Annotated in this window: 58 protein-coding genes (1 of these 58 cut by a window edge); 15 read left to right on the forward strand and 43 right to left on the reverse strand. The window is 42.1% G+C overall.

Annotation, left to right across the window (positions count from 1 at the left end; genetic code table 11):
- Positions 1-133: 133 nt before the first annotated feature.
- The 3 genes from ACSQ2E_RS14380 to glsA form a co-directional block, all read right to left on the reverse strand.
- Positions 134-1,351 (reverse strand): FtsW/RodA/SpoVE family cell cycle protein, encoded by a 1,218-nt coding sequence (locus ACSQ2E_RS14380; protein WP_435991557.1) that lies wholly within the window; start codon positions 1,349-1,351, stop codon positions 134-136.
- Positions 1,352-1,463: 112 nt separating this feature from the next.
- The gene (locus tag ACSQ2E_RS14385) at positions 1,464-1,745 is read right to left on the reverse strand and encodes a YlaN family protein (RefSeq protein WP_034755973.1); all 282 of its coding nucleotides are present in this window, start codon (positions 1,743-1,745) and stop codon (positions 1,464-1,466) included.
- Positions 1,746-1,916: 171 nt separating this feature from the next.
- On the reverse strand, positions 1,917-2,840 hold the full coding sequence (gene glsA, locus ACSQ2E_RS14390) for a glutaminase A (RefSeq protein WP_435991559.1): 924 nt from the start codon (positions 2,838-2,840) through the stop codon (positions 1,917-1,919).
- 139 nt (positions 2,841-2,979) lie between these two features.
- On the opposite strand from glsA, the gene ACSQ2E_RS14395 reads away from it, so the two are divergent.
- A complete protein-coding gene (locus ACSQ2E_RS14395) occupies positions 2,980-3,477 on the forward strand; it encodes a peptidyl-prolyl cis-trans isomerase (RefSeq protein WP_435991561.1) in 498 nt (165 codons plus the stop codon).
- Positions 3,478-3,552: 75 nt separating this feature from the next.
- Here the strand turns inward: ACSQ2E_RS14395 and ACSQ2E_RS14400 are convergent, their stop codons facing one another.
- The gene (locus tag ACSQ2E_RS14400) at positions 3,553-4,881 is read right to left on the reverse strand and encodes a PhoH family protein (RefSeq protein WP_435991563.1); all 1,329 of its coding nucleotides are present in this window, start codon (positions 4,879-4,881) and stop codon (positions 3,553-3,555) included.
- Between the two features lie 178 nt (positions 4,882-5,059).
- Here ACSQ2E_RS14400 and ACSQ2E_RS14405 point away from each other — a divergent pair, with 178 nt between their 5' ends.
- Positions 5,060-5,662 carry a YhcN/YlaJ family sporulation lipoprotein gene (locus ACSQ2E_RS14405; RefSeq protein ID WP_435991565.1) on the forward strand — a complete coding sequence of 201 codons (603 nt, stop codon included), beginning with the start codon at positions 5,060-5,062 and terminating at the stop codon, positions 5,660-5,662.
- A 50-nt stretch (positions 5,663-5,712) separates the two neighbouring features.
- On the opposite strand, the gene ACSQ2E_RS14410 is transcribed toward ACSQ2E_RS14405, so the two are convergent.
- On the reverse strand, positions 5,713-6,168 hold the full coding sequence (locus ACSQ2E_RS14410) for a pyridoxamine 5'-phosphate oxidase family protein (protein ID WP_435991567.1): 456 nt from the start codon (positions 6,166-6,168) through the stop codon (positions 5,713-5,715).
- Positions 6,169-6,342: 174 nt separating this feature from the next.
- Between ACSQ2E_RS14410 and ACSQ2E_RS14415 the strand changes: the two genes are divergently transcribed.
- Positions 6,343-6,543 carry a YlaI family protein gene (locus ACSQ2E_RS14415; protein WP_435991569.1) on the forward strand — a complete coding sequence of 67 codons (201 nt, stop codon included), beginning with the start codon at positions 6,343-6,345 and terminating at the stop codon, positions 6,541-6,543.
- The gene (locus ACSQ2E_RS14420; protein ID WP_435991571.1) at positions 6,533-6,973 is read left to right on the forward strand and encodes a hypothetical protein; all 441 of its coding nucleotides are present in this window, start codon (positions 6,533-6,535) and stop codon (positions 6,971-6,973) included. Before ACSQ2E_RS14415 ends, ACSQ2E_RS14420 begins: the two co-directional genes overlap by 11 nt.
- A 44-nt stretch (positions 6,974-7,017) precedes the next feature.
- Here ACSQ2E_RS14420 and ACSQ2E_RS14425 read toward each other — a convergent pair whose 3' ends face one another.
- Positions 7,018-7,326, reverse strand: coding sequence for a YlaH-like family protein (locus ACSQ2E_RS14425; protein WP_034755992.1), 309 nt, complete (start codon positions 7,324-7,326; stop codon positions 7,018-7,020).
- A gap of 23 nt (positions 7,327-7,349) precedes the next feature.
- Positions 7,350-9,188 (reverse strand): translational GTPase TypA, encoded by a 1,839-nt coding sequence (gene typA, locus ACSQ2E_RS14430; RefSeq protein ID WP_435991573.1) that lies wholly within the window; start codon positions 9,186-9,188, stop codon positions 7,350-7,352.
- Positions 9,189-9,476: 288 nt separating this feature from the next.
- Between typA and ACSQ2E_RS14435 the strand changes: the two genes are divergently transcribed.
- The gene (locus ACSQ2E_RS14435; protein ID WP_435991575.1) at positions 9,477-9,662 is read left to right on the forward strand and encodes a YlaF family protein; all 186 of its coding nucleotides are present in this window, start codon (positions 9,477-9,479) and stop codon (positions 9,660-9,662) included.
- Between the two features lie 50 nt (positions 9,663-9,712).
- Here ACSQ2E_RS14435 and ACSQ2E_RS14440 read toward each other — a convergent pair whose 3' ends face one another.
- Both ACSQ2E_RS14440 and ACSQ2E_RS14445 read right to left on the reverse strand, forming a co-directional pair.
- Positions 9,713-10,510, reverse strand: coding sequence for an inositol monophosphatase family protein (locus ACSQ2E_RS14440; protein WP_435991577.1), 798 nt, complete (start codon positions 10,508-10,510; stop codon positions 9,713-9,715).
- A 222-nt stretch (positions 10,511-10,732) separates the two neighbouring features.
- Positions 10,733-10,927, reverse strand: a complete 195-nt coding sequence (locus ACSQ2E_RS14445) for a hypothetical protein (RefSeq protein WP_034756016.1) — start codon at positions 10,925-10,927, stop codon at positions 10,733-10,735.
- A gap of 179 nt (positions 10,928-11,106) precedes the next feature.
- Here ACSQ2E_RS14445 and ACSQ2E_RS14450 point away from each other — a divergent pair, with 179 nt between their 5' ends.
- Complete coding sequence (locus ACSQ2E_RS14450) at positions 11,107-11,727, forward strand: YktB family protein (RefSeq protein WP_435991579.1); 621 nt, start codon at positions 11,107-11,109, stop codon at positions 11,725-11,727.
- A gap of 60 nt (positions 11,728-11,787) precedes the next feature.
- Here ACSQ2E_RS14450 and ACSQ2E_RS14455 read toward each other — a convergent pair whose 3' ends face one another.
- Both ACSQ2E_RS14455 and ACSQ2E_RS14460 read right to left on the reverse strand, forming a co-directional pair.
- Positions 11,788-12,060, reverse strand: coding sequence for a UPF0223 family protein (locus ACSQ2E_RS14455; protein WP_435991581.1), 273 nt, complete (start codon positions 12,058-12,060; stop codon positions 11,788-11,790).
- 28 nt (positions 12,061-12,088) lie between these two features.
- The gene (locus ACSQ2E_RS14460) at positions 12,089-13,045 is read right to left on the reverse strand and encodes an NAD(P)H-dependent flavin oxidoreductase (protein ID WP_435991583.1); all 957 of its coding nucleotides are present in this window, start codon (positions 13,043-13,045) and stop codon (positions 12,089-12,091) included.
- A 429-nt stretch (positions 13,046-13,474) separates the two neighbouring features.
- Here ACSQ2E_RS14460 and ACSQ2E_RS14465 point away from each other — a divergent pair, with 429 nt between their 5' ends.
- Positions 13,475-14,944 (forward strand): aminotransferase class I/II-fold pyridoxal phosphate-dependent enzyme, encoded by a 1,470-nt coding sequence (locus tag ACSQ2E_RS14465; RefSeq protein WP_435991585.1) that lies wholly within the window; start codon positions 13,475-13,477, stop codon positions 14,942-14,944.
- Positions 14,945-15,039: 95 nt separating this feature from the next.
- On the opposite strand, the gene ACSQ2E_RS14470 is transcribed toward ACSQ2E_RS14465, so the two are convergent.
- The 3 genes from ACSQ2E_RS14470 to ACSQ2E_RS14480 form a co-directional block, all read right to left on the reverse strand.
- Positions 15,040-15,159 (reverse strand): GapA-binding peptide SR1P, encoded by a 120-nt coding sequence (locus ACSQ2E_RS14470; protein WP_435991587.1) that lies wholly within the window; start codon positions 15,157-15,159, stop codon positions 15,040-15,042.
- 229 nt (positions 15,160-15,388) lie between these two features.
- Positions 15,389-16,228 carry a polysaccharide deacetylase family protein gene (locus ACSQ2E_RS14475; RefSeq protein WP_435991589.1) on the reverse strand — a complete coding sequence of 280 codons (840 nt, stop codon included), beginning with the start codon at positions 16,226-16,228 and terminating at the stop codon, positions 15,389-15,391.
- A 65-nt stretch (positions 16,229-16,293) separates the two neighbouring features.
- Positions 16,294-16,542, reverse strand: coding sequence for a hypothetical protein (locus ACSQ2E_RS14480; RefSeq protein ID WP_435991591.1), 249 nt, complete (start codon positions 16,540-16,542; stop codon positions 16,294-16,296).
- Between the two features lie 291 nt (positions 16,543-16,833).
- On the opposite strand from ACSQ2E_RS14480, the gene ACSQ2E_RS14485 reads away from it, so the two are divergent.
- A complete protein-coding gene (locus ACSQ2E_RS14485; RefSeq protein ID WP_435991593.1) occupies positions 16,834-17,226 on the forward strand; it encodes a small peptidoglycan-associated lipoprotein in 393 nt (130 codons plus the stop codon).
- 106 nt (positions 17,227-17,332) lie between these two features.
- Here the strand turns inward: ACSQ2E_RS14485 and lpdA are convergent, their stop codons facing one another.
- From lpdA to ACSQ2E_RS14510, 5 genes are all read right to left on the reverse strand, one after another.
- Entirely contained in the window at positions 17,333-18,742 is a 1,410-nt protein-coding gene (lpdA, locus tag ACSQ2E_RS14490; RefSeq protein WP_435991595.1) for a dihydrolipoyl dehydrogenase, read from the reverse strand.
- A gap of 4 nt (positions 18,743-18,746) precedes the next feature.
- Complete coding sequence (locus tag ACSQ2E_RS14495; protein WP_435991597.1) at positions 18,747-20,081, reverse strand: dihydrolipoamide acetyltransferase family protein; 1,335 nt, start codon at positions 20,079-20,081, stop codon at positions 18,747-18,749.
- A gap of 151 nt (positions 20,082-20,232) precedes the next feature.
- A complete protein-coding gene (locus tag ACSQ2E_RS14500; protein WP_435991599.1) occupies positions 20,233-21,210 on the reverse strand; it encodes an alpha-ketoacid dehydrogenase subunit beta in 978 nt (325 codons plus the stop codon).
- Positions 21,211-21,213: 3 nt separating this feature from the next.
- Positions 21,214-22,329 carry a pyruvate dehydrogenase (acetyl-transferring) E1 component subunit alpha gene (gene pdhA / locus ACSQ2E_RS14505; RefSeq protein ID WP_060670003.1) on the reverse strand — a complete coding sequence of 372 codons (1,116 nt, stop codon included), beginning with the start codon at positions 22,327-22,329 and terminating at the stop codon, positions 21,214-21,216.
- Positions 22,330-22,794: 465 nt separating this feature from the next.
- Positions 22,795-23,454 (reverse strand): YkyA family protein, encoded by a 660-nt coding sequence (locus ACSQ2E_RS14510; protein ID WP_435991601.1) that lies wholly within the window; start codon positions 23,452-23,454, stop codon positions 22,795-22,797.
- Between the two features lie 331 nt (positions 23,455-23,785).
- Between ACSQ2E_RS14510 and def the strand changes: the two genes are divergently transcribed.
- Entirely contained in the window at positions 23,786-24,340 is a 555-nt protein-coding gene (def, locus tag ACSQ2E_RS14515; protein WP_435991603.1) for a peptide deformylase, read from the forward strand.
- A gap of 54 nt (positions 24,341-24,394) precedes the next feature.
- Here the strand turns inward: def and ACSQ2E_RS14520 are convergent, their stop codons facing one another.
- Positions 24,395-25,168: a Cof-type HAD-IIB family hydrolase gene (locus tag ACSQ2E_RS14520; RefSeq protein WP_435994557.1), complete on the reverse strand. Its 774-nt coding sequence runs from the start codon at positions 25,166-25,168 to the stop codon at positions 24,395-24,397.
- Positions 25,169-25,821: 653 nt separating this feature from the next.
- Here ACSQ2E_RS14520 and ACSQ2E_RS14525 point away from each other — a divergent pair.
- Together ACSQ2E_RS14525 and rnjA are read left to right on the forward strand one after the other, a co-directional pair.
- Positions 25,822-26,028 (forward strand): DNA-dependent RNA polymerase subunit epsilon, encoded by a 207-nt coding sequence (locus ACSQ2E_RS14525; protein ID WP_060670009.1) that lies wholly within the window; start codon positions 25,822-25,824, stop codon positions 26,026-26,028.
- Between the two features lie 3 nt (positions 26,029-26,031).
- On the forward strand, positions 26,032-27,699 hold the full coding sequence (rnjA, locus tag ACSQ2E_RS14530) for a ribonuclease J1 (RefSeq protein ID WP_435991606.1): 1,668 nt from the start codon (positions 26,032-26,034) through the stop codon (positions 27,697-27,699).
- Positions 27,700-27,746: 47 nt separating this feature from the next.
- On the opposite strand, the gene ACSQ2E_RS14535 is transcribed toward rnjA, so the two are convergent.
- The 7 genes from ACSQ2E_RS14535 to ACSQ2E_RS14565 all read right to left on the reverse strand — a co-directional run bounded on the left by ACSQ2E_RS14535 (position 27,747) and on the right by ACSQ2E_RS14565 (position 36,103).
- Positions 27,747-28,403, reverse strand: a complete 657-nt coding sequence (locus ACSQ2E_RS14535) for a potassium channel family protein (protein ID WP_079531684.1) — start codon at positions 28,401-28,403, stop codon at positions 27,747-27,749.
- Between the two features lie 104 nt (positions 28,404-28,507).
- Positions 28,508-29,521, reverse strand: coding sequence for a cytochrome d ubiquinol oxidase subunit II (locus ACSQ2E_RS14540; protein ID WP_435991608.1), 1,014 nt, complete (start codon positions 29,519-29,521; stop codon positions 28,508-28,510).
- 59 nt (positions 29,522-29,580) lie between these two features.
- Positions 29,581-30,918, reverse strand: a complete 1,338-nt coding sequence (locus tag ACSQ2E_RS14545) for a cytochrome ubiquinol oxidase subunit I (RefSeq protein WP_435991610.1) — start codon at positions 30,916-30,918, stop codon at positions 29,581-29,583.
- A 280-nt stretch (positions 30,919-31,198) separates the two neighbouring features.
- On the reverse strand, positions 31,199-33,022 hold the full coding sequence (locus ACSQ2E_RS14550; RefSeq protein ID WP_435991612.1) for an ABC transporter ATP-binding protein: 1,824 nt from the start codon (positions 33,020-33,022) through the stop codon (positions 31,199-31,201).
- Between the two features lie 10 nt (positions 33,023-33,032).
- Positions 33,033-34,787, reverse strand: a complete 1,755-nt coding sequence (locus ACSQ2E_RS14555; protein ID WP_435991614.1) for an ABC transporter ATP-binding protein — start codon at positions 34,785-34,787, stop codon at positions 33,033-33,035.
- Positions 34,788-34,991: 204 nt separating this feature from the next.
- Positions 34,992-35,447, reverse strand: a complete 456-nt coding sequence (locus ACSQ2E_RS14560) for a TlpA family protein disulfide reductase (RefSeq protein WP_435991616.1) — start codon at positions 35,445-35,447, stop codon at positions 34,992-34,994.
- Between the two features lie 113 nt (positions 35,448-35,560).
- A complete protein-coding gene (locus ACSQ2E_RS14565; RefSeq protein ID WP_435991618.1) occupies positions 35,561-36,103 on the reverse strand; it encodes a peroxiredoxin in 543 nt (180 codons plus the stop codon).
- Between the two features lie 356 nt (positions 36,104-36,459).
- Here ACSQ2E_RS14565 and ACSQ2E_RS14570 point away from each other — a divergent pair, with 356 nt between their 5' ends.
- Positions 36,460-37,326, forward strand: a complete 867-nt coding sequence (locus ACSQ2E_RS14570) for a mechanosensitive ion channel family protein (RefSeq protein WP_435991620.1) — start codon at positions 36,460-36,462, stop codon at positions 37,324-37,326.
- Positions 37,327-37,363: 37 nt separating this feature from the next.
- Here ACSQ2E_RS14570 and ACSQ2E_RS14575 read toward each other — a convergent pair whose 3' ends face one another.
- The 11 genes from ACSQ2E_RS14575 to ACSQ2E_RS14625 form a co-directional block, all read right to left on the reverse strand.
- A complete protein-coding gene (locus ACSQ2E_RS14575; RefSeq protein WP_435991622.1) occupies positions 37,364-40,135 on the reverse strand; it encodes a VWA domain-containing protein in 2,772 nt (923 codons plus the stop codon).
- Positions 40,119-41,876, reverse strand: a complete 1,758-nt coding sequence (locus ACSQ2E_RS14580; protein WP_435991624.1) for a vWA domain-containing protein — start codon at positions 41,874-41,876, stop codon at positions 40,119-40,121. The genes ACSQ2E_RS14575 and ACSQ2E_RS14580 overlap by 17 nt, the downstream gene beginning before the upstream one ends.
- Before the next feature lie 9 nt (positions 41,877-41,885).
- Positions 41,886-42,749, reverse strand: a complete 864-nt coding sequence (locus ACSQ2E_RS14585) for a DUF58 domain-containing protein (RefSeq protein WP_435991626.1) — start codon at positions 42,747-42,749, stop codon at positions 41,886-41,888.
- Positions 42,746-43,747, reverse strand: coding sequence for an AAA family ATPase (locus tag ACSQ2E_RS14590; RefSeq protein WP_435991628.1), 1,002 nt, complete (start codon positions 43,745-43,747; stop codon positions 42,746-42,748). The genes ACSQ2E_RS14585 and ACSQ2E_RS14590 overlap by 4 nt, the downstream gene beginning before the upstream one ends.
- 5 nt (positions 43,748-43,752) lie before the next feature.
- Complete coding sequence (locus ACSQ2E_RS14595) at positions 43,753-45,240, reverse strand: hypothetical protein (RefSeq protein ID WP_435991630.1); 1,488 nt, start codon at positions 45,238-45,240, stop codon at positions 43,753-43,755.
- Positions 45,241-45,244: 4 nt separating this feature from the next.
- Entirely contained in the window at positions 45,245-46,096 is an 852-nt protein-coding gene (locus tag ACSQ2E_RS14600; RefSeq protein WP_435991632.1) for an ABC transporter permease, read from the reverse strand.
- Positions 46,093-47,028: an ATP-binding cassette domain-containing protein gene (locus ACSQ2E_RS14605; RefSeq protein ID WP_435991634.1), complete on the reverse strand. Its 936-nt coding sequence runs from the start codon at positions 47,026-47,028 to the stop codon at positions 46,093-46,095. Before ACSQ2E_RS14605 ends, ACSQ2E_RS14600 begins: the two co-directional genes overlap by 4 nt.
- A complete protein-coding gene (locus ACSQ2E_RS14610) occupies positions 47,025-49,430 on the reverse strand; it encodes a DUF7408 domain-containing protein (protein WP_435991636.1) in 2,406 nt (801 codons plus the stop codon). The genes ACSQ2E_RS14605 and ACSQ2E_RS14610 overlap by 4 nt, the downstream gene beginning before the upstream one ends.
- A gap of 227 nt (positions 49,431-49,657) precedes the next feature.
- Positions 49,658-50,776 (reverse strand): N-acetyldiaminopimelate deacetylase, encoded by a 1,119-nt coding sequence (locus ACSQ2E_RS14615; protein ID WP_435991637.1) that lies wholly within the window; start codon positions 50,774-50,776, stop codon positions 49,658-49,660.
- Positions 50,777-50,888: 112 nt separating this feature from the next.
- On the reverse strand, positions 50,889-51,596 hold the full coding sequence (gene dapD / locus ACSQ2E_RS14620; protein ID WP_435991639.1) for a 2,3,4,5-tetrahydropyridine-2,6-dicarboxylate N-acetyltransferase: 708 nt from the start codon (positions 51,594-51,596) through the stop codon (positions 50,889-50,891).
- 95 nt (positions 51,597-51,691) lie between these two features.
- Entirely contained in the window at positions 51,692-52,570 is an 879-nt protein-coding gene (locus ACSQ2E_RS14625; RefSeq protein WP_435991641.1) for a LysR family transcriptional regulator, read from the reverse strand.
- A gap of 110 nt (positions 52,571-52,680) precedes the next feature.
- Here ACSQ2E_RS14625 and ACSQ2E_RS14630 point away from each other — a divergent pair, with 110 nt between their 5' ends.
- A complete protein-coding gene (locus ACSQ2E_RS14630) occupies positions 52,681-53,406 on the forward strand; it encodes a sulfite exporter TauE/SafE family protein (protein WP_435991643.1) in 726 nt (241 codons plus the stop codon).
- Positions 53,407-53,536: 130 nt separating this feature from the next.
- Here ACSQ2E_RS14630 and cbpB read toward each other — a convergent pair whose 3' ends face one another.
- Positions 53,537-53,977 carry a cyclic-di-AMP-binding protein CbpB gene (gene cbpB, locus ACSQ2E_RS14635; protein ID WP_435991645.1) on the reverse strand — a complete coding sequence of 147 codons (441 nt, stop codon included), beginning with the start codon at positions 53,975-53,977 and terminating at the stop codon, positions 53,537-53,539.
- A gap of 155 nt (positions 53,978-54,132) precedes the next feature.
- Positions 54,133-54,378 carry a YkuJ family protein gene (locus ACSQ2E_RS14640; RefSeq protein WP_034756109.1) on the reverse strand — a complete coding sequence of 82 codons (246 nt, stop codon included), beginning with the start codon at positions 54,376-54,378 and terminating at the stop codon, positions 54,133-54,135.
- A 154-nt stretch (positions 54,379-54,532) separates the two neighbouring features.
- Between ACSQ2E_RS14640 and ACSQ2E_RS14645 the strand changes: the two genes are divergently transcribed.
- Positions 54,533-55,486 (forward strand): MBL fold metallo-hydrolase, encoded by a 954-nt coding sequence (locus tag ACSQ2E_RS14645; RefSeq protein ID WP_435991648.1) that lies wholly within the window; start codon positions 54,533-54,535, stop codon positions 55,484-55,486.
- A complete protein-coding gene (locus ACSQ2E_RS14650) occupies positions 55,483-55,716 on the forward strand; it encodes a glutaredoxin domain-containing protein (RefSeq protein ID WP_435991650.1) in 234 nt (77 codons plus the stop codon). The genes ACSQ2E_RS14645 and ACSQ2E_RS14650 overlap by 4 nt, the downstream gene beginning before the upstream one ends.
- Before the next feature lie 72 nt (positions 55,717-55,788).
- Here ACSQ2E_RS14650 and ACSQ2E_RS14655 read toward each other — a convergent pair whose 3' ends face one another.
- The 3 genes from ACSQ2E_RS14655 to ACSQ2E_RS14665 form a co-directional block, all read right to left on the reverse strand.
- Complete coding sequence (locus ACSQ2E_RS14655; protein WP_435991652.1) at positions 55,789-56,292, reverse strand: DUF3993 domain-containing protein; 504 nt, start codon at positions 56,290-56,292, stop codon at positions 55,789-55,791.
- A 214-nt stretch (positions 56,293-56,506) separates the two neighbouring features.
- Entirely contained in the window at positions 56,507-56,746 is a 240-nt protein-coding gene (locus ACSQ2E_RS14660) for a hypothetical protein (protein WP_435991654.1), read from the reverse strand.
- 73 nt (positions 56,747-56,819) lie between these two features.
- On the reverse strand, positions 56,820-57,671 hold the 3' portion of the coding sequence (locus tag ACSQ2E_RS14665; protein WP_435991656.1) for an EAL-associated domain-containing protein. The gene runs 372 nt beyond the window's last position; 852 of the gene's 1,224 nt are visible here — the last part of the coding sequence; its start codon lies beyond the right edge, outside the window; the stop codon is at positions 56,820-56,822.

Genomic DNA, 57,671 nt, shown 5'->3' on the forward strand with positions numbered 1-57,671 from the left:
TCCTTTTGGCTATTCATGATTGAAATTCTCCATATTGAAGTCTATGAAAAAAGGGCTGACCCCAAAGATAATTAAGAAGTATCTTAGGGGGCAGACCCTAGACTTAGAGTTTTAGATACTCTATCAAAGTGACCTACATTTTTACACCATATATTTTTTTGCTATTATCCTTATTCTCCGAAGGATAGTCATTTTCCTTCTTTGTTTTATATTTTTCTTCAAATTTTACAAACATCGACACATTTACTAAGACACCCATCGACAAAGATAGCACCAACAGGGACGATCCACCGTAACTGATGAACGGGAGCGGGACCCCTGTGATCGGTATTAATCCGGATACCCCTCCAAGATTGATGAAAGCCTGGATGCCGATCATGCAGGAGATTCCGATTGCAAGCATCGTTCCAAACGGATCCTGACATTTCACGCCTGTATAGATACCCCGGAGCACAATATAAGAAAGGCCGAGGATGACAAAGCTTACCCCGAATACGCCTAACTCTTCAGCAATGATGGCCATGATGAAATCCGTCTGGGGCTCGGGTAAATAACCAAGTTTTTGGACGCTTTGTCCTAATCCGAGACCTTTCACTCCCCCGGACCCGATCGCAAGGTAAGAGTTCACCAAATGGTACCCTTCACCCTGTGCGTATTTAAACGGGGAAAGGTAGGCTTCAATCCTGCTAAGCCTTTCCTTAGTAAAGATGAAGCCCCTTGCCAGGTAAATGACCGGGGAGATGACAATTAAAAATCCAACTCCCAGACCTGCAAGCTTGAAAAATGTTTTATAACTGATCCCCGAACAGGAAATGACGATGGCACCGATGGCAAAGATGATAGCTGACGTACCAAAGTCGGGTTCCAGAAATACTAAAAAGCAAATAAAGCCAAGAAACAGTAATGGAGGTGCAAGACCTTTATTGAAGTCATCTATGTATGCCTGTTTCTTAGAGTAAACGGAACCAAGGTAAATGATGACTGCAAGTTTCGCAAACTCCGATGGCTGGATGGGCATGAACCCTAAGTTGATCCAACTTTTAGCGTTATTCACCTCATACCCAAAAATATGTACCGCAAGTAATAAACCGATGATCACAAACATCAGGCCTTTAATGATCTTACTTACTTGAAAGGCTTTATACGGAAACCACGCGGCTAGTGTAAAAGCAATAAAGCCGATGATGATATTGATCATCTGCCTTTTATAAAAGTGGTCACTGTCCCAGCCGAACCGTTCTACTGCCATGACCATACTGGCACTATAAATCATGACGAGGCCAAATAAACAAAGGATTACATACACAGCGATTAGCGAATAATCGTAGGATTTTGCTATTTTTTTAATCATGACATTTCAATCCTTTTTCTCTTATATCATTTTCATCTCTTATAATCATCTGTTCTTTAACAAAAAAACTCAAACAACAGATCTATGTATTGTTTGAGTTGTCATGACTATTTTACTTTTTTGTAGATGCTTCATGAAGGGCAGAAAGTTGTCTTTCCAAAGAATCAATCAGATCTTTTCCATCTTGATCATCTACAAGCCCTAAGCGGACCGCAAATTCTATTTCACGAGATAATCCGAACATTTGGGTATCCAATACTTCCTCATATAGAGGACATTGGGGCATCGTTAAATTATCCATTTGCACTTTAATAAGTTGTAATATCTTTTCTGCGTCGGCCTTTAATAGTTCATAGGCTTTTTCCCGATGATTGATTGTCATTTCTGACGCCACAGTGATCCCCCCATTCCGAACAAATAACCTTCCTGTCTTAAAATTTTATCGTTAAACCCGATAAATTGCAAGAAAAATAAGTGTTTTCCCCGGGATTCATTGACAGAATTTCGAACAATTTTCAAAGGGTAAATAGGGGGATCCCACCACGGGATGTACCATTATTTCAGGTTAAAATATACTCCATGAGTGTTCATCACTGAGCATTTCGAGAAGCTTCAGCCCCGCAATGCTATTTCCGACATCATCAAGTGCCGGTCCGAAGATCCCTATTCCGCATTTACCCGGAACCGATCCCATGATGCCGCCGGATACACCACTCTTCGCGGGAATCCCCACCTTAATGGCAAACTCCCCGGAGGTATTATACATCCCGCATGTAACCATGAACGTTTTACATACTCTGGCCACATCCCTCGTAATCAATTCGCGGCCGCTCTCAGGATCGATTCCATCATTGGCGAATACCGCTCCCATCTTGGCAAGATCCACACAGTTCATCTCCACGGCGCATTGCTTCGTGTAAAGAACGAGTAAATCTTCGACATTTCCTGTGATCACTCCATGCTGCTTCATGAAATAGCAAAGGGATCGGTTCAGATTGGCCGTTTGCAATTCTGAATATGCCACATCTTCATTATATGAGACCGTTTCTCCTGTCATATGATTTATGAATTCGATTAAGCGGTGCCATTTCTCCATTCCGGTGTTTCCCTTGATCATATTCGTTACAGCAAGGGCCCCTGCATTGATCATCGGATTAAGGGGCTTTGACGGCTTGTGGGTTTCGAGCTTCGCAATGGAGTTGAATGGATCTCCTGTAGGTTCCATTCCAACCTTGGAAAAAACGTACTCTTCCCCATAGTCCATTAGTACAAGTGCAAGGGTGATCACCTTTGAAATGCTTTGTAGAGTGAATTTCTTCAAATGATCCCCGGCATAACAGGAGTTATTATCCAATGTGTAAATGCTGATTGCCAGATCATGGGGATTTTGATCCTTAAGTGCGGGTATGTACTCTGCAACCTTTCCTTCAGATGCATAGGGTCTCGCCTTTTCAACTAATCCTTCCAACCATTCCTGAGTGTTTATCATATCTCCAACAGCTCCTTTTATCCTATTTATCATTTCCCTATTTTCATTCATTGAAAACGCTGAAAATGCTTTCATCAGAATGTGACAAACCTGCTCTTAACATATATACTGATACTATCAGCGAGAGGAGGAGTCAGAAGTGGAAAGTATCATACCGATTAAAGGGAAGGTGAAATTCCCAATTACATTGGATGCGGGAGTTTGGATTTTTGATGATCGAAAAGTGGATTTAACTACATATTTTGATGATACGACAGAAAAAGTGGATGAGTTGGAAGAATATACTAAGGCCGTTTCCAAGCACTGGTCCCGGGAGATTCAAGAAGGTGCAACCTATCCGCCAACTTTGAAAACCGAGAAGAGATATGAGAAAGAAAAGATTCTTAACGGAACATTCGCCATACCTTTTGCGCCATTTTTAAAAAATGCAGAGCCACTTCCTGAAGGTGCGTCCATCGTGATTGAAACCGAAACCGGGGATCACCCTCTGGATTTGAATCAGGCTGATCAGCTGTTGATCGGATTTTCTAAAGAAGGCAAGCCCCTCAGGGTAGACGGACCCGTTCATGTTTATTTTATGGATGGATCGAACAGGGACAAGCCAATTACCAATGTCAGGGCATTTCGTGTTGAATAATCATAACGTATAAAAAACCGGTTCAGTTACATTGGAACCGGTTTTTTCATACGTTATCATTATGTGGTCTAACGTTTACAAGATATCCGCTGCAAGCTGTGCTAATCCCGATCTTTCACCTTTCATAAGCTTCACATGTCCGGCTAAGTTTTGATCTTTGAATCTCTCCACTACATACGTCAGCCCATTATTATATTCATCAAGATATGGATGATCGATCTGAGCCGGATCTCCCATTAAGACAATTTTGCTCCGCTCCCCAACACGTGTCAGAATCGTTTTCACCTCATGCTTCGTCAGGTTCTGAGCTTCATCTATGATGATATATTGATCAGGAATGCTCCTTCCCCGTATATACGTCAAGGCTTCCACCTCGATGGATCCCATCCCGGCAAGAATATCATCCAGTTCACCCGGTTTTTTTGTATTGAACAGGTATTCGAGATTGTCATAAATCGGCTGCATCCATGGCCTCAACTTCTCTTGCTTTTCACCTGGAAGATAACCAATATCTTTGCCCACCGGAACGATCGGGCGGGCAACGAGTAATTTATTGAATTTATTAAAGTCTTCCGTTTGTAAAAGACCTGCAGCAAGTGCTAAAAGTGTTTTACCTGTCCCTGCTTTCCCGACCATGGTCACTAACGAAATATCATCCCGTAATAATAACTCCGTTGCCATCGTTTGTTGGACATTCCTCGCTTTAATTCCCCACATATGTTCTTGGTCATAGACCAGTTTCTTCACCTTGAGGCCGGTGGTATCAACCATTCCAAGGGCAGATGCAGAACTTCCGAGGGCATCTTTCATAATGAGGAATTGATGGGAATAAAATCGTTGCTTCGTTATATCCGTAAGGGTCAGTTCCCCTTTGTCATAAAATTTATTGAGAAATTCTCTCTCGGTGTATAATTCGATAAATCCGGTATAAATATCATTGACTTCAATGACCCTGTCACTCAGGAAGTCTTCTGCGAGTAAACCCAAAGCATCTGCCTTGACTCTGACAAGGGTATCTTTACTGACAAGGATGACCGCTTTCCCGTCCTTTTTTGCTTCTTCCTCGAGTGAAAGGTTTTTTGCTACGGCGATGATCCGATTATCATTTGTTTTCTCAACAAATATATCTTGAAGCTGCTGAAAGGAGCGGTGATTTAGTTCAATTCGTAATGATCCACCTGTATAAAGGGGGATTTTTTCATGGAGCTTTCCTTCTTGCCGTAAATTATCTATCAGTTTCGATACATGTCTTGCGTTTCGTCCGATTTCATCCATATAACGCTTTTTGGAGTCCACTTCTTCTAAGACGACTGCAGGTATAACCACCTCATTATCCTGGAAAGAAAAGATGGCTTGTGGATCTTGTAATAAGACATTGGTATCTAATACATAAATTTTATTCAAATCGATGCCTCCTGCTCCTGATTTCTTATTACTATTGTATGTAGCCAATGATGTTCCGGTTATTCCCAGCTACTCAAATAGGACGGCCCGTTTCTTAAAATATATGAATAAACGTATAAAGATAGAAGAAAATTACACAATAAGAAAAGATATTGATTCTAAATCGGGAGGTATTCACATGTTTAAGCTACTCTCTCTCTTACTGGTTACCATCATCCTTGGAGCTTGCGCCAACAAAAATGAGGTCGGGTATAAAAATGATGCAAACAGTAAAAATAATAAACCAATCACTGTCCAGGATAGCAATATTCAACATGTCCAACGCAAGTCCGGACAACAAATTTCAAAGCATCTGGTGGAGCTGACCACAAGTGTACCGGATGTGAAAGATGCAACAGCTGTCGTCATTGGTAAATATGCATTTGTAGGGATCGATATCGATTCCGACGTCGAGCGTTCCCAGGTCGGTTCTATAAAATATTCCGTTGCAGAAGCACTTCAAAATGATCCCTTCGGTGCAGAGGCCATGGTCATCGCTGATCCGGACCTATATGCCCGATTGAAGGAAATCAGTAAAGATATCCAGAGAGGCGAACCGGTTCAGGGCATAATGAATGAATTGTCCGATATATCGGGTAGATTGATGCCTGAGATCCCTAAGTCTCTAAAGCAGACCGATCCCGAAAATGCCCCGGACGAACCTAAGAAAAAAATGAATAACTCAAAAGAAAAACAGCTTAGAAAAAAACAAGAAGATCAAACATATGATAAAATCGATTGATTGTAGAGCCTAATCTGTAATTGAGAAAAGCCATGAAAAAGCTTGGGATGCTAAGCTTTTTTCATGGCTTCTATAACTTGACGGTCCAAACGTTCTGCAGCCGCTTTATCATATGTCTTCTCATAAACGGGCTCTGTGGAAATTTTCGATCCATAGAACATGACATCTCTCACTTCATTAATGACAAGTTGAATAAGGGTTAGCTTCAAAGGCACTCCGGATAGTTTCTCATGGTGTACGGAAGCTTTTCCTCCAATCGAATACGTGGATTCATTTGCAATTAAGTTCACTACAACAAGCGGATTCCTCTTAATATTGTCGACGATTCTTGAACGTTGATCCACGGCAAACAATAGCGTATGTTCGTCTTTGGCAAAAATCCAGGATATTGCACTGACATTGGGACCATGTGTTTCATGGTCAACGGTAGCAAGTGTAACGAATCGCTCTGATTGAAGTTCATCAAACAATGCAGGAATTAAGCTTGGTTCTACTTGATTAGCCATACAATCCCCCCTGGTGACGTTTGTCTCTACGTCTACATGTGATTATCTTGATTCTACTATACCAAATACCATTGTTAAAGACATAATAGAATGTTAAATAAAGCGATCAACCTCACTTCATGATATACTAATATGACCAGAGTTATGATTAGAATACAAGTAGAGGTGTACGAAATGAGAGTAAAATGTGCTTTATGCGAAGTAATTGAAAATATTGATGATTATTCCCTGCAGGCGAAAAAGCTGCGTAACAGACCCATTCACACGTATATGTGTGAGAATTGCCACGACCGCATTAAAGAGAAGACAGAAGAACGTGTGTCGACGGGAAATTTCCGTTTTTATTGTTCTCCTCGAGTAGAAGATGACTTTTAAACAAATAGGTTCGGCCATTGGACTTATCTCAGGCACAATATTAGGTTTATTCCTTAAGTGGATGCAGGGACTGACCGGCATTAAAGTTTATGTATTATTATTGAATGTTGACTTCATCCCGTTGTTTGCATCTACATTGCCTGAATGGCTTGAGTTCTCTTTCCATTTACTTATTTCCTGCGGGATCGGTTTAGTATTTGTGTATCTAATGGAAAAGCTGAATGTATCTGAGAGGGGAGCATGGCTTCTTTCTCTGCTGCTGACCTTCCCCATTGTCTTTCTATATTTTCCTCTTTCTTATCTGGCCGTACAGGATGTACCCCGCTTCCTCGATGGTACGGCCCTCACCATTTGGACAATTGGACATCTTCTATATGGACTAAGCCTGCCGCCACTCTATCAATTCTTTGCGAAGGCGAATCCAAAATAAAAAAAGCTGCAGTCCTTTGAATGTGGACTGCAGCTTTTTCATGCTTAAAAAGTGCCTTTTTTCTTTTCATTCGTCAGGCGGATCTTGTAAATCACTAAGATTAAAGCCGCAACGACCAACCCTTCGGCAACCGGAAGAAAGATCCCGAGAAATGTCAGTACCGTACATCCGAGTATGAGAAAAGTATAAATCAGGATCGATTTCATGACTGGCAGCTTTTTCGCAAAACCGAGCTTATAAACTAAGATCGAGAGCCCAACTATGGTTATATAAAGCAACCACATACCCATTTCCGCGTTCTGGTCAACCCGGTAAAGGGATGCGAAAAAGGACAAACGTTCTGTTACATCCATTTCCTACTCCCCCTTCACTTAGTTTATTGAGTAACCTTATTTTTCTTTTCTGCTCTTTCACGTTCATTCTTATCAAGAATTTTTTTACGAAGACGGATCGATTCAGGTGTTACTTCACAATATTCATCGTCATTTAAATATTCCAATGACTCTTCCAATGTCATGATTCTTGCCTTTTTGATCGTAACAGTTTGATCCTTATTGGCAGAACGTACGTTAGTCGCCTGTTTCAGCTTCGTGATATTAACAGTAATATCATTTTCTCTTGTATGTTCTCCAACGATCATTCCACCATAAATTTCTGTGCCGGATTCAACGAAGATGATACCGCGGTCTTCCACCTGCATGATACCGTATTGGGACGCTTTACCAGTCTCCATGGAAACAAGCACACCTTGACGACGTCCGCCTACGCGGCCTTTCTGCAGTGGTTGATAGCCTTCGAATGTGTGGTTGATGATACCATATCCACGAGTAAGAGTCATAAACTCCGTAGAATAACCGATTAGTCCACGCGCCGGTACCATAAACATTAAACGGACCTGTCCGTTACCGTTATTCACCATGTCAAGCATTTCGCCTTTACGTTGACCAAGTGATTCGATTACGCCTCCCATATACTCTTCAGGGATATCAATTTGAACACGTTCTACAGGCTCACTCTTCACACCATCGACTTCTTTGATAATAACCTGTGGCTTCGATACTTGTAACTCGTAGCCTTCACGACGCATATTTTCAATCAAGATGGATAGATGAAGCTCTCCACGGCCGGAAACTGTCCATGCATCAGGTGAATCCGTTGGTTCAACACGCAAACTTACATCGGTTTGCAGCTGAGCCATTAAACGCTCTTCAATCTTTCTTGACGTAACAAATTTACCTTCTCTACCGGCAAATGGACTGTTGTTTACAAGGAAAGTCATCTGTAGTGTAGGCTCGTCAATGCGAAGAACCGGAAGTTGATCCTGATGCTCTACCGGACAAACCGTTTCACCTACGTTGATATCTTCCATACCAGATACAGCAATTAAATCCCCTGCTTTTGCTTCCTGGATTTCCTCACGCTTCAATCCGAAGAAACCAAAGATTTTCGTTACCCGGAATTGTTTGACGGAGCCGTCAAGCTTCATCAGCGCTACCTGCTGGCCAACTTTCATAGTCCCTCTGAACACACGACCGATCCCGATACGCCCTACGTAATCATTGTAATCAAGTAGTGCAACCTGGAATTGAAGTGGATCTTCAGAGTTGTCGACCGGTGCAGGAATGTTCTCAATGATGGACTCATATAAACACTGCATGGTTTCATCCTGTTTTTCCGGATCCGGATCTATACTTGCCGTACCGTTAATTGCAGATGCATAAACAACCGGAAATTCAAGCTGCTCATCATTTGCATCCAACTCAATGAATAACTCAAGTACTTCATCGATTACTTCTTCAGGACGTGCTGAAGGTTTGTCGATTTTGTTTACAACCACGATTGGTGTAAGATTTTGTTCCAGTGCTTTCTTAAGAACGAAACGGGTCTGTGGCATACAACCTTCATACGCATCCACAACCAGTAAAACACCATCTACCATTTTCATGATACGTTCTACTTCTCCACCGAAGTCAGCATGCCCTGGTGTATCAAGGATGTTGATTCGGGAATCTTTATATTGAATCGCCGTATTCTTCGCTAGGATCGTAATACCGCGTTCTCTTTCTAAATCATTTGAATCCATTGCACGTTCCGAAACAGTTTCGTTTTCGCGGAAGATTCCAGATTGCTTTAAAAGCTCATCAACTAATGTCGTTTTCCCGTGGTCAACGTGAGCAATAATAGCAATATTTCTAAGGTCATTTCTTAATTTCATATTTCCACTCCTGAATATTGGATTTCTTTATAGTGTAAAGATAGTATTTTTCAGTTCAACTAGACCATTATATCACAGCATTGACAAAAGCCCTAATAAATATTTCATATCCACTATTCATTCTTACTGAAAGTTTCCTTACCGACTTGAATAATCTGCTTCTTTGTTTCCTAAACCCATTGCGATTTATTGAATTGATAGGTAAAATTTAATAAGGGCAGCATACGAAGCTGCGGCGACAATCTGTTAGGGAAAGAATCATTTTTTATCAATATTGGGGGGTACATAATGGCAAATATAAAATGGATCTTTGTACTTTTTTCGATATTAGCAGCCGTATCACTTATGGGCATAGCGATTTCAATCAGCTTACAAAATATATGGATTGCAGGTGTAAGTATCCTTTGTTTATTCATTGTGATGGGATTCGGTTTTAAGACCAAGAAAAAATACAGAGAAGAAGGAAGATTGTAGGACGAAGAAAAGGAGTGGGGGCCATTCAACGGCCACCACTCCTTTTTCATTTACTTATTTCTATGAAGATAGTCAGTCAAAATGGTTTCATGCAGGCCAGGCTTCCCGACAAAGACAGAGCTTTTGTTTAATGGATTTAAAGGGTTTCCATCAAGGTCCGTCACCACTCCACCAAGCTCTTCGATCATAATCTTTCCGGCTGCAAAATCCCACGGGGCAAGTCGCATTGTCAGATATGCGTCAAGCCTCCCTGAAGCCACGTAAGCAAGCTCCATCGCAGCTGAACCATAGGACCTCGTCCCTCTTACATCTTGTACGAGTGGCGCCAGAATGGAGGAATCAATACGCTTGTTCTTTGTTACCCACAGTGCATTCAATGCGACAATCGCATCTTCCACAGGAACGGGCTCAAGCTTTGGAAGCTTCACATCATTCATATAGACACCTTTACCTTTACTCGCAAAGTAAAGCTCGTCATGCACTACATCATATATGTATCCTAACTTACCTTCATCTCCATCGTAAATCCCGATGGAAATGGCAAAGTTTCTCTGCTGATGGACAAAATTCATCGTGCCATCGATTGGGTCGATGATCCATGTGATTCCGGATAACTCTTTAAAATCATCACCATATCCTTCTTCACCCAGAATTTGATGGTCGGGATAATTGGTTCGTATGTTTTCAGTAAAGTATCGCTCAGTCGCTTCATCCATATCGGTGACCAAGTCATTTCGGTTCGATTTCGTTTTAATGTTCAGTTCGGTTTTAAATGACTGACGAATCCTCTCACCGGCTTCATGTATCCATGTTCTAACATTTAGATCTAGTTCAGTCCAATTTGTCATGTATTATTAGCCTCCAATGTGCTTAGCGAAAATCAGTGTAGTCATTACTAATATGTTCTTTTCAGATAATCTTAACTCCTAGATCCATTTCATTCAAGAAAATAGGCTTCACCAAGAAAGGTCATTTCCCCATAAAAAAGCGAACTCCCCAACCACTATGAGCTCGCGTTCAAAAGTAGATTTTGTTATCAGCATACTTTAAACCATTGGATGTTTGTTGCTTTATAAAGCCTTCATTTTCATTAATTCTTCCCTGATACTCATAAGTTTCTGCTTGGACTTGGTCTGGGTTTCTGTATTCTTCGTTTGAATTGCTTCGAACAATACGGCTAATTCATAATCCATTTCAAGTCTCAGTACGTTCATTCTTTGCTGTTGGACATCACGTTTTTTAGAAGTGTTCATTACTTGTTTCATGGCCATACACCCCTTCCGAGTTTTCAATTTATCTGATTGTTCTGATAATATTTACTACATATTATGAAATACCAACTCATCTTGTAACTAAAATGTGCAGACACCTATAGATAATTCATTTGGCTACAAGCTTGTACCTCTTTATGGTAAGATATTGGTGGAAATAAGGAGGTTACAACATGACATTTAACGGTTTTACTAAAGATGATTTCAATGTTTTTAAGATTGATGGTCTAGATGACCGGATGACAGCCATCGCAGAACTTATCAGGCCAAAACTGGACTACCTGGGTGAACATTTCACCCCTGCTCTTAGTGCCCTGACCGGTGATGAGATGTTTTACCATGTGGCGAAACATGCAAGGCGCTCAGTGAATCCTCCAGATGACACCTGGGTTGCTTTCGCAAACAATAAACGCGGTTACAAAAAACATCCTCATTTCCAGATCGGATTATGGGAAACCCATGTATTTATTTGGTTTGCAATGATCTATGAAGCTCCATATAAAGTCGAATTCGGTAAAAAAGTCGAAGAAAATGCAGATAAGATAAGGTCATTGATTCCCGGTCACTTTGTTTGGTCCGGAGATCATACTAAACCGGATGCTGCACCCTTCTCCTCTCTATCACAAGATGAATTCATTGCTTTAACTGAAAGAGTTCAAAATGTAAAGAAAGCAGAACTTCTATGCGGACTTCATCTGGATCGTGACTCTGCCATTAAGATGAATGGGGATGAATTGATCCAGGAAGTTGAAAGTGCCTTTGAAATACTTTTACCCCTTTATAAAATGAACTAAACCATATAACTGTAGGGAATAATGCAGAAAGAACGACTGCCGTTTAGGGCAGTCGTTCTATTAATTCATCGATATTTTGGCAGCGTCCTGCTGCTCTTTCATTTTTTTCACTACATGATAGGAAGAATAACCGCTGGATTCTTCAAATTCTTTGCAGATCCTTTTCTCTTCTGCCATACCAGGGACTATTTCTTTAAATCTCTTATACCGATTCATCAGGTCCTCTCTTGAAACACCTTTTTCATATGCCTTTTCAATTGCTTCAAAAAAGGCTATGACCTCGATGACTTCCTCTGTGGACCAGTCTATATCGAAAGGGTATTGATATTCCATTTTGCACCACAACTCCTTTGATGATGTATTAATTCCATTTTCTACGAATGTTTTCACCTTGTAAAATCATCCGCTCGATGAGTTCTTTAACCGAAGGGATGTCCTGAATCAACCCCATCACCTGTCCTGCCCATGCAAAGCCTCCGTCTACTTCACCATCGTAGATATAACGTTTATTCGCCTCGCCGCTTATGTATGACTTTAACCCATCATATCCCAGATTCGATGTTTCGGCAGCCAGGATTTGATCTGTCCAAGAATTTGAAATCGCTCTGGCCGGGGCTCCTAAAGATCGTTTAATGACTACTGTACCACTCTCTTCCCCCTCAATCAAGGCACGTTTATACACGTCTGAGGCGTGTACGCACTCTTTTGTTGCTATGAATCTTGTCCCCATCTCGACTCCTTCTGCTCCGAAGCTAAGGGCTGCCATTAAGCCTCGTCCGTCCCCAATGCCTCCTGAAGCGATGACAGGGATGGATATAGCGTCCACAACTTGTGGAATCAAGACGAATGTCCCGATGTCATCCTTGCCCAAATGTCCTCCCCCTTCTTGTCCAACGACCATGACGGCCTCCGCACCGAGCTCTTCAGCCTTCAGAGCCTGTCTCTTTGATGCGACCAATACAAGCTTCACCATATTCTCCCCTTCAATTTGTCGGAACAGGGGAGTTGGGTTACCGCCTGTAACGGAGATGACCGATACTTTCTCTTCAATGGCAATGTCAACAAACTCGCTGAATGGGCGTCCATGTTGACCGATGGCAAAGTTCACTCCAAACGGTTGATCTGTTAATGACCTTACCTTTTTGATTTCTTGACGAAGCTGTTCAGGGTTGTCTAGTGACATGGCAGTTATTTGACCAAGGCCTCCTGCATTCGACACCGCCGCAGCCAGTTCTGCATATGCCAGGTGGGCAAGCCCCCCTTGTATGATTGGATATCGAATGTTCAATAATTCTGTTACGCGCGTTTTCCAGTTCATTTAAATCCCTCCATTTATTGATTTATTCTCGATGGAGGTGGGGAAATCCTTTTCTTTAGTGTATTGTATATTAATAAGAAATAAGGTCAGCCTTGGATGAGAGGGCTGCAGGTATTTTATAGATTGGTTGTGTAGATTTTTGGCTCATTCGGGTGAAACGGATGTTTCACACGCCTTTCAGCTTTGCTGAAAGGTCCGAAATGAGCCAAAAATCAGGAGTAGGACTTCTTTCTTTTGTGCTATGAAAAAAAATACACCTTCATGGGCGTATGTCACTATGCAAAGATTTTCTTAAGTGCTATAATTCTTTTGTTTGTTGAAAATATCGTAAGAATGCATGAAATTATAGTTTGAATCTTATATAATGATATCTTTAGCATGTATGTTGGTTTATTGTGCTATGAAGAATATAAAGAGGTGTTGAATGAATTGTCTCAAAATGAAACGCCGTTGTTTACCGGCTTAATTGAACATAGTAAAAAGAATCCCGTCCAGTTTCATATCCCAGGTCATAAGAAAGGTGCCGGTATGGATCCTGCATTTAAGGAATTCATAGGGGATAATGCGCTTTCCATTGATTTGATTAATATCGGTCCTTTAGATGATTTGCATCAACCTAAAGGAATGATTAAGGAAGCACAGGATTTGGCTGCCGAGGCATTCGGTGCCGATCATACTTTCTTCTCTGTTCAGGGGACGAGCGGAGCGATCATGACGATGGTCATGAGTGTGTGCGGACCTGGAGACAAGATCATTGTTCCAAGAAACGTGCATAAATCCGTTATGTCTGCGATTGTTTTCTCAGGGGCCACTCCTATCTTTATCCATCCCGATATTGATGAGGATCTTGGAATCTCTCACGGAATCACGACAGACGCCGTTGCAAAGGCTTTGGAACAAAACCCTGATGCCAAGGGTGTACTGGTCATCAATCCAACCTATTTCGGGATTTCGGCAGACCTAAAGAAAATCGTGGAAATTGCCCACTCTTACCATGTTCCGGTTCTGGTCGATGAAGCTCATGGGGTTCATATCCACTTCCATGATGAACTTCCCCTGTCAGCCATGCAGGCAGGTGCTGACTTAGCAGCTACGAGTGTCCATAAGCTCGGGGGATCCATGACTCAAAGTTCAGTCCTCAATATGAAAGAAGGACTTGTCTCTGCTAAGCGTGTACAGACCATTTTAAGCATGCTGACGACGACTTCCACGTCATACTTATTACTTGCATCTCTTGATGTTGCAAGAAAACGACTTGCTACTGAAGGACGGGAGCTCATCACCAAAACGATCGAACTCTCACAGAATATGCGGAAACAAATCAACGAGATTGACGGTTTATACTGTGTAGGGGAAGAAATTCTTGGAACAAAAGCCACCTATGCATATGATCCTACTAAGCTGATTGTGTCCGTGAAGGATCTTGGAATCAGCGGTTTCGATGCGGAAAAATGGTTAAGAGAAGCTCATAATATCGAGGTTGAAATGTCTGACCTTTATAATATCCTTTGCATCATCACACCTGGTGACACTGAATATGAAGGAACTCAATTGGTTAACGCTTTAAAAGGACTGGTTACCAGCCTGAAGAACCAGGGAGAGATGGCACCCGTTAAAGTGATGCTCCCGGATATTCCTGTTCTTTCCATTACACCAAGGGACGCTTTTTATGCTGATACCGAAGTCATTCCAATTGATGAATCCGTTGGAAGGACCATCGCTGAATTCATCATGGTCTACCCTCCCGGAATTCCCATTTTCATACCAGGGGAAATCATCACTCAGGAAAACATCCATTATATCAAGACCAATATAGAAGCAGGTCTACCTGTACAAGGGCCAGAAGACTATGATTTACGACATTTAAGAGTCATCAAAGAGCATCGTGCCATTCGATGAAAAAAAGGATGAAGAAGGTCCCCCTTCTTCATCCTTTTTATTTATAAGAACCCCTTTAATAGACGCTATTCATACCCGCTCCCCTTTAGCAGGCATTAATCATCCAATTCTTTATCATCGTTGCAGTTACAGCAGTTAGAGAATAAAACAGAAACCTTCTCATCTTCATAATGCTCAATAGTGCTTAGGCATGTTTGACATACAATTGTTCCCATCTTTTTTCCTCTCCTTTAAGTGGTTTTGTAAACGCTTTATCTTATCTGCTTCTATAATAATATAACACATTTAAAATATCAAGCCTAAATTGTATAACATATTTAACTTTTTATCCTCGCAATCAATCATACTTTTAATCATAAAAGTGTATGTAAGGGGCTTCCCGAATATGTTGAATTCAAAAAAAAGATGCATGAATGAAGTGACTCATTCATGCATCTTTTATCATTATTCTATTGTTTTAATCCGGTGGGGGTCCAGTGTTTCATACCCCTTTGCACGGAGGCCTTTCACAATGTCCGTCAACGCTTCACTCGTCCATGTACGATCATGCATGAGGAGATTCGCTCCGTCAATCAAATATGGGCTGTTTACCATAATATCCGTAATCGCTGCTTTATTTTGATATTGCTTTTCCCAATCATATCCGTAAGTCCAATTCATCAAGGACATCTTTTCTTCAGCTGCAAGCTCACGGCTGTAATCTGTATTTTGGCCGAAAGGGGCCCTGAAAAATTGCGGCCTCTCTCCCGTGATGGATTCGACAAGATCGCTGACAGAGAGGATTTCCTCTTTTTGTTCTTCCGGAGAAAGATCTCTTAAACTGCTGTGACTATATGTATGATTCCCAATCATAAATCCAAGATCATGAATCTTTTTTAACGTTTCTTTTTCCTCAGGCGTATCAAGAAAATGACCGTTCACAAAGAAAATGGCTGGTGCATTCAACTCTTTTAGGCCTTTAGCCATTTGCAGTGCATGTTGGTCGGGTGCATCATCGATCGTCAGGAGTACCACTTTAGGGTTGGCTTCACCGATTGGTTCAATGCTCCAATTAGCCTCATTTATCTTATAATCCTTAGTTTGCACCACTTCTTTTGAAGGTTCTTCTTTCTCATTTGCTTCACTCTCTGACACTTCCGTTTCAGGGCCTTCACTCTGCTTCTGATCCACTTCTTTCACTTCAGTCTGGTCGGATGTTTCCGCTTCATGGCCGGTCCCCGTTTGTTCACTTCCGCAAGCAGTAAGGAGTAGGATGGTTAAGCCGGATGCTAAAATCTTTTTCATGTTTCTCACCTTTCCGTATTCACTTTGAATATTTTAACATATTCTAAAGAGAATCTGGGAAAGAATTAAAATATTTCCAATATATTTTCAATCGCCATCTTAAAAACAAAAAAGCATGTCAGACTGAATGAAGTGATAAATAACGTATGCTTTCTTGATTGGACGATCTTCCTTGCAACCATAAAGGCAAGGTAAAAAAACAGGACAAACATAATCCACTTATATTCTACATGATCTTTTTCAGAAATCCATTCAGCTATTGAAAACACGCTCCATAAAATCATTTGGACCAAAAAAGCAATGTACGATTTCATGATAAAACATCCTTTAATAGATTTATTTACATTTTCCCGTCCCAATATAATAAAAACACCCGGATGGCCCTTATATGTTTTTTCAAATCAAAAATCATCGTATTAACATAGTATATTCTTTTAAAGTGACTTTCATTATGTAGGACTTTTCAATTTTGTAACATTTTTATGACTTGGCGCTTTTTCATTTTTCCCTATGATAAAATGTGACGTAAGATACGTTAATGAGTAATTCATTTATATATTCGCGACTCTACGTTCATAGCATCGTTTAAGAAAAGAGGATGATGTATGAAACATATATTAGCTTTTGCAATACTTACTTCCACGATGCTGATTTTGACTTCATGTGATGACATCTCATCTAATAAAGTGGTTTTAGCACAGGATCAATTTATAGAAAAACAGGTGATTTTTTTTACGGATGAAAGAAATGTTTCGAGGGAAATACCATACTACGATGCCATCATTGAACTTAAAAAACAGTACCCGGATCACTTTAAACAGCTAAAAGTTGTCAGTTTAAACACGAAGACAACAAATGATTTCGCTGATACTCCACCCACTTCTCCAGCCATCGTCGTGGTAGAGGACAATCAGATCATATGTAAGGTGGAAGGTCATAATTCTAAAGAAAATATTATAAAGCCTGTTTCCAAAGCCATTCAAACCTGGGAACATTAATGCATTAATAACGATATTTGGGGTCGAAGCCTACGCTTCGACCTCCTTTTTTTATCCTTAAAAAAAGGATGATCCCCTCACAGGGATCATCCTTTTTCCATGATTATTATTTAATAATGTGAATCGGGCTTCCCATTGCAACTTCTGCTGCTTCCATGGAAATCTCACCTAAAGTTGGGTGAGCGTGAATCGTCATGGCAACATCTTCAGCTGTCATTCCGGATTCAATTGCAAGTCCCAATTCAGCGATCATGTCAGATGCACCAGAACCAACAATTTGAGCACCGATAATTAAACCGTCTTCTTTACGAGTGACAAGCTTCATAAAGCCATCACTTGCATTAAGAGCTAAAGCACGTCCATTTGCTGCAAACGGGAATTTAGCTGCAGTTACTTCAATGCCTTCTTCTTTTGCTTCCGCTTCGGAATAACCCACTGTTGCTAATTCAGGGTCTGTGAAGCACACAGCTGGGATTCCAAGGTAGTCAATTTCTGCCGGTTCACCTGAGATAACCTCGGCAGCAATTTTACCTTCGTAAGAAGCTTTGTGAGCAAGTGGCGGTCCATCAACGATATCACCAATCGCGAAGATGTTCGGGATGTTCGTGCGGCATTGTTTATCAATTTTGATAACTCCGCGGTCTGTCATCTCGATTCCAACTTCTTCAAGACCGATTTCGTCAGTGTTTGGACGACGGCCAACCGTTACTAGGACGTAATCAGCTTCAACTGATTTCTCTTCGCCCTTCACTTCATATTTAACAACGACTCCGCTGTCACTTTCTTCAACGCCTTTTGCCATAGCTTTCGTTACGACTTCAACGCCTTTTTTCTTAAGTTCTTTTTTCACGACAGATGTCATTTGCTTTTCGAATCCGCTAAGGATATCGTCAGCACCTTCCAAAATCGTTACTTCTGATCCAAGATTGGCATAAGCAGTACCAAGCTCGGTACCGATATAACCTCCACCGATTACAACAAGCTTGCTTGGAATTTCTTCTAAAGCAAGTGCGCCTGTAGAATCAAGTACGCGCTTAGAGAATTTGAAGCTTGGGATTTCAATCGGACGTGAACCCGTTGCAAGGATCAAGTTTTTGAACTTGTATGTTTGAGCTGAGTTATCATCCATAACACGAAGAGTATTGGCATCTACCAGGTAAGCTTCACCGCGAACGATTTCAGCTTTATTCCCTTTAAGAAGTCCTTCAACACCGCCGGTTAATTTCTTAACTACTCCAGCTTTCCATTCTTGAACTTTATCAAAATTCACTTTTACGTTTTCAGCAACGATCCCCATATCATCAGAGTGCTGTGCCTGATGGAAACGGTGACCTGCCGTGATAAGAGCTTTAGATGGGATACAGCCAACATTCAAGCATACTCCACCCATGTTTTCTTTTTCGATGATTGTCACTTTTTGACCCAGTTGTGCTGCACGGATTGCAGCTACATATCCTCCGGGACCTGAACCGACTACGATTGTATCTGTTTCAATTGGGAAATCTCCTACTACCATTGTATTACGCCTCCATTAATAATAATTCTGGATCGTTCAACAAACGCTTGATATGGTTAAGTGCATGTTGAGCAGTAGCTCCGTCAATCATGCGGTGATCGAAGCTCAATGATAATGCTAACACAGGTGCCGCTACAATTTCACCATTTTTAACCACAGGTTTTTCTGCAATGCGCCCAACACCAAGGATGGCAACCTCTGGATGGTTGATGACCGGAGTGAACCATTGTCCACCGGCAGAACCAATATTCGTGATTGTGCAAGATGCACCTTTCATTTCGTCGCCTGAAAGTTTACCATCTCTTGCTTTTCCAGCCAGTTCATTGATTTCATTTGAAATCGAGAACATGGACTTACGGTCAGCATTCTTCACAACCGGCACTAATAGACCTTTGTCCGTGTCAGCAGCAATACCGATGTTGTAATAATGTTTTTGTACGATTTCGCTTGTTGCATCATCAATGGATGTGTTCAGAGCTGGATATTCGCGTAATGCACTAGTTAATGCTTTGACGATGTAAGGTAGGAAAGTCAATTTCACACCTTTTTCAGCTGCAACTTCTTTGAATTTCTTGCGATGGGCCCAAAGTTTCGTTACATCGATTTCGTCCATCAACGTAACGTGAGGAGCTGTATGTTTTGAGTTCACCATTGCTTTCGCAATCGCTTTACGCATCCCACTCATTTTCTCACGTGTTTCAGGATACTCGCCTTCTGGAGCTTTAGGTGCAGACGCTTTAGATTCTGCAGGCGCGTTTTCTTCTGTTTTTGCTTCTTCGTTCGTTTCAGCAGGTTTAGAATCTCCACTTAAGAAAGCATCGATGTCTTCTTTTACTACACGTCCGTTCTTACCAGAACCGGAAACTTGGCGGATTTCAACACCGTTTTCTCTTGCGTATTTGCGTACTGAAGGCATAGCGATCACGCGCTTATTAGGGTCAACTTCTGCATCGGATTTCTCTTCAGCAGCTTCTGGAGAAGCTTCTTTCTTTACATCCTGGCCTTGTTCTGCAGTTGCTTGAACTTGACCTTCCGTCTTCTCTTCAGCTTTTTCTTCTTTCTTTTCTTCTTCTCCACCTTTGAATTGCAGGTCCTCATAACCAGGTGCATCGAACTTGATAAGAGTATCGCCTACAACAGCTACAGTTCCTTCGTCAACAAGAAGTTCTTCAACCGTTCCTGCTACCGGAGAAGGAATCTCAACAACAGCTTTATCGTTTTGCACTTCACATAGTACATCGTCTTCTTCCACTTTATCGCCTGGCTTTACAAACCACTTGACGATTTCACCTTCATGAATACCTTCACCAATGTCTGGTAATTTGAATTCGAATGACATGGACTCTACCTCCTGTATTGAATAATGATTATATAGATGAATGTTTGTTTATCTGTCTCTGTTTTACTATCTATAATTGGAAAAGAGAAAGGTGGAATGCCCTTCTGATTTCATTTGAGTATCTCTGGAGGAGCTTATTGGCTCCTTCCAATTAGAAGTTAAGTACTTTTTTCGCCGTTTCGATGACGTCTTTGTGGTTTGGTAACCAGATAGGCTCTGCTTGAGAGAATGAGAATACTGTATCCGGTGCCGTTACACGAAGAACTGGCGCTTCCAGGCTAAGGATCGCACGGTCATTGATTTCAGCAACAACGCTCGCTGCGATACCCGCTTGCTTTTGAGCTTCTTGAACTACGATGGCACGATTTGTTTTCTCAACAGATGCCATGATCGTGTCAATGTCAAGTGGACTTACAGTACGTAGATCGATTACTTCAACTGAATGACCTTCTTTTTCAAGCTCATCTGCAGCTTTCAATGATTCGTGTACCATAGCTCCGTAAGAGATGATCGTAAGGTCTGTACCTTCACGTTTTACATCTGCTTTACCAATCTCAATTGTGTATTCCTCTTCAGGAACCTCTTGACGGAATGAACGGTATAATTTCATATGCTCTAAGAAAATGACAGGGTCATTATCACGGATGGATGAAATTAAAAGTCCTTTTGCGTCGTAAGGAGTTGATGGAATAACCACTTTAAGACCAGGCTGTTGAGCCATCAAACCTTCTAAGCTGTCCGCATGAAGTTCTGGAGTATGTACTCCACCACCAAATGGGGAACGGATTGTGACTGGTGATGTATACGTCCCACCTGAACGGTAACGCATACGCGCCATTTGTCCACTTACTGAATCCATTACTTCGTATACGAAACCGAAGAACTGGATTTCAGGTACTGGACGGTACCCTTCTAATGCTAAACCGATTGCTAAACCACCGATTCCTGATTCTGCTAGTGGAGTATCGAATACACGGTCTTCACCGAATTCTTTCTGAAGCCCTTCCGTTGCACGGAATACACCACCGTTTAGACCTACGTCTTCCCCAAAAACTAAAACGTCTTCGTTATTGCGTAGTTCTGTGCGCAGTGCATCAGTGATCGCTTGAATCATTGTCATTTGCGCCATGGCTTATTTCGACTCCTTTTCTTTGTAGATTTCTAATTGTTCTTTTAAGTTATAAGGAAGTTCTTCATACATGTTGTTGATGAAGTCAGTGACCTTTTGTTTTGGAGCTGAGTCTGCTTCCTTGATCGCTTTTTTGATATCTTCTTTCGCTTCTTCGATCACTTCGTTTTCTTTCTCTTCACTCCATAGTCCTTTACCTTCAAGGAATTTACGGAAACGTACTAATGGATCTTTCTTTTCCCAACCTGTATCCATTTCTGATGTACGGTAACGAGTTGGATCATCACCAGCCATTGTATGTGGCCCATAACGATAGCAAAGGGTTTCGATCAATGAAGGACCTTCCCCATTCACGGCACGGTTACGCGCTTCTAATGTAGCAGAGTAAACTGCCAATGGATCCATACCGTCCACTAAGATACCAGGGATACCAGCAGCAACCGCTTTTTGAGCAATCGTGCGTCCTGCCGTTTGCTTATCGCGAGGAGTGGAGATTGCGAATTGGTTGTTTTGCACAACGAAAATCGCAGGAGCTGCATAAGAACCTGCAAAGTTGATTCCTTCATAGAAATCACCTTGTGAAGATCCACCGTCTCCTGTATACGTAATGGCAACAGCTTTCTTCCCACGTTTCTTAAGACCAAGTGCCACTCCGGCAGTCTGAATGTATTGAGCACCGATGATGATTTGTGGTGATAATACATTTACACCTTCTGGAGCCTGATTACCTTGGAAATGTCCGCGTGAGAATAAGAATGCTTTGGCCAGTGGAAGACCGTGCCAGATGATTTGTGGAACATCACGGTATCCAGGAAGGATCCAGTCTTCTTTCTCAAGTGCGAAGTGAGAAGCAATCTGAGATGCCTCCTGTCCAGCTGTTGGTGCATAGAAACCTAATCGTCCCTGACGGTTAAGTGAGATTGATCTTTGATCTAGAATACGAGTGTAAACCATACGACGCATTAATTCCTGTAGATCCTCATCAGAGATCTCCGGCATAGCATCTTCGTTCACTACTTCGCCTTCTTCGTTCAAAATTTGGAACATTTCAAACTTGTCTTCAATTTGCTCGAGCGTCTTAACTGCATCGAATTGTGCCTTCTTTGATTTAGAAGCCATCGAAGTCACCTATCCTTTCTTTATACATTTATTTTGGTTTTTTTACATACATTGTTTAGATTACCCAAATTCAGTATGACCTACCACAATACCTGCGAAAAAACACACACTATAAGTAGTTTTCCACAAATACCTAGAAAGAAAACCCGAAATTACATTTGAGTTTATCTGTATCAGTCAGAAATCATAATCGACTAATACAATTCATGAATACCTATCCTAGTTTACAATATTAAAAATCAGTTAGTCAACGACAAAGTATTATAAATTCATGTTACCTCTCAATCTTCTTGAAACGAACTACCATAAATTTTCAAAACTGTATTAATGTCTGAACACACCCTGTTATATATAAACACCCAAGTGTGACTCATCTGTTATAGAGTAAGAAACCAATGGAAATCTCTCGAACGTAAAAAAGATGAAGAAGGGCATAACGCCCTTTTTCATCTTGTATGTACCCGATTATTCCGACTCTTTGACATCAAGTTCTGCCTTTGAGTAAAACTCTTGTTTAAGTTTGTTGAATTCTTCTGTTTTTGTATTATAGTCCCCATTGAACTTTACTATTTTTTCGTATTGTTCATTAATGGAGGAAATTTGCTTTTCAAGCTCTTCCATCGTGAGATCTTTCTTTTTGAACATATTATAAAGTTCTTTATCAAGAGAAAGCGCCTTTAAGTAAGAAGCAGTGAGCTTTTCATGGAGCTGATACCGTTCTTCCATCGTATCTTCCAGCTTTTTCGCTTCTTTTTTAAGGTCATCACTTTCTATCTCATCAATATAGTCGTCCGCTTTAGCAAACTCCTTCTTTGCTTCACTCATGGACTCACGTTCTTTTTCGATTTTCTCTTTTCTCTTATCGATGTTGTCCAGAGCTTCATCGGAAAGCTTTACAATCTGCTCAAACTCTTTCATTCCAAGATCCATGATTTTCGTATAGATTTCTTGTTCCTTTTCTTCCAACTCTTGAAGAGGCTTCTGAACTTTAACATATTGACTTTCTTTGGCAACCGTTTCTTCAAGAACCTTATACACATTTTCCTCAGGTGAAGAACCACCGACACAACCCATTAATACAAAAATAGCGGCTCCCAAAATGAAAGCAAAATGAAATTTCGACACAACTTGATCCCCCTTAACTATTTACCACCTTCTACTATATCTATGTCTACATCTTTTGACAATAGGGATTTACAACTGTGGAAAAAAATGTCGATTGGACTATTCTCCCTATTAAAATCATTATGAGTACTTGCCGACGGTTATTCCTGTTAATACTGAATCTCATTCATTAACTTTTCCTAAGGAAAATGATAAACTATTACCATACATAATGGATTATCTTAATTCGTAAAGTAGAGAAGGGATCAATTTGGATGGCCCTGTCTTTTTTGTGTTCTAAATTGGACGGGGCCAGCTGTTTCTATCTCTATGTATCCTAGGAGGAAAAACAATGATTACGATGAATGACATCATCCGTGAGGGCCACCCCACATTAACCATGGTAGCTAGGGAAGTGCCCATCCCGCCATCCGAAGAAGACCAGGAAACCCTGAGAAGCTTATTAGAATATGTAATAAACAGCCAAGATCCTGAAACGGCTGCCAAATATGGATTGAGACCTGGTATCGGACTTGCAGCACCTCAAATCAATGTTTCAAAACGGATGCTCGCTGTCAACGTTACAGACAATCAAGGGAAATTATACAGCTATGCTTTATTCAATCCGAAAATCATCAGCCATTCCATAGAGAAAGCCTACTTAACTTCCGGGGAAGGTTGTTTATCCGTCGATCGGAATGTACCGGGCTTCGTTCCTCGTTATGCAAGAGTGACTGTAAGAGGCTGGGATATGGACGGTAATGAAGTAAAGCTTCGTCTTAAAGGTCTGCCGGCCATCGTCTTCCAACATGAAATCGACCACTTGAATGGTATCATGTTCTATGACCATATCAATCCTTCCAATCCGTTTGAGCCGATCCCTGATGCCATTGCCATTGAACGATAAACCAAAAAAGACTCTCGACTTGATATCAAGTCGAGAGTCTTTTTTTTGAATGTCCTAGATCAATTCAAGTTCCTTTAATCCGTAGTGGATTCCATCATCGTCCACATGCTTAGTGATCAAATCTGCGTGTTTCTGGACTTCCTCAACGGCATTGCCCATTGCAACTCCGGTGCCGACGGATTGGATCATCTCAATATCATTCAATCCGTCCCCGAATGCATAGACATCTTCCATGTTGAATCCGAGCTTCGCGATCATCTTTTTGATTCCCTCTGCTTTTGAACCGCCTTTCGGAAGAATATCCATGGAGTATTGGTGCCAGCGGATGAACGTGAAATCCGTGTATTTCTCCCGGTAAAAGTCCTCTTCTTCCTTTGTACAGAACAGCAGGGATTGATAGATGTTCCTTCCTTTATAAAAATCCGGGGCAAATCCCGGGTGAGGAAACTTCAAGCTGTTCATACTCTTCTCGATATATTCATGGTACTCATGGTTCGATTTCATCGTTTCATGATTCAAATGAACAACAGGGTGTGCCTTTTTATACGTATCCTCCAATAATTCTTCCAATGTTTCAACTTGCAGAGGATTCGTGTATATCACTTCATTTTCAAAAACCACATATTGTCCATTAAAAGAGACGAAGGACTCGATTCCCAATTCCTCTCTTAAACTTTCATACATAAATGGAGCCCTTCCAGTGGCGATCGCCACATACGTTCCGTTTGCCTGCAGTGTCCTAATGGCTTCTTTTGTGGCCTGTGGCAGTTTTTTATCGTGATCAAGCAGTGTTCCGTCTATATCAAAGAAAACTATTTTAGACATGATCGTTCTCCTTTTCGAAAATATTCAATTGCGATTCTATTTTACCCGTTGTTTAAGGTAATCCTTTACATGAAAAATGTCAATGAAGACTGTGGGACAAACCCATTTACCAAACTTAACCATGTAAGAGATTCCAAAAATTCCGTACAATATAAGTAACACAACAGAGACGTCCGTATTTTTGTTCCTTTACTTCAAAGGGAAATCTCGGTAAACTATTAATAAGGAGTGATCCACCATGTTAAAGAAGCTCAGGAAAAAGCTTTTAAAACAGTGGAAAGAATTGCTTAGAAAAAAAACGATTGCATAATCCCCCTGTTTCTCGGTAAATGATTTAAGGGGAAACGCTACTAAAATGCATGACAATCGGACTGACTGACATACCATTGCACAATGAATAAGGGACTGACGCCATTAATGAGCTTTTCCTCCATTGGCCTTAGTCCCTCTTCTATCTTTGTCATGATTTAGTACAGGATTATTCAAAAGCTTTATTTACGAGGAAGAATCCTATATAATTTAATACATACATAAACTAAATGATTCGTTCCTATAGAAATGATAGGCTATTATATAAGTTAATGTAAACGTAGTTGATAACTTTTTTATCATAGATGAAAGTTAGATTTTTTGAAAACGGATAAGGAGAGAGAAAAATGATTTTTAAAGTATTTTATCAAGAAAGTAAAGCAGAAGTGCCTGTTCGCGAATGCACTCAATCTCTTTACATGGAAGCAGATTCAGAACGTGAAGTACGCCTAAATTTAAAAGACAAACCGTATAACATCGAATTCGTACAAAAGCTTGAGGGCGCTTTTTTAGAGTATGAAAAAAACCACCATTCTTTCGAGATGGAGCAATAATTAATGAAATTTGTAAAGAATGACCAAACCGCTGTATTTGCCCTTGGCGGTTTAGGTGAAATCGGTAAAAACACATACGGCGTACAATTCCAAGACGAAATTATCCTGATCGATGCAGGAATCAAATTCCCTGAGGACGAACTGCTCGGTATCGATTACGTGATCCCTGATTACACGTATCTCGTGAAGAATGCAGATAAAATCAAGGGACTCTTCGTCACTCACGGACACGAAGACCATATCGGAGGAATCCCATATTTACTTCGCGAGTTAAACATCCCAATATACGGTGGGAAGCTTGCACTGGCACTTATTAAGAACAAACTTGAAGAACACGGATTATTACGTAATGCGAAATTAAATGTCATTCAGGAAGATGATGTTGTGAAATTCCGCAAAACATCTGTAACCTTCTTCAGAACAACACACAGTATCCCGGATTCTTACGGAATCGTTGTCAAAACACCACCTGGAAATGTTGTGCACACAGGTGATTTCAAATTCGATTTCACGCCGGTTGGTGAACCCGCGAACTTAACCAAAATGGCTGAGATCGGTAAAGAAGGCGTTCTTTGTCTTCTGTCTGACAGTACAAACGCTGAAGTTCCAAACTTCACGATGTCAGAACGTAAAGTCGGAGAAAGCATCAATGATATTTTCCGTAAAGTGGACGGAAGAGTCATCTTTGCCACATTCGCTTCGAATATCCACCGTCTTCAACAAGTGGTTGAAGCAGCAGTATTCCATAACAGAAAGGTTGCTGTTTTCGGAAGAAGTATGGAAGCAGCCATCACGATTGGACAAGAATTAGGATATATCAACGCTCCTAAAGATACTTTCATTGAACATAATCAGATCAATCGCCTTCCAGCGAATGAAGTGGCTATTCTGTGTACGGGTTCCCAAGGTGAACCGATGGCTGCATTATCCAGGATTGCAAACGGTACCCACCGTCAAATCCAGATTCAGCCTGGTGATACTGTTGTATTCTCCTCTTCACCAATACCGGGGAATACAATCAGTGTAAACCGTACGATCAATCTTTTATATCGTGCCGGTGCAGAAGTCGTTCATGGACCATTAAGTGATATCCATACATCTGGTCATGGTGGGCAGCAAGAGATGAAGCTGATGCTTCGTTTGATGAACCCAACCTTCTTTTTGCCGATTCACGGAGAATTCCGCATGCAGAAGATGCACGCTCAGCTTGGTGTCGATTGCGGAGTGCAAGAGGAAAACTGCTTCATCATGGATAATGGTGAAGTCCTTGCATTAAGCAATGATGCCGCACAGGTGGCCGGGAAAATCCCTTCTGGAAACGTCTATATCGATGGAAGCGGGATTGGTGACATCGGTAATATCGTCCTTCGTGACCGCCGTATCCTTTCAGAAGAGGGACTTGTCATTGTCGTTGTCAGCATCGACATGAAGGATTTCAAGATTGCTTCCGGACCGGACCTTATTTCAAGAGGATTCGTCTACATGCGTGAATCAGGTGACCTTATCAATGAAGCACAGACGCTCATTTCTAAACACTTGAACAAAGTGCTTGAAAGAAGAACATCCCAATGGTCAGAAATCAAGAATGAAATCACGGATACACTGGCTCCTTTCTTATATGAAAAAACGAAACGTCGCCCGATGATTTTACCAATCATCATGGAAGTATAATTACGAAAGAAGAGGCTGGCCCAAATGGGTCAGCCTCTTCTTTCGTTTTATAATACCTTCTTTTCAAACCGGTTAATATCCGTATCAGCCCCAATGACAATGAGTATGTCCCCTACCCGGATTTGTTCATCGGCTTGAGGGGAAACGATGATATCTTTTTCCCGCTTGATCGCCACGATGTTGATTCCGAATTGAGCACGGATATCCAAATCGATAAGGGAGTTTCCACTCAGATGTTCACTCGCTACAATCTCCACGATCGAATGTTCATCTGACAATTCCAGATAATCAAGCACATTATTTGAAATGATATTATGAGCAATCCTTCTTCCCATATCCCTCTCCGGATGAACGACCTGGTTCGCTCCAATTTTACGGAGGACCTTTTCATGATAATCATTTTGTGCTTTCACGGTGATTTTCTTGACCCCGATTTCCTTTAACATCAATGTCGTTAGGACACTGGACTGGATATCATCTCCAATTGCGACAATTACATGATCGAAATTGCGGATCCCAAGGCTTTTCAATACGGATTCATCGGTTGAATCCGCCACTACCGCATGTGAAGCGATTGAAGAAAATTCATTCACTTTGTCCTCATCCTGATCGATGGCCATTACCTCCATGCCCTGATCCGTCAATGATCGAACGATACTGCCGCCAAACCGGCCCAAGCCTATAACTACAAACTCTTTTTTCACCATGTATCCCCCCGCAGTCTCTATAAGCTATATTTTAGCATAAAAAAAAGGAGAAAATGACATTTCTCCCTTTCCTTTTTTATATTTCATTCAAGTTCCACTCATCACTTGTTCCCTTTTACGTAATCTGCATCAAATAAGAAAAGTCTCATCAAAAGATATAAGGAGGGGATCAGTAATAACAGTCCAGCGATAAAGACTACCACCAGCGCCATCCCCATCGTTGGATTCGTGACGCTCGTTTCAATTGTGATAAATGGTTTCAAGATATATGGTAAATGTGACGCCCCGTAGCCAAAGAACGCAAAGAAGAATTGTAGCATGACCAGGATGAACGCCAGGCCAAAACTCTTTCTCCTATAGATGAAATATGAAGCGGCAATAAAGCAGACAAGGGATAAACCGAACATCCACCATATATCAATGGCGCTATTGAAATGTTCGGGGTTATGTTCTCTTAAAGATACGAACACAAGTAAACTAGCTAAAATCGTCGGCGGGCTCCAGAATAGTGAAAACTTTCTCAGTTCTTCTCTTGAATCCATATCACCGGCACGATTGGCATAATAAGTCAGGAATGTCGCACTGATGAATAAGACCGATACAATCGACAGGACGACCACGCTCCATGAATAAGGACTCGTAAACAATTCACGGGCAAGGAATACGACCTTATCACCCTGCTCTTCCAAAAAGCCGCCTTCTGAAATGGTCAGTGCCGTAGACAATGAAGCCGGGATCAGTAACCCTGTGGCCCCGTATAAAAACAAGTAGACGATATTGTCTTTGGAACCATAGTTTGCAAAAGCATAAAAGCTCCCCCTGATGGCAAGCAATATAATCGCAAAACTCCCCGGAAGCAATAATGCCGTCCCGTAGTAATAGGCTGCGTCAGGAAAAAAACCGACCAAGCCGACAAAAAAGAAGACAAAGAAGACGTTCGTTACTTCCCATACAGGAGAAAGATATCTACTGATTAACACATTCAACGTATGCTCTTTCCCTTTCATCCTACCGTAAAAAGCGAAGAAGCCGGCTCCAAAATCAATCGAAGCCACTATCAAATAACCATACAGGAAAATCCACAGGACGGTGATCCCCACGATTTCCAAACTCATACCCATTCCTCCCACTTAAAAATATCAGTTGGCCCCTTCTTTATCAGGGGGCTTACAAGCTAACTCGATTTTTCAGGAAATCGTTGTTCCAATTCAGCTTCTACCGGCTTATTTTTAAACATTTTTATCAATACAATGACACACAGGATGCCGAGGAGTATATAAAGACCAACAAAGAGCGCGAAAGTCAAGCCGACCCCGTCTGCTTTTGTTGCCGCCTCTGCCACCTTCATATATCCACGCAAAATCCATGGCTGTCGTCCAACCTCGGCATAAATCCAGCCAAATTCGATGGCCAGCATTGCAAGCGGTCCACTCGCAACAATCCCCCAAAGCAATGGCTTATTCCATTCATTCCGTCTTTTCCACTTCCAGAATAAAATAAATGCTCCGGCAATGAAAATACTGTAAAACCCGATGGACACCATCAAATCAAATAAATAATGTATCCATAAAGGCGGCCGTTCGTCTTCCGGGAATTCATTCAGCCCGATGACCTCTGTATCGAACGAACTTCCCGCCATGAAGCTCAGAAAACCTGGTAAACGTATCTCATTATGGACTTCATTATTTTCATCAAGCGTCCCGAAAACGATTAAATCGGCATTCTCTTCCGACTCAAAATGCCACTCTGCCGCCGCAAGTTTCTCAGGCTGATACTCAGCCAGGAACTTGGCTGATAAATCTCCTGCCAGAGCGGAGCCAAAAGCAAAAATCAGGGCAGATACCATCGTTAAACGAAGGGCCTTCTTATGATAATCCCCTCCCTTTTTACGGAGGATCGCAAATGCTGTGATCGCTGCCAGTATGAGGGCAGATGTTAAGTAGGCCGTCATCACCACATGAAACACTTTGGTTGGTGTCGCTGGATTAAACATCGCTGCAATCGGATCGATATTGATCGCTTTTCCATTTTCCAATTCGAATCCCTGTGGTGTATTCATAAACGCGTTCACAGTCGTAATGAAAAGGGCGGATGCCGAAGAACCGATCATCACCGGTATCGTCAGCATCCAGTGAATCCATTTATTCTTGAATCGATCCCACGTATAAAGATAAATCCCCAAAAAGATGGCCTCAAAGAAAAACGCAAAAGTCTCCATGAATAAAGGCAGGGCAATCACCTGTCCGGCAACCTGCATAAATGATGGCCACAACAACGATAGCTGAAGCCCTATCGCGGTGCCGGTCACCACCCCGACAGCCACCGTAATCGTAAATCCCCTCGCCCATCTTCGTGCCAGCAAAAGGTAATGAGGATCATTTCGTTTGATCCCCATAAACTCCGCTATGGATATCATAACCGGTATCCCTACCCCAATCGTTGCAAAAATAATATGGAATGCAAAGGTTGTCGACGTAAGCATCCTGCTTAAAATCACACTATCCAAAACCATTCATTACTCCCCCTACCGAATTACTTTTAATCGTAAACAGCTTTTTTCTACTGTTTATCACTTATTGTTCATTATAAAACCTAGGAATGAGTTTGTGAAGTATTGAACATGAATATTTTGTGACTTTTTTCACAAAGTTTTTTTAGCTTTTCAGTTTTATGATTTATTTTTGGAATTTTCAATACGCAATATCGTCCGATATGCAATTTCCTACAAATACCGCACCCCACCATCACAAAAAAAACCCCACACACCAGTGCAGGGTCTTCAATTCTCTACATCACATCGCGTCCAACATTCTGAACTGCGACTTCACCAGTTCAAAATAGTCTCCCTGCTGTTCCATCAATTCCTCGTGGTTTCCGGACTCTTTGATTCTGCCATTTTCAAGGACAAAAATATTGTCGGACTCACGGATTGTGGATAGGCGGTGGGCGATGATGATCGCGGTACGGCCGTTCAGTAGTTTCTTCAATGCGTTTTGGATCTTGACTTCTGTTTCTGTATCGATGGATGCTGTCGCTTCATCCAGGATGATGATGCGAGGGTTTGCCAAAAGGGCACGTGCGAAGGACAGTAGTTGTCTTTCACCTACAGATAACACATTCCCCCGCTCCTCGACTTCCGTTTCGTAACCATTGGAGAGCTTTTCGATGAATTCGTTTGCCCCGATGGCTTCGGCTGCCTTCAAGACCTCTTCATCAGATGCACCCGGGCGTCCGAATCGAATATTATCCATGATCGTTCCTGAGAAGATGAATGTATCTTGCAGGACAATGCTGATTTGACTTCGTAAGCTTGAAACAGATGCATCCCGTAAATCCACTCCATCAATCTTCACCACGCCATTGGTCGGGTCGTAAAATCGGCTGATAAGATTCGCAATCGTCGTTTTTCCTGATCCTGTATGTCCGACGAGTGCAACGGTTTGCCCGGCTTTCATTTCCAGATTGATGTCCCTAAGTGCTTTACGTTTGTCATCATAAGAAAATTCTACATGTTCGAATTGAATTCTTCCTTTGATATCGGTCAGATTCAAGGCATTCGTCTTTTCGTTTACGATCGGCTGTTCATCCAGGAATTCAAAGATTCGCTCTGATGAAGCCATCCCGATCAACAGCTGATTATATACCTGGCCGAGTCTTGAGATAGGCTCCCAGAACATACCCAGATAGAATGCGAATGAGACGAATTCACCAAGTTCCAGTGATCCATTTTGAATGAGGTGGGCACCAAACCAGATGAGTACGGCAGTTCCAATGGCATTCGTTAATTCCACCAGTGGACGGAACATGGCATTTTTCTTTGTGGCCTCTCTCCAGCTATCGAAAGTCTCTGTGTTGATTCCATCAAAGAAGGCCATATTTTCTTTTTCCTGGGTGAATGATTGTGTCACCCGTATTCCCTGAATGCTTTCATTCAAATGGGAGTTTAGTTTTGATTGCTTGAGCCTTACCACTTGCCAGGATTTGCGTATTTTTTTGCGCAAGCTTGTAGAGATGAAGAACATGATAGGCAAAATAACCATGACTGCAAGCGTCAGTTCCGGACTTAACGTAAAGAGTATCACGATGATTCCGATGAGCAGAATGATGTCCATCAACAGATTGATGACGCCATTTGTGAAAAGCTCCTGAAGGGAGTTGATGTCATTCATGATCCTGACAAGGATGGATCCTGCTGAACGCTGATCAAAGAAACGGTGGGAAAGCCACTGTACGTGACTGAATAAATGTTTTCTCAGGTCATAGATGACCCCCTGCCCCAATTGATTCATCCATTTGATCCTGAGGACATTGGCTATATAATTCAAAACATACAGTCCCGCTATGACTCCCACAAGGGTAAAGAGAAGATTCTCATCTTTTTGCCTGATCGCTTTATCGAGTGTGTACACACCGATGAGAATCGGGATGATCAAACGGACAGCCGTTGTAATCAGAACGGTGATGATGGACAAGGGCAACAGTTTTTTTGAATATGGTTTTAAATACGTCAGTAACCGATAGAGCTGTTCCCAGTTGAATGGCTTATCGATCACTTGATCAGTTGAGTAATGGAACCTGCTCAGAATGTTTTTATTCACTTTCTTTTTTTCACTCAAACCCTATCACCTACCCTTCCTGAGTTTGTACTATTTTTTTCTGATCTTTGTATTGAATATCATAGATTCGCTGATACGGTCCGTTATTTTTCAATAAGAAATCGTGAACTCCCCGTTCAACCACTTTCCCATTTTCCAGGACGATGATTTCGTCGGCATGCTTAAGTGATGAAATCCGGTGTGCGATAATGAAGGTCGTGCGATCGGACATGACTTCTTTCAGCGCTTTTTGGATTCTGAATTCCGTTTCCATATCCACTGCACTCGTAGCATCATCAAGAATGAGGATCGACGGGTCTGTGCAGATCGCGCGTGCGATGGCGATCCGTTGTTTCTGACCGCCTGAAAGACCCAATCCCCTTTCTCCCAATTTTGTGTCATACCCATCAGGCAATTCCGAGATGAAATCATGTGCCTCGGCACGTCTGGCTGCTTCGATGATTTCTTCCATGGATGCTTCCGGTCTACCATATGAGATATTGGCTTTGATGGTGGAGGAAAATAAGAATGACTCCTGGAGGACAAATCCGATATTTTGACGGAGTGATTTAAGCGAGTAATCTTTTACATCCCTTCCATCAATGAGGATTTCGCCTTCATCCGGTTCATAGAAACGTGTGATCAGCTGGGTGATACTCGTCTTCCCTGATCCAGTGCCCCCGATCAGACCAATGACCTTGCCGGGTTCTGCCTTAAAGGAAATATCCTCAAGAGCAGCTTCGTCATGCACCGTGTAATTCAGTGATACGTGCTTGAATTCCACTTCGCCTTTCAGTCGATCAACATGAATGACCTCATTGTGATCCTTTATCTTCTCATCCACTTCCAGAATCTCCAATAATCGCTCTCCCGACGCCTTGGATTGAGAAAAAAGGTTGATTGTGAATCCAAGATTCATGATCGGCCAGATGATATACCAGACCAAACTGTAAAAAGCGACAAGCTCTCCTGGTTGAAGATTTCCATTCATCACGAGGTATCCTCCATATGCAAGGAGGGTCACGACGCTCACATTCCCTAAGAACTCCATAAGTGGGAAATATTTCGCCCAAATGTCCGAGGTGAAAAGGTACTTATCTTTATAATCACCATTAGACCGGTTGAATTTATTGATTTGAAAATCTTCACGGGACAGTGATTTCACCGTGTTGATCCCGGAAATGTTTTCTTGTACATTCGTGTTCAGCTTTCCGAAGGACTTACGGATACCGCGGAAGGCAGGATGGACCGCCTTATCGAATTTGTATACGGCAATGGCCAGAAAAGGCAAGGAAACCAGGGTGACAAAAGTTAAAGAAGGTGAATAGTAGAACATCACCCCAAAGCTGACCGTCACCAGCAGGAAGAACCTGAGCAATTCTGAGAAACCAAATGATAAGAAAAAGCGGAAAGCTTCTACATCAGCCGTCAAGCGTGACATCAAGTCCCCTGTTTTGGCGTTATCATAATAACTGAATGGGAGGAATTGAAGCTTTTCATACAATTCGTTCCTCATTCGGTAGACCGAAGTGATCCCAAAAAGATCCCCATTGTACTGTTGGATGAATGTGGCGATCCCTTTCACGATCATGATACCGATAAATCCGAATGCAAGGTACGGAATCCACTTATATTCCCCTTGAAGAATAACATCGTCAATTGTAATTTGTAAGATTATTGGATATACCACTGTAATGCCTGTAACAAAAATCAAGAAAATCATTGAAATGATAAAATGCCTTTTATAAGGCCAGTAAAAGGCTTTCAATTTTTTAAATGTATCCATAATTTCTCTCCCCTCCGTGTTCCATAAAAAAACAACGTACTACTAAATATATCGGCTTTCGAAATATTTATCTACCCTTTTTTAGAATTTTTTCCTTTTTGTGAATTATCCTTCAAATCTCACTATTCATTTATATTGTAAAAATGAAACCACAAAAAAAGATCGGTCTTTTGACCGATCTCTCCTCCATATTACGTTTGATGCCTATTCGCTTTTTTCCATTTCATCCAGGACTCGGTTCACACGCTTTTCAAGCATCTTCATACCGCTTCCCCCTGCCTGGAAGTGACGAAGGTTTCCATCTTTATCAAATACATAATAAGCAGGGACGTATTGATTTTCAAATGCATCTGTCAATTTGTGCTCACTGTCCACAAAGATCGGTTGAGTGATATCGTGCTCAGCAGCCACCTTTTTGATTTCGTCCAGATTTAAATCCTCCTCTGAACGTGGCATATGAACAGCCATTACGTTCAGTTTATCACTGTATCGGTCACGAAATTCATTTACTTGGGGCATCGCTTCCTTACAGAGGTGACAAGAAATCGACCAAAAATGGATAAGAGTCGGTTTGTCACCAACAAGATCCTTTTTTGTCACTTCTCCATTCAACCATTCAGTAGCGCCGGAGAGTTCCGGCATAGGCGCACGCAGTTTCATAAATATTGCCTCCTTCAATCAGTCTCGATATTTTTTGCTTACAAGATGACTTTGTCCATTTATGGGTAAAAAAAAGACCTAACAAACGGTTAGGCCTTTATTCTTTTTGAAAATTATAAAGTTTTTTGACCTGGCTTCCAGTTCGCGGGGCAAAGTCCGCCGGTTTGAAGTGCTTGAAGGACACGTAATGTTTCTTCAACGTCACGCCCGATATTGTTATGGAATACAGCCTGGTATTGAAGCTCCCCCTCAGGGTTGATGATGTAAAGGCCACGAAGAGCCACACCTTCTTCTTCAATCAGGACACCATATTCACGGGATACAGAATGGTTTGTATCTGCCGCTAATGGATAGTTAAGTTCTCCGATTCCATTTGCATTGCGATCGGTGTTGATCCATGCTAAATGGGTATGAATTGTGTCTGTAGAGACACCAATGATTTCTGCATCTAAGTCTTCAAACTCATCGTAACGGTCTGACATTGCTGTAATTTCCGTCGGACAAACAAATGTGAAGTCCATTGGATAGAAGAACAATACTGTCCACTTATCGTTTTTCATAGTTTCCTCTAAAGATACTTTACCGAATTCTTTGTTTGGCATTACAGCGTCCATTTCGAAACGTGGAGCCTGTTTACCAACCATACGTTCTGCCATGAATAAATCCCTCCAATGAGTGTTTGATGAAATAGTGTTTGTGAAAGGATGGCTTTATAAGCCTGTCCATTTCAACTCACAATTTTCATTATATAGGATTGGATTTTTTTAGTCAATTATAATTAATATAATATTATAATAATTATAATTTATTTCCATCATCCCTTAGTTGTTTTGCCCGAATCATATGTAATTTACTCTACCATTTCACTAATCATCTGGCAGCATTAAAGTTTATCATTTATCAACCAAGGAATAATCCAGTATGCTTTTAAAGGGGTATCTCCTTTGACATAACCTATGGAGTATTGTGTATACTAGAATGGTCTTTATTTAATAGGAAAGGATGTTTTGGTTTGGATTACATATTTGGTTTGACTGCTTTAAGTGATCGACTATCCAATTTTAATTGGAGCGGTCTATTAGTGACGATCGGAATAGGCGCACTGCAAATTTTAGCGATTTGGATCGCTTTTATTATTGTAAAAGGTGCTGCGAACAAAGTGATCGAAAGGATTTTTGACAAATATCGAAAGAGAAATGATGTATCAGTTGGTCGTGCTCAGACATTACAAAGTCTTTCAAAGAATATTGTCGGCTATATCCTGATTTTTATTTTCTTCGTTACAATCTTACAAATCTTCGGGATCCAGGTGACAGCGATCCTCGCCGGAGCCGGGATTGTCGGACTGGCCGTCGGGTTCGGTGCCCAAGGGTTGGTAAGTGACGTGGTCACTGGCTTTTTCATTCTTCTTGAAAAGCAGGTTGACGTTGGTGATTATGTGACGACCGGCAGCTTCTCTGGAATTGTGGAAGAGGTCGGTTTAAGGACGACTCATATCCGAGGCTTTGATGGGACTCTTCACTATGTGCCAAACAGGGAAATCACGAGTGTCAGCAATCATTCACGTGGAAACATGAGGGCACTTGTCGATATCGGTATTTCGTATGATGATGACATCGATAAGGCAATGGTCGTACTTCAGCAAGTATGCGATACTATTGCACAGGAAGATGATAACATTGTCGATGGCCCGAATGTGATCGGTGTTCAGACACTTGGTGCCTCTGATGTGGTTATCAGGGTGTTGTGCAAAACAAAGAATATGGAGCAATGGGGAGTCGAACGAAAGCTTCGGAAAGCATTAAAGGAAGCCCTCGATCAAAATGGGATCGAAATTCCTTATCCTCACCAGGTTTACATTGAGAAAAAAGAAGACTGAGGTAAGTGGAAAAGAGAAGGCGCTGCCTTCTCTTTCTTTATTTCTCCCTTCTCTTTCTTGCATCAAGAAGACGTTTAAGTCGGTCGTCATCATCATTTACTACAGGTGCCTCTTTTTTCTTTTCTCGATTCACTTCCTTGACGGATTCCTTTTTTTCTTTGGCCACTTCCGAAGCTGGCTGCCTGTCAGGTCTTTTCCCCTCATCATACCGGTGCTCCTTTTTGACTTTTCTGCCAAGCTGCTCGATGCTTGTTTTCTCTTTCACCTCAGGTGATGTCTTCGGTGGTTTAATCAGATCAAACACCAACTTTATCGGTGCAACACCGAATCTTCTTATAAAAATCTCACAAAAGAATAATAGGAATCCTGCCGTGATCAACATGGTTTGAATGGACTGTTTTTTAAACGAGGGGGAATGCAGCTCCCTGAATGCCCCTTTAACGGAAGAAGTTTTCCTTCCACCCGTCTCTTCTACGATTGTATCAAGTGACTGATATCCACCCTTGAAAGAGTATTCTTTCGAATAAGGGACTGAGAAACCTGTCTGAAATGAGCCACCTTCCTTTCCTTTTTTGGAAATGTTCATATTGTACAAACCAGGTGATAAACGTTCTTCAAACACGACTTCATAATCACCCGGTGCCTTTATCCTGATCGTTGCGGGAATCATTTTCCCATCTTCAGACAGGACCGCCACCTCAAGTGGCGATACGTTCCCCTCTGAAGATGACAACTTTAGTCGGGTATTTTCATTTTCTTCCTCCACATCGATAGAGAAAGGGTTCGAACGGATATCAGGAAACGAGCGGGTAACAAGCTCATTTAGAAATGCCGGCCATCCCTGCCACTGTGCAAAATCACCCGTCCATTTCCCACTCGTGTCAGACGTAAAGGCGAATGATCTTCCAAGACCGTATCTCCAGGTTGCCAGCACCGGATCGTTCTTTCCGCTTTCCAATTCCATCCGGGCCGTCCCTTTCAGCGAGGTTGCAATATAGGCATTCATCTGAGGAACACCGTCTTTAAATAAGGCAGACCAATCGGAGGATGCAACCCTTGGATAAAACGGTTGGTCTTCTATATACGTCCTTGTCGTGATCACCGTCTCCCTCGTTAAGATGCTCGGTATCACACTGGCATCGGTAACATCATAGAATCTTCCTTTTCCCCACTGTGATAAATTGTTCAGCAGTCCCCTGTCCGCCCCTTCTCCGATTGCAACAGTGGATAGGGTGATTTGTTTTTCATGGCCGTCTTCTACAAGTGCCTGGTAACTCCCGGAAGAGGCTGATTGCCCGTCTGTCAAAAGAATAATATGCTTTCTTTTTAATGGGAGATTCAGAAGACTCCCATAAGCCTGCTGCAGGGAGCTGTAGATTTCTGTCCCACCTCCTGGCGAAATGGAACGAATCTTTTCTTCTGCTTTTTTGCGATCAGTGAGTGGCTTCGTTTTGACGATATCCCACGGCTTGTCATCGAATGCAATGACTCCCAGGGTATCTTTGTCCCTTAGTAGGGAAACGGTCCTGGCAGCTGCCTCTTTGGCCAGGGACAACTTTTGGCCGTCCATGCTGCCGGAGCGGTCCAGAACGATCACCAGACCGAGAGAAGGCAATTCCTTCTTTCCCTTCACATCCATATCTACGGGAAGTAATCGTTCGATCGGTGTTTTAAAATACCCCCCAAGGGCAAAGCTGTCACTTCCACCGAACATAATGAATCCTCTTCCAAATTCTTTCACGCTTTTTTCCATTAGGAGCATTTTTTCCTCAGGGATGCTTGTAGCTGCTACATTATCAAATAGAATGGTTTGATATTGCAGATAGGATGTCACCTTGTCGGGCAGTTGTTCCGGCTTATATACATCGACGGTAAACCCTGCTGAGTTTAATAACGGTGTCAAGGCACTTTCCTCGCCGGCGTTTTCCACTAACAGGACTTTCGCGGCTCCTTCTGAGCGGGCCAAATGGTAGAGTGTGTTGTTTTCAGGACTCCCATCCCCCTTTGAGAACACTTCTGCCTTATACACCAGTAATCCCGATTCACCGACTACATGCTTGAACTGAAACTCGTTGTTGCCTTCTTGCACCTGATGGTTTTTCTTTATGATAAGCTGATCATTCAATGTAAGGCGCATTTCAATTTCTTTTTTGGTCGTGCTATACGTATTGACCGTGAGAGTAGTTTCTTCCCCTTCATATTGGATAGATGGAGCAGACACCTCTGTTATGGCCACATCTTCCTTGGTATCGGACGTGAGGGGCACCCAGTCAACCTCAATTTTCTTTCCCTTTAATAGAGGAATGACGTCTTCCCCTGCCCCCATCGTTTCCTTCCCGTCTGTCATGGCGATAATCCTCCCTCCACGTGGAAGAAGATTCGATGAGAATTCCAATCCTTCCTGAAGATTTGTGTTTCCTTCCTTGATTTCTCCCGCAAGCTGTTCTGGATCGTTCCTCTCATCTGAAACGGTATGTTCAATTGCCGCATTTTCACCAAATGAAACAATACCGTATTGATCCCGTTCATTTTTGGAATGTACGCTACGATTGAGAAAATCAAGGATACGGTCCTCTTGCAGGGATACTGAAGCTGAACGATCCGCCAAGAAGATGACCGGTTTTGCCTTTTCAGGTAAAACAATGGACGGATTAGCAAGGGCAAGGATCAGCATGCCCATGGTGCATCCCCTTAATATGGGAATGATTTTCCTTTTCCTATCTATCCCCTGTTTCGCAAAGAGGAAGAGAACAAATCCAAGGGGAATCAGGAGCAATAGCCAGAGGACTTCTTCAAATTCGATTCCCACGCCTGTAAACCTCCCACTCAATAAATAAGATCATGATCGCCAACATGAGAAACCAGGAAGACAGGGTTTGGGGAATGGGTTCTTCCACTTCTTCACCTTTTTCTTCCGTTGGTTTCATTGAAAACGCCTCGCCTCCCGGCTGTTTTTCTCTGTCGTCAAGTACGACGCTGAAGTACTTCATCTTGTCTCCTCGTACTGCTTGATAAACCCCGGGGGTCAGTGGGGCTTTAAACCATTCCCCTTGGTCCCACTCTTCTATAAACTCATCTTCATTTGAATAAATATCCCATTTCCCCGTGGGAAGAGGGACAGTCCTTTCTTCTCCCGGCTGAAAATAACCGATGAACCCTTCATCTTCTGATAAATATTGATAGACGTTATGAAGAAAGATTGGAAACCCGGGATGCAGGGGGAAGTCTGTGTCAGTAAGCTTGAGGTTCAGGACCACCATTTGAGCCCCTTTGTGCTCACCTTTCTGGATAAGCGGTACGGAACCACTTTGAGCGGTGGTATCCAGACCTTTCAATTCAATGGAACCTGCCTTTTCAACAAACACTTTTTCAAAGTCAACATGCTTTACAAGGGGGTCATCTTTCACTTCCATACCTGTTTTAAGGGCAGTGGACTTGTCCGATGGACCCGGGATGATCAGGGCAGGGTTTTTGATGGATAGCTCTCTCCATTTCTCGTTTGTCGTCACAATGATTTCACCACCTGATTTCAGCTGGTTCTCTTCTATGGTCTTCACATTTACGCCAAGTGATTGAAAACCCTTTAACAGGAAAGGATTGATCTCCCCTAGCATAAGGACAGACGGCTTTGAGGTTGCCTGAACGCTGGTAAGGATGTCATCCCCCATGTAATCATCCTGAAAATCAATCTCGGCCTTTAGTACAGGGCTTGAAGGTAATTTATCCAGTGGAATGACGACTTCCTTCCCAGCATCGATTTTGAGTCGCTTAGAAGTCACTTTTTGTTTATCATCGTATATGGTGATTGTCCCGGATTGTAACTCATCGCTTTGATTTTCGATTACGGCGACCCCCTTATAGGTAGTCCCCAATTTTTCCACCCCGAAGCTTGTAAGAGAAACATTCGTCGGATCTGGAATGAAATTATGAACCCTGATCGGTGTATGTATCCTTTCTTCTTTAAGATCAGCTTTTAATAACGAATCAGAATAGACATGAATGATCGATTTGGAACCCTCCCCAAGTGCTTCACCCAGGCGAAGAGCTTTCTTCATATCCTCATGATCATTTGTTACTGAAAGATTCTCCAATTGGTTGATCACCACTTGATCGTTTGATTCTTTTGAAACAACGGTTGAGATGGAATTCCCCACTCCTAAGAGGGTGACGTCCCCCTCGCTGTCTTGTATCAACGTTTGAATGTCCCTTTTAGCCAGTTCAAAGTGGGAGATCCCGTCCTGTGAGGCATTCATGGAGGCAGAGGTATCCAGTAAAATGATGACATGCTCTTTTTTCTCCAATTCATCGAGAGTATAAGGTTGGACCAGAGCGAACATCAACAAGGTCAGAATGAGAACCTGCAGGAGAAGAAGGAGGTTTTTCTGCAGGCGATGAAACCATGGTGATGCCTGCCATTCTTTCATTACCTCCTCCCATAATAGATTGGAAGGCACAATATAATCCCGGTACCGCTTCCTGAAAAAGTACATTAAAATGACAGCTGCTATAAAAAAAGAAAAGAAAAAAAACATTGGATTTCCTATTCCCATACCCTCACCTCAGCGGATCCATCCATTTTCTTTGAAATCCTTAAAGAATACTTTATTTAATGATGTAAGGGAGTTTGTACGCAGGTAGCCGAATCCCCATTTTTTGCATAACGATTCAATCATCGAGTTGTGTTCCATTAAGCGTTCCTGATACTTCCCCACTACATTTCGGTTCAATGATACATTCACTTCCTGGTGCTTTTCACTGTCAATTAATTTCACATCACCCTCATACGAAGGTGAGAGCTCTTCTTCATCCAGCAGTTGAATAAAATAGGTCATTTCTTTTTTAATAGACAGCCTTCTAAGGGCACCCTCAATCTCTGAAATAGATTCCATACCGTCCGATATGATAAAGGATACCGAGCTTTTATTCCGGACGCCTTTTATCAGGTCCCCAAAAAACGAAGTGCCCCCCACACTTTCTGCAGAAAGCTGCCCAATATCAAAGAGAATGCTTTTTGCGTCCCGGGATCCTTTTTTCATGAAACTCCTTTGAGCCCCGATACAATGCAGGGTAAGTCGGTCGTCATTCGAAAGGGCAAGGAAGGAAAGGGCTCCTGCCAACTCTCTTGCTCTCTCCCACTTTCTAACTTCGGTTACCATTGAGTTGGTGCAATCCAGATAAATGTGAACCTTACATTCCCTCTCATCCAAATATCTTTTAATATAGATTCTTTCGGTTCTGGCATATACGTTCCAATCGATTTGCCTGACATCGTCACCAAGTTCATAGAGCTGATAATCAGAGAATTCAAGGGAACTGCCCTGGTAGGTTGCCAGGCGGGAGCCTTTATGGTGACCCATTTTCAAGCGGCCCCCGTTGATCCTGTGCCTTTTTAACTGAGCTAAAAACTGGCTGTGAAAGTTCAAAGATGATCACCCTTTTGGACAAAATCGATTATTTCAAGGATAAGGTCATCGGTATGCACATTCATGGCTTCTCCTTCGAAATTCAGGATGATCCGGTGTCTAAGAACGAGAGGGGAAACTTTTTTGATGTCTCCTGTTGACACATGGTATCTGCCTTGTGTCAACGCACGGGCTTTTGCCATTAATATGAGGTTTTGCAGCCCTCTGGGTCCACTCCCATACTCGACATATTGTTTGATTCCTTCGGTTGTTTTCTCACATGCCGGGTGCGTAGCGTCTATGATATCGATGGCAAAATCAATCATTTCATCCGTCACGACGATTTCTTTGACAAGTCCCTGAATCGTCAGAAGCTCCCCTTGACTCAGCTTTTTCTCAAGAAAGACTTCCTCTGTTCCCGTTGTCCGCTTGATGATTTGTTTCAATTCTTGTTTAGAAGGATAGGAAACAAGCACTTTGCTCATAAAACGGTCAACCTGAGCTTCTGGAAGAGGGTACGTCCCTTCAAGGTCGATGGGATTCTGAGTTGCCAGGACAAAAAACGGCTTTTCTAACGTCATTGTCTCCCCTACCACCGTCACCGTATGCTCGGCCATCGCCTCGAGTAAGGCACTCTGGGTTTTGGGCGTTGATCGATTGATCTCATCCGCCAATACCAGATGATGAAACAATGGGCCTTCATGAAAGATAAAAGGGTGTTGATCATCACGGACTTGCTTCATGACCATTGTGCCAGTAATATCTGTAGGCATCAGATCGGGGGTGAATTGAATCCTTGAGAAGCTAAGATCCATCACATCGGAAAGGGACCGTACGAGCATTGTCTTCCCCACCCCTGGCAGTCCTTCAAGGAGAGTATGTCCTCCCGCCAGAATGGTCCAAAGAACCGCCTCTACAATCTCCCCTTGTCCGACGATGAACCTTTGAACCTCTGCCTTAACTTCAGTTATCTTCTCAGAGGCTTCCTTGAACTGCTGTTCCTTTTCTACTATATTCATCCTCTTCACTCTCCTGGATCAATTTCACTGAAATACGATTCGATGATATGCTCTAAATCTTTAGGAATGGTGGCTCGATCTTTTCCGCTTCGATACGAGGAATAGTACTGTTGATACACCTCTTCATAGGGCCTCAGTGACCCTTTTTGAACCGGTCCATCTGCTTGGAAATGATCTCCCCTATTACCATCACCCAATTTTCCCGTATCAAGTTCTATACGATTTTTCCCGCCTGTTTTTTCAGGAACCGAGAGCAATTCCCTCGCCCCCTGGCCACGGCCTGCGCGGGTGCCTGTTCCGTTGCCGTTGCTTCCCATTCCGGTGCCAGAACCCGTCCCGTACCCTTTGCCTTCTTGTCCGGAAGAGCTTGGTTTCCCGCTCCGTTTATTAGAAGAAGCAGCCTGCTTACTTGTTTTAGAATGGCTGTTGGGTTGATTGGAAGAAGCAGCTTCCTTTTGATCGGAGGATGTTTTTTGAGCTACTTGTCCGTGTTCAGTTGTCATGCTTTTCCCGATTGCATTACCTAAGAGATCGGCTTCCTGCTGCAGCTCCTCCTGAAGGTTGGCTATTTCATTCATTTGACCGGACCCTTTTGTTTCCTTCATTAAATTCGACAATTCTTCCAGGGAATCAATACCCTTCTTTTTCATTGCCCCAAGCAACTGATCTTTCTGTTGGTCTGACAGTTGATTAAACCCTCGCTGAAGTTTATCACTGTCAGTCTCTTGTATGGCTGTTTTTATATGGGGTAAGTCAATTCCGTCCACCTCTTTCTTTACTTCCTGCAGCTTAGCCTGCCGTTTTTCCATCATTTTCTTCTGAAGGTTCAGTTCTTTCACTTTTTTGGTTATTTCTTCATAGCGCTCTGTCGCCGCCTTCTTTTTCTTAAGCTGTTCGTTTTCCTTTAACAGCCTTTCTTTAATAGAAGCATTCTCTTTCTTTTTTGCCTGTTTGGTTATTCTTTTGTCTGATTGGGCAATGATTTCCTTTTCCTTCTCCATTCGTTTTGCTTCTTGAAAAGTGGCATCCCGTTGGGTGAAGATCAGAAAGGATAAGAAAACAAGCAGCACGGTAGAAGTCAGCAACCCGGGATGAATGGTTCTTTTTCGGTACTTTTTCATTTCAGGAGGGGTTTCTTTCATTTTCACAAGGGCATCCCGGATGATCAGCGGTGATAATACATGACCTTCTTGAATACTGCTATAAGCGGCAGTGACTCTATTATCCTCAACGAACCGATCATAAAATATAGCACTTTCCTTCAAGGTTGGTCTTCTAGGAAAAGATACCACCACACCCGAAATCACAATGAAAAAGATCCCACTCCAAAGGATTCTATCCCAATAGGGAATGACGATGATTGAGGCTAAAGTGGTCAAGCATAGAGCAAAGGCCCCTGCCAAAACAAGCAGGAGCTGGATGACATACCATAATTGCCTGATCAAGAGCTTTTTTCTTAATTGTTTTAGTAATTGAAGAAATTTTGCGTCCATCTTCTCACCCTTTATTTGTGCTCTTCACCTTCATGCTCGGTCTCAGCTTCATAATGCTTAAGGAAAGGGAAATCACAGCAAGTATTGAATAGATAATCAAGAATGAGATCCACAACGGAAACTTGATCCCGCTGCGTGAATAAATTTCATCAATCGCCATCGGTTCAAAATGCCCCATGATGACAATGGCAGGATTGAACATGGCTATGAGATAAGGCACCGGAGTGTTCTGATTCTGGTAAGGGCCGTTACCGATTGCCATGGAAAGCATAAAGAGAAACAACGTCCCCCCTACCAGAAATAGAACCGTCGCATAGGTTGTGACCATGGACACAATCGTTTTCCTTATGACTGTTGAATAAAACACGCCGATCGAACCAAATGTAAAGACGAGAAACAAACTGTATCCAAACACAGTGAGTAAATCGGAAGGAGATACGCCGCCGAATAAGAAAACAAAACTGTATAAGGGCAAGCTGGATATTACAAGCAATAACAAATAAGAAACGGATGAAACGAGCTTGCTTAAAATGATGCTCATGGAACTTTGTTCTGTCGTCAGCAACATGCTTAACGTCTGTTTCTCTCTTTCACCGCTGATCACGCCCCCTGTTAAACCCGGGGTGATGAATAATACGAGAGCAAGCTGCAGGAATGAGAGAACCATAAACATCACCCTGCTTTCTTCCGGGCGAAAATAGCCAGTATTCGAAAATCTGGTTTGCATATAGATGAAGCCGATCACCACGATCCCTACGGCAATCAAGTAGCATAACATCCCGATGAACGCTTTAAATGAACGGAAACGAAGCTTGAATTCTTTATTCAACATGGGATTGATGAGTAATTGTTTCATGAAAGGGTCACTCCTTTGGTGATCTCCATAAAGACATCCTCCAGATTCGTCTCGGTTTCTTTGAAACTCAAGATAGGAATATCATTTAGGATGGCTTTTTTGAGTAATTCAGTTTGCCCGGTCTCGTCACCCTTATAGAGAAATTGAAGAGTTCTGCTATCTTCATTCACTTCGATCTTCGAGACAAACGGATCATCTTCGAAAAATGCAACGGCGCTTTCAACCAGTCCCCTCACCTTTACCACGATCAGTTTATCTGCCTGAAGTTGAAATTGGATATCCGATACAGAACCATGGGCCACAAGCCTTCCATTATCGATGACCCCGATTTCATCACACATTTCTGCGAGCTCAGGCAGGATATGGGACGAGATCAAGATCGTTTTGCCCATTTTCTTCAATTCTTTAAGAATTTCCCTCATCTCGATTCTTGCCCTCGGATCCAGTCCCGAAGCAGGTTCGTCAAGTATGAGTACCTCCGGATCATGGATGAGACACCTGGCCAAACATAGACGCTGCTTCATCCCCCTTGATAAAAGATCCACATAGGAATCTTTCTTATGAGTTAGATTCACCAATTCCAATAGCTGAGGGATGAGCTTTTTTCTCTGGTCAGCAGGGATTTTATAGCTTGCACCATAGAAATCAAGATACTCTTCCGCTTTCAATTGATCATACACACCGAAGAAATCGGGCATATAGCCAATTTGTCTCCGGACCAATTTAGGCTCTTTGCTAATATTGAATCCATTCACCGTGGCCGTTCCGGTCGTAGGAGCCAGTAGTGTGGCCAGTATGGAAAACGTCGTGGACTTCCCTGCCCCGTTCTGACCGACAAACCCAAATACGGTCCCTTTTCCAATGGATAAATTCAGATCGTCCAGGGCCAGAAATGACCCATAACGTTTGGATAAGTTGTGAATTTCGATCATGGCTGTACCTCCCCTTTCAAAACAATGGCAGGAAGACGAACGAACGGATCCCCTTGAGAACGTTTTTCAAACTCAAAAACGATTTCCCCATTGTCATTCATATAGTTGTTCACATTCTCTTTAACCTCTATAGCACCTGCCGATGTCTCTTCAAGAGGGATCTTTTCGTCCGTGCGTGGTTCTACAAGTGAGAACTTAAGGACCCCACCCGTATGAAGCGTCATATTTAATGAATGAAGAGTGACCTTTGACAATTCGATTTGTTTAGGGATTTGAATGGCCATTTCATACGTTCCATCCTCCAGTCCCATTTCATCTGCCCCATTATGGGAATAGTGCTCGATGATTTGCCCTTTTACAGGCTTGACATCAAGATCAAGCTGCTCACTCCGAAGGGTAAAGGCTCCCTTATACGTACCAAGAGAAGGAAAATGCTGATAAAGCAGTGAGAAATTATCAGATTTCGATTCTTTATTCTTTATGCTCATATCGAAAATCCCAGCTTCCGTATATCCAAAAATGACGGGAGAGTTATTTTCATTATCGGAAGAAATCATTTGTGATGCGAAGTTTTCCAAGCGTTCTTTCTTTTGCTGCTTTATGCTCTGTTGATTCGGAAACGGTGCCGACATATTGGGATTACCGATCGGTGATGATAAATAGTCAGTCGAAAGCTTTTTATCGACACTAAGTGTTTCCCCTGCCTTCACTTCACCAACCCGGTAGATTCGGGATCCCGACCATATATAGACATCGGTGAAATCGTAAGGGAAAGCATTTTGTATCTTACCCGAAATAGTTTTATCCTTCATACTTAATTCCGGGATGAATTTCCCCAGGTCCTCTCTTTCACTGGTTCCCAAAACAGTTCTCGTTGACCAGTACTCCACATTCCTGAACGTGATCTTTCTTTGATCCTTATTCAATTCTTCAATGGCGAATTTATACTGATTGCCCCCACCTGGATTATTTCTCATCCTTGCCGGTGTAAGCTCTAAATGATTCCTGTCATAAACAAAGTCGTAGTCCCCGCCTGTGTTTGAAAGGGCTGTGAATGCTGAAATCCCATGAGCACTCTTATCCTCTTCCACCTTCAAGATGTTCATTTGATTTAAATGAGGCTTTGAGATTCTATCTTTAGCGCCTGTTATGAATATTCCCGATGAGACAAGGATCGATATGACAGGGATGATCCACCATGCCTGTTCACGTTTATCCATTTTTCTTAATAGGAAATAAAGGAGTGGCACGATGATAACCAAGTACAGGATCAGAATGATGACTAATGTGCTTATTTTAAAATTTGTCGATGGAAAGAGTTCATTACTATCAGCAACTTCATAATAAATCCTCTCAAGGAAACTTTGGTCACCATTGTTCTGACCAAATAAGAAATATGGTTCTGTTTTAGAAAGCATGTTTGCAAACCAATCATCATAGTGTTCCCACCCGTTCAAAGCAGGATCTCCCAAGGAGAAAGATGTTTGCCAAACTTCACCAAGACCTCTTGCGCTCTTTACGACTAAAGGGATTTCCCCTTGTTCCGCCACCACTTCTGCTTCATGCTTCACTTCCCCTTTATAGATGGTTAAAGAGCTGAAAGAAGCCTTCATGTCTTTCTTTACACTAAAGGAAGACGTATCGGAAAGTGTCGCTTCTTCCTGTTGAGTTAGAGGAGCCATATCGGCTAAAGAACCAAGTGTATCTCTCAGATGAGGGGCAGCCCCTATAAATAGTACCCCTCCATTTTCAACCCAGCTCTTAAGGACCCCCTGTTGTTCCTGACTGAGTTCTGTTACGTTGAATTGGTCTATGACAATATAATCAAGCATCTGAAGACCGCCCTGTTCCTCAGGAAACGTTTCCTTTGTAAGTGTCAACGCCTCGACCCGGTTTCCTCCCATGGTTGAACCCTTGATTCCATTCAAGCGATCAGGATTCTCACTTAATAATCCAATTGTTGTATTATTGTTATAAATGAAATTAGGTGTTAAGCGTTTATCTCCTTTAAATTTCACTTCTTTCCCATTTTCCCATGATCCATCAAACAGATGAATGGTCTGGAGATTTGAATTGTGTCTGATCTCATCATTGAATCCCGGAATGGAAAATGTGTATGTACGGACTGAGTTGGCAGGAACATCGATGGACAGCGCCCTCGCTCCCCCTGTCTGATAGGATGGCGCATAATCAAACAAAAGGTCGCCTTTGAAATCGGAACCTGTATTTTCTACGGTGACTTTAAGAGGAAAGCCCCTGCCTTCCTTTACTTTTCCGTCGATTCCTTCTTCTACTGAAATTTTTATTGGTCCTTTTGCAAGTGTTGTATCCTGTATGAACAGGAACATCAATAAGCCTAAGAACACAACGAATAATACTTTCCCCCACCTATTCACATGCATTCCCCTTTCTCTTTCTCTTTCTCTCTAGAACATAGACGAAATGTAACAGGAAAAAGTTTCTTTTTATTTTTCCTTAATTACCCAACTTCCACAAGTGTAATTTTACACTATTTTCACGTATTCGCAAGACCGTTTTTGAAATTAATGCCAAGTATTTTCTTTTGGGTGGGTTGAAAGCAAAAAAAATCACGGAAGGTATCCAAGATACGTTCCGTGATAAAGATGGATTATTTTAATGAACCGATAAAATCCGCAAGAAGGGTGATGGCAAAGTCAATGGCATCTTCGTTCGGGTTTAATCTAGAATGATGGAGTCCGTATGGGGAGTCGACACCGAGCCAGAACATAAAGCCGGGTATTGCCTCAAGCATATATCCAAAGTCTTCTCCAGTCATCGCTTCTTTGCAGATGACAAGATCCCGGTTGGTTTCCCTCAGGAAAGACATAAAGTGGTTTGTCCATTTGCGATCATTAAACACCTGCCGGTACATGCTGCCATAACTCACTTCGATTTCACAGTCATAGCTGATTCTCATTCCTTCGATCAATGCTTCCAACCGCTCTTTCACACTAATCATCGACTGGGGTGACAGGGTACGGATGGTCCCTTCCAATCTTGCCGTTTCTGCAATGATATTCTGGACAGTACCACTTTCCATTTTTCCGACTGTAATGACCGCACTGTCCAATGGATCAACATTCCTTGAGACGATCGACTGCATTTGGGTGACAAAAGAAGAAGCCACGACAATCATGTCCTTGGTATGATGGGGGTAGGCAGCATGTCCTCCTTTACCTTTAAAGTCTATGAATAGTTCAGACGTATTGGCAAATAGCAGCCCTTCTTTAACGGCAACCGTCCCCACTTTATATTCCGGGGCAATGTGCAGGGCAAATATACAATCCGGCATCCATTCCTTCATGATTGCACTTTGGAGCATCGGCTCTGCCCCACCTGGTCCTTCCTCTGCGGGTTGGAAAATGAAGAGAAGGTCATCTTCAATTGGATGGTGAACAAAATGGGTGAGAACCCCCAATTCGATTGTCATGTGAAAATCATGTCCACAGGCATGCATCTTCCCTTCATGTGAAGAAGGGAATTCAAGCCCCGTTTCTTCCTGGATCGGCAGGCCATCAATGTCCCCGCGGTACCCGATCATCTTCGTAGGTCTTGTGCCATGAACCTTAACAAAAAGGCCCGTTTTCCAAGTCTTGATCTCTAATCGGTCAGCAGGAAGGGTGCTCAAATAATTCATTATGTATGCTTGAGTTTTAAACTCTTGAAACCCAAGTTCTGGAATTTGATGGAGATCTCTCCTGATTGACTTAAAGTCTACTGTTGACATGGGAATCCTCCTTATAGGGAAAATAGAATGATGGATGAGGAAAACCGGAATCTACAAGAAAAGAACAGACGATAACCGTCCGTTCTTTCTTCATCCTCTATGATTGAATGAATTACAGTTGACGTAATTCTTGTTTGATTTCTGTCTTTGATTTTGTTTTGTCATCAATGTCTTTCAATTTCTTCGCAGGGGTACCTGCCACAACCGTGTATGGAGCCACATCATCCACCACAATCGCTCCGGCGGCCACAACAGCCCCTTTTCCAACCGTTACACCTTCGAGGACAACGGCATTGGCACCAATGACGACATCGTCTTCAATAACCACAGGTCTAGCAGATGGCGGCTCAATGACTCCTGCAAGCACTGCACCTGCCCCGATATGACAATTCTGTCCTACAGTTGCACGTCCACCCAGTACAACATTCATATCGATCATCGTTCCTGCGCCTACGACAGAGCCTATATTGATCATCGCCCCCATCATGATGACCGCATTGTCACCGATTTCGACCTGGTCGCGAATAATGGCACCTGGTTCGATCCGGGCCTTCACTCCTTTAAGATCAAGAAGAGGAATCGCAGAATTTCGACGATCATTTTCCACTACATAGTCTTCGATTTTATCTTTATTCTCTTCAAGAATAGTAGAAAGCTCACTCCACTCTCCGAAAACCACCCCTGAAGTTCCTTGAAGGAACGTTTGGGCAGAGCCGAAGTTGATTCCATCCAGATTACCTTTTACATAGACCTTAACAGGAGTCGATTTAGTACTATTTTGAATAAAAGAAATAATTTCGTTTGCATCCATCATGTTCATGAGAATTCCCTCCGTAATTATGTATATATTCAGAATTCGTTTCTTGAATTACTTTATCAGATTAAAGGGTGGAAGACAACCCATAAGGTTGAATCCTATGAGTTTTCATGGATGAATTCGTTTACAACTTTCACAAATGCTTCCACCTGCCGTAATTGAAAGGCAGACTCGTAACCAAGTAACCATGTATCACGGTGGATGAATGAATCATGCTCATCGATGAGGGGGATTTTATAAATGTTTTCTTCCATGCCGTCCAATGTGATGGCTGGCAGGATGGCGTAACCGATTCCGTTTAAAGTCATCTGCTTACACGTTTCAATTTGATCCACAACAATCGTCCGCTTAGGAGTGGTCTGGAATTGGCGATGCCACCAGTCTTGTATTTCCTGATAATAATTCGAATCACTTTTAAATTGGATAAAGGGACGATCCGTTTTCATGACTTCCTCTATGGATTGGATTTCTCTATCCACCAAGTACAGTGTGTCCTGAAATAAATGGTGTTTTGGTCCTTTCCAATCCGGCGTGCCCCGGATGATCCCGATATGTACTTCGTCTTCATAGATTGCTTTAAGAATTTCACTGCTCCATCCGGTCATCAAAGATATCTTGGCATGTGGATAGGTCTCCACAAAGCGCTTAAGAACCTTCGGAAGCCAATTTTGTCCTACGATCGACGCACAGGCAATCTTCAACGTTCCGTGCACTTTAAATTCAAGTGCCTGTATCCGCTCCCTCACACTTTCTTCCTTCTGCAGCATCTCATCTGCAAGCTCCACGACAAGTTCTCCAGCGGGAGTCAGTGAAAGGCCTTTTTGGGAACGGATAAATAATTTCGTCCCCCATTCCTTTTCAATCGTCTGCAGTCTCTGGGACAAAGCAGGCTGAGACACAAATAACCGTTCAGCTGCTTTCCTCATATTCATTTCCTGGGCAAGTACATGAAGCAGCTGATATTCCGAAAATGCCATTATGTTCACCTTCATAAGTTTTTCTTATATTATATCTTAACTTATATAAAATTTCATTATTAGCTGAAGTCGAATACACTGAGAGTAGATAGAAAAGAGGTGTGGCACTAATGGAAGTGATATTATTTTTTACAGGTTTGATTGTAGCTCTTATCGGGACGCTTGCCGGAAGCGGCGGCCTGATCGGTATGCCAGTCATGCTCCTAGTGGGGTTACCGATTCATACCGCGATTGCAACTGCTAAATTTTCAAATATTATCAGTTCATCTTCGAGTTTTATTTACCTGGTGAGGGAACGGAAAATTACATGGAAGGAATGTTTGCCCATTCTTCCCATTGCACTCGCCGGGGGGCTGTCAGGGGCCTTTCTATCGGATAAAATACCCGCTTCCCTCCTTGAATGGATGGCTTTCTCCTTCCTTCTCTTTGCCCTGGCATTAAGCCTGCTAAAGGGATTCCAGCCGAAGGAAAGAACACAGAAACACTACAGGGTCTACGGGCTTCTGTATTTCATAAGTACGTACGACGGATTGTTCGGACCAGGGCAGGCTACGATGCTCATGTACACACATTTATTTCATGGACTGTCTTATTTAAAATCAGTCGCCCTTACCCGTTTTCAAACGTTTGTCAGTTGCTTAGGGGCATTCACTGTCTATTGTCAAAATGGTCATGTTGAATGGGGTGTCGCCATTCCGTTTGCATTGGGGGCCCTAATAGGAGCTCAGCTGGCAGTAAGACTCGCATCAAGGCTTTCTATGAAACACCTCCGGATCCTTTTAAACATTTTGACATTCATTTTGATCTTGCAACTCGGTAAGAACTTGTTTCTTTAAGGAAGGTCCATAGAACAGCATAGAAGAAATGAAGCTAACGGTAGCTCTACCTTATCTAATGAAAGAACAAAGAGGATGACAAGTGTGCCATCCTCTAACATTTTCCCGGTATGTAACTGCCATAAAGGTTTTAATCCCTTTTAAACAGCTGTCGTTGAAGCTGCTTTAACACAACTCTTCTTGTCATGATTCCTTCAAAATAGCCATCGTCGGACAACACGCATAAGAATGGGTGGTCGACTAAAAAGTCCAAAGCTTTCTTGAAATCTGCTTGTAAAGAGATAATCGGAAAATCTGTTGTCATGACTTCCTCTACCTTTTTCGCTTCAAGTTTTTCAAACTCAAAACGTTCGAGACCCAGAATTGAATCGGTAATTAAACTTGAACTGATCAATCCCTGGAAACGGAACGATGGATCAAGGACAGGGATGGCTGAGTAACCGCTCTTTGTGAGTAATAGTAACGCATGTTCCAGGGAATTCCCCATTTGAACATGAGCCACCTTCTCAGAAGGAATAATGAAATCCTTAATATTCGTTTCTAATAACTCCTTGCTACTCAATGAAATCATGTATAACCCCTCATTTAATCAATAAGAATTTGCGTGACGCTTTTAGACAAAAGAAACTGACTCTACCCATTTTAACATACTGGAAGAAAAATGTATGTTAATACGATTGGTTTAAAGACTAAAAAAGATAACCGGATGGTTACCTTTAGCTTGTTTTAATCTTGTTGGGCTTCCTGTAGAAGTTCGAAAATTTCAATGGCTGTAATGTCTATGTTATCAAAAGGAAAGCTGTTTCCTTTTTCATTCATGACTTCAATCTCGAATGTATCCTGCTTGGGAAGATACTTCACCTCACAGATCTTCTTACCATTGTATTCAAAAAATCGTTGTTGAGTTTCCCCTTGTTCACCTTGTTCTTGTAATGATTTTAATCTTTGTATAATTCCAAGAAGCTGAGACATAATCACTCTCTCCTTTCCTGATCTAATTCTTGGTCATAGCTTTTGCATTGTACCAGATTCTATCCTGTGAAATCTAATGTTTTGTCCTTTTCTACTTAAATTCCTTTATAATGAAAGATGATTACTATCTTCTCTCAATGAAAGGATTGATTCGATGAGTATTTACCGTATAGATTCCCGAATATCATTAGTTGATCTAATGGATTTATCCTTAAAGGAACGCACAGGCAGTTATATAATAAACGAAGAGGCACTGACCATTATCGAAACATCCGCCAGTCCTTCAATCCCTCATCTAAAAAAAGGTCTCTCTAAGTTAAACATTAATCCTGAAGATATTCAATACATAATTTTAACCCATATCCATCTTGATCATGCTGGAGGCGCAGGTCTTTTTCTAAAAGAGTGCCCAAACGCAAGTATCATAGTCCACCCGAAAGGAAGGCGTCATCTCATCGATCCCACCCGGTTGATTTCAGGAGCAAAAGCGGTTTATGGTGAAGAATTCGATGGACTATTTGACCCGATCGTACCGATTCCTGAAGAGAGGATACTGGTGATGGCTCATGAAGAAAAGCTGAGTCTCAGTGATACGTGCACGCTAACGTTCTATCATACCCCGGGACACGCCGATCATCACCTCAGTATCCTTGATTCCACTTCAAATGGGATATTCACAGGTGATACGTGTGGAATTCAATACACCACTGGGTCGAAGCGTTTTTATTTCCCTTCCACCTCCCCCAATCAATTTGATCCTGAAAAAATGAAGAATTCCATTCGCCTGTATAGAAGCCTTCATCTCGACCGGTTGTACTTCGGTCATTACGGGGTAAGCGAGGAAGTATCTTTTGCCCTTTCAGAAGTAGAAAAATGGCTGGATCTTTTCATAACAAAGAGTGAGGAACAGTACTCCTCCCATGTTACAATGGAGGAGAACGTAAGAACCATCACTTCTCTATTAATTGAACTTACAGGAAGGGAATTGGTGCAAAAAGGAATCGATCCAAATAACCCTATTTTCTCATTGCTGGAGTTGGATATGAACGTTTCTGCAATGGGGATCGTAGATTATTTCATAAAACAAAAAGGAGACCGTTCATCATGAAGGAAGTCACACTATATACTCAACCCGAATGCCCACCCTGCGAAGTGGTCAAAATGTTCTTGAAAGAACATAATGTGAACTATAAAGAAATCAACATAAAAAAAGACGAACAAGCAAGAAACTATCTTATCAATCAATTGAAGTCTTACTCCACCCCTACCGTCACCATTGATTCGGTAGTCATTTCAGGCTTCAACCTCGAAGCCCTGTCTGCTGCCTTAAACATATAGTTCCCTTTATTAAAAAGGTGGCCCCAAGATGCTTTCAATCCTTTAAGCATCCTTTTGGGCCACCTTATCCTATTAGTGTGATTGTTGAGCCGATTCCGGTAATTCGTACGTTATCGAGGAAACCTTCCATGTCCCTTCTTCTTCACTCAACACGACGGCTTCGATGCCGTTTGTGCTGGAAACCGGCCCTTCCTCATCTTCTGTTCTTTCTTCCCAGACATACCATTTCCCATCTATGTATTGTGCCTTGGTGGAATCATCATAATGGAAATATGGTACATAGTGCGAAGCGAAATCAGAACCGAAAGTAATGTACCCACCGTCTACCTCATATACGTTTTCCTTCATAAAACCTGCTGTCAGACTATGTGTTAGATACTTTGACAGCTTCTCCTCAATTAGATTCTTCGATTGTGGTTTTTCACTCAAGGCCACTTGAGTTTTAAAAGTTTCCTTAACAAGGGCTAAGGCATTCTCCTTCGTGAATCCGGATGCCTGTATTTGACTGGCCTGCCCACAAGCTGCTGTTACGAGGACTAAAATGAAAAGTAATAGCGATAATTTTTTCTTCCCCATGTATTTTCACTCCTATTCCAGTAGATGAAATTATTGTAGCAATAGAAAAATGTCGATAGCATACCATTCTTTCACTAAATCATAACAATGACTGACATATTTTTTGGTTTGATTGTAAAATTCCCCCTGCCAGTGGCGCTTAAACACATTTATTGATGGTACAATTAACCAAAAAAAGGATGCCACATGATATTCATGCAGCATCCTCCATTTATTATGATAAATAGCGTATGGACCAATAAATGATGAATAATGTAATCAGAATGGTACCAATCAGGATGGATAAAAACACGGGATTGCGGATGAACGGGTGCTCTTTTACGACGTCGGGAATGTCCGTGTCAAAGTCACCCTTCAACCGTTTTTCCTGCCCCGCCAGTCTAAAGGTGTACACAAGTGAATAACCAGCAAGCGCCAAAACAATCAACGAAAGCACAATCATAAATATACTCAAAATAGCCCCTCCTTACAAAATGTCCTTTAGAATAATTTGTCCCAACAACAGGTGGCTATTCAAGAAATGCATGCTAAAAAAGCAAACCGTCTTCTTCGAATAAAAATTCATACGAGAGATCCATGAAGAGATAAAGTCCATTTCCGAATGGGTAGGAATACGTACGGATGGATTCTCCAGAATCGATGTCACTATAAATATCAGAAAGCAAACCTTTTTTATCGATTCTCATCCGGATGATATTTTCAAGGAAGTACGGACGCCAGCTCCAATTTTTCCCTTTATACCTTGGTTCAATCGTCCAAATTTGATCGGATTTCACTACGTTACTCGTGACTTGAAACCCATTTTCGTCACACATATAAGCCCGAAAACATTTATCCGTAAAATGCCTCGCCACCTCAAAAAGCAGATCATCGAATTCCACCGTTTGTTTCTTTAAGGTCATTAATTTTTGACTAATTTCTCTATGAAGGACGTCAGCGAATTCATAGCCTGCTTCCAGGTGCTTCTTTTCATATCGGATATAGTCCTGGCACTTTTCTTTCAGCTTTTCTTTTAACAGATCAGGTTTGAGAAAGGAGTCGGAAGGATGCTTTAGATAAAAGCCCTGGTAATACCTGCCCCCATTCAGCCAGGCAAATTGAAGCTGGTAATTGATTTCGATATTTTCGAACAACAGGGATGCCCCGATCTTTCTGGCAAGCATCGATAAGCTATATAAAATATCTTTATACACTTTATTCCCCGCATCATTACGAAGTTGATATAAATCCACTTTCAGTATATCCGGCGAATACTGTGAAAGCCGATCCAGTTGACCGCTGCTACCACCGATATTATCGATGGCAATTTTTATTCCATATGTTTTGTAATAGAGGAGAAGGTGAACCAATTGATCAAAGTCCCCTATAAACGTTTTTTC

The sequence above is a fragment of the Rossellomorea sp. LjRoot5 genome, assembly GCF_964253455.1.
Lineage (GTDB): Bacteria > Bacillota > Bacilli > Bacillales > Bacillaceae_B > Rossellomorea.

Bases quoted from the DNA above. Each gene is read 5' to 3' on its own strand.
- ACSQ2E_RS14380 (WP_435991557.1), bottom strand. From the start codon at position 1,351: ATGATTAAAAAAATAGCAAAATCCTACGATTATTCGCTAATCGCTGTG.
- glsA (WP_435991559.1), bottom strand. From the start codon at position 2,840: ATGATAAACACTCAGGAATGGTTGGAAGGATTAGTTGAAAAGGCGAGA.
- ACSQ2E_RS14405 (WP_435991565.1), top strand. From the start codon at position 5,060: ATGTTTAAGCTACTCTCTCTCTTACTGGTTACCATCATCCTTGGAGCT.
- ACSQ2E_RS14410 (WP_435991567.1), bottom strand. From the start codon at position 6,168: ATGGCTAATCAAGTAGAACCAAGCTTAATTCCTGCATTGTTTGATGAA.
- ACSQ2E_RS14415 (WP_435991569.1), top strand. From the start codon at position 6,343: ATGAGAGTAAAATGTGCTTTATGCGAAGTAATTGAAAATATTGATGAT.
- ACSQ2E_RS14420 (WP_435991571.1), top strand. From the start codon at position 6,533: ATGACTTTTAAACAAATAGGTTCGGCCATTGGACTTATCTCAGGCACA.
- ACSQ2E_RS14425 (WP_034755992.1), bottom strand. From the start codon at position 7,326: ATGGATGTAACAGAACGTTTGTCCTTTTTCGCATCCCTTTACCGGGTT.
- typA (WP_435991573.1), bottom strand. From the start codon at position 9,188: ATGAAATTAAGAAATGACCTTAGAAATATTGCTATTATTGCTCACGTT.
- ACSQ2E_RS14435 (WP_435991575.1), top strand. From the start codon at position 9,477: ATGGCAAATATAAAATGGATCTTTGTACTTTTTTCGATATTAGCAGCC.
- ACSQ2E_RS14440 (WP_435991577.1), bottom strand. From the start codon at position 10,510: ATGACAAATTGGACTGAACTAGATCTAAATGTTAGAACATGGATACAT.
- ACSQ2E_RS14445 (WP_034756016.1), bottom strand. From the start codon at position 10,927: ATGAAACAAGTAATGAACACTTCTAAAAAACGTGATGTCCAACAGCAA.
- ACSQ2E_RS14450 (WP_435991579.1), top strand. From the start codon at position 11,107: ATGACATTTAACGGTTTTACTAAAGATGATTTCAATGTTTTTAAGATT.
- ACSQ2E_RS14455 (WP_435991581.1), bottom strand. From the start codon at position 12,060: ATGGAATATCAATACCCTTTCGATATAGACTGGTCCACAGAGGAAGTC.
- ACSQ2E_RS14460 (WP_435991583.1), bottom strand. From the start codon at position 13,045: ATGAACTGGAAAACGCGCGTAACAGAATTATTGAACATTCGATATCCA.
- ACSQ2E_RS14470 (WP_435991587.1), bottom strand. From the start codon at position 15,159: ATGGGAACAATTGTATGTCAAACATGCCTAAGCACTATTGAGCATTAT.
- ACSQ2E_RS14475 (WP_435991589.1), bottom strand. From the start codon at position 16,228: ATGAAAAAGATTTTAGCATCCGGCTTAACCATCCTACTCCTTACTGCT.
- ACSQ2E_RS14480 (WP_435991591.1), bottom strand. From the start codon at position 16,542: ATGAAATCGTACATTGCTTTTTTGGTCCAAATGATTTTATGGAGCGTG.
- ACSQ2E_RS14485 (WP_435991593.1), top strand. From the start codon at position 16,834: ATGAAACATATATTAGCTTTTGCAATACTTACTTCCACGATGCTGATT.
- lpdA (WP_435991595.1), bottom strand. From the start codon at position 18,742: ATGGTAGTAGGAGATTTCCCAATTGAAACAGATACAATCGTAGTCGGT.
- ACSQ2E_RS14495 (WP_435991597.1), bottom strand. From the start codon at position 20,081: ATGTCATTCGAATTCAAATTACCAGACATTGGTGAAGGTATTCATGAA.
- ACSQ2E_RS14500 (WP_435991599.1), bottom strand. From the start codon at position 21,210: ATGGCGCAAATGACAATGATTCAAGCGATCACTGATGCACTGCGCACA.
- pdhA (WP_060670003.1), bottom strand. From the start codon at position 22,329: ATGGCTTCTAAATCAAAGAAGGCACAATTCGATGCAGTTAAGACGCTC.
- def (WP_435991603.1), top strand. From the start codon at position 23,786: ATGATTACGATGAATGACATCATCCGTGAGGGCCACCCCACATTAACC.
- ACSQ2E_RS14525 (WP_060670009.1), top strand. From the start codon at position 25,822: ATGATTTTTAAAGTATTTTATCAAGAAAGTAAAGCAGAAGTGCCTGTT.
- rnjA (WP_435991606.1), top strand. From the start codon at position 26,032: ATGAAATTTGTAAAGAATGACCAAACCGCTGTATTTGCCCTTGGCGGT.
- ACSQ2E_RS14540 (WP_435991608.1), bottom strand. From the start codon at position 29,521: ATGAGTTTGGAAATCGTGGGGATCACCGTCCTGTGGATTTTCCTGTAT.
- ACSQ2E_RS14545 (WP_435991610.1), bottom strand. From the start codon at position 30,918: ATGGTTTTGGATAGTGTGATTTTAAGCAGGATGCTTACGTCGACAACC.
- ACSQ2E_RS14555 (WP_435991614.1), bottom strand. From the start codon at position 34,787: ATGGATACATTTAAAAAATTGAAAGCCTTTTACTGGCCTTATAAAAGG.
- ACSQ2E_RS14560 (WP_435991616.1), bottom strand. From the start codon at position 35,447: ATGAAACTGCGTGCGCCTATGCCGGAACTCTCCGGCGCTACTGAATGG.
- ACSQ2E_RS14565 (WP_435991618.1), bottom strand. From the start codon at position 36,103: ATGGCAGAACGTATGGTTGGTAAACAGGCTCCACGTTTCGAAATGGAC.
- ACSQ2E_RS14580 (WP_435991624.1), bottom strand. From the start codon at position 41,876: ATGGGAATAGGAAATCCAATGTTTTTTTTCTTTTCTTTTTTTATAGCA.
- ACSQ2E_RS14590 (WP_435991628.1), bottom strand. From the start codon at position 43,747: ATGAATATAGTAGAAAAGGAACAGCAGTTCAAGGAAGCCTCTGAGAAG.
- ACSQ2E_RS14595 (WP_435991630.1), bottom strand. From the start codon at position 45,240: ATGGACGCAAAATTTCTTCAATTACTAAAACAATTAAGAAAAAAGCTC.
- ACSQ2E_RS14600 (WP_435991632.1), bottom strand. From the start codon at position 46,096: ATGAAACAATTACTCATCAATCCCATGTTGAATAAAGAATTCAAGCTT.
- ACSQ2E_RS14605 (WP_435991634.1), bottom strand. From the start codon at position 47,028: ATGATCGAAATTCACAACTTATCCAAACGTTATGGGTCATTTCTGGCC.
- ACSQ2E_RS14610 (WP_435991636.1), bottom strand. From the start codon at position 49,430: ATGCATGTGAATAGGTGGGGGAAAGTATTATTCGTTGTGTTCTTAGGC.
- ACSQ2E_RS14615 (WP_435991637.1), bottom strand. From the start codon at position 50,776: ATGTCAACAGTAGACTTTAAGTCAATCAGGAGAGATCTCCATCAAATT.
- dapD (WP_435991639.1), bottom strand. From the start codon at position 51,596: ATGAACATGATGGATGCAAACGAAATTATTTCTTTTATTCAAAATAGT.
- ACSQ2E_RS14625 (WP_435991641.1), bottom strand. From the start codon at position 52,570: ATGGCATTTTCGGAATATCAGCTGCTTCATGTACTTGCCCAGGAAATG.
- ACSQ2E_RS14630 (WP_435991643.1), top strand. From the start codon at position 52,681: ATGGAAGTGATATTATTTTTTACAGGTTTGATTGTAGCTCTTATCGGG.
- cbpB (WP_435991645.1), bottom strand. From the start codon at position 53,977: ATGATTTCATTGAGTAGCAAGGAGTTATTAGAAACGAATATTAAGGAT.
- ACSQ2E_RS14640 (WP_034756109.1), bottom strand. From the start codon at position 54,378: ATGTCTCAGCTTCTTGGAATTATACAAAGATTAAAATCATTACAAGAA.
- ACSQ2E_RS14645 (WP_435991648.1), top strand. From the start codon at position 54,533: ATGAGTATTTACCGTATAGATTCCCGAATATCATTAGTTGATCTAATG.
- ACSQ2E_RS14650 (WP_435991650.1), top strand. From the start codon at position 55,483: ATGAAGGAAGTCACACTATATACTCAACCCGAATGCCCACCCTGCGAA.
- ACSQ2E_RS14655 (WP_435991652.1), bottom strand. From the start codon at position 56,292: ATGGGGAAGAAAAAATTATCGCTATTACTTTTCATTTTAGTCCTCGTA.